This window comes from Gilliamella sp. wkB18, from assembly GCF_001690875.1.
GTDB lineage: Bacteria > Pseudomonadota > Gammaproteobacteria > Enterobacterales > Orbaceae > Gilliamella > Gilliamella apicola_A.
In genome coordinates this window covers 57,672-115,342 of the sequence record NZ_LZHM01000043.1, presented here as the reverse complement: position 1 = coordinate 115,342, position 57,671 = coordinate 57,672, and the positions used below count along the sequence as shown (strand labels likewise).

Sequence of the window (57,671 nt, the reverse complement as noted above, 5' to 3'; positions counted from 1 at the left end):
ATAGGTTTAAGCCACTATTTTCAATTTTCATTGCGAGGGGGTGCGAACGGCCGTTCAAAACCTTTTCCTGAAATATTTGAATTAGCTGTACGACAGTTAAAGGTACCTGCTCATCAAATTTTACATATTGGAGATAATTTATTCACTGATGTGAATGGGGCAATTAAGAGCGGTTTTTTAGCATGCTGGATCAACATTTTTCAGCAAGATATTTTCCATCTTACTGAGGCAAGATGTTTACCACATGTTGAAATAAGCCAATTGCTAGAATTAGATAATCTGCTATAATTTACATATGTATAAATAGACAGTAAAATAAATGTAATCATTTATTGCATTTAATAAAATACCTATCTTGATATCCTGTTTGCCGACAGCCAACAAACAAAATATTGAAAGATAATAAACGTATAGATAATACTTTGGACATCAATTTCGATTAAAAATTGTTATTATCGTAATGGGTTTCAACATAATGGAAATTAAACAATCATTATTAAACGATCTTAATTTTGAACAAAAAAATGCCGTCACAAATGATAATCAATACACTATAGTGCTTGCTGGTGCTGGAAGTGGTAAAACTAGGGTATTAGTTCATCGTATTGCATGGCTTTGTATTGAAAAAAAATATTCGCCAAACTCGATCTTTGCTGTAACTTTTACTAATAAAGCTGCGGCTGAAATGCAAGAACGTATTCAAGCCTTAATGGGGGAAGGCTATTTTAATGGCATGTGGGTTGGTACATTTCACGGGTTAACGCATCGTTTATTGCGTATGTTTTCTCAGCAAGCTAACCTTCCATCTAATTTTCAGCTTATCGATTCGGAAGATCAAATGCGCCTAATAAAGCGAATTTTTCGTGAGTTAAAAATTGATGAAAAGCAGTGGTCTGCTAAGGAATGTGCTAACTTTATTTCTAATCAAAAAGAGCGAGGTTTACGTGCTAGTGATATGATACCAGAAGATCCTAAACAAATGATGTGGCAAACCATTTATCGCGATTATCAAGCCATTTGTGATAGGGTAGGATACGTTGATTTTTCAGAATTAATTTTAAGAACATACGAATTACTTTGTCGTGATGACGAGGTTTTGAACTATTGTCATCATCGTTTTTCAAATATTTTGATTGATGAATTCCAAGATACTAACCAGATTCAATATCAATTGGTACAAAAATTAGCAGGCACAGCAGCTAATGTTATGATTGTAGGCGATGATGATCAATCAATTTATAGCTGGCGAGGCGCTAACGCCGATAATTTACAAGCATTTATTAATGATTATCCAGAAACTGAAATTATCCGCTTAGAACAAAATTATCGTTCTACCAGTATTATTTTAGATGCAGCAAATAAACTTATTGCCAAAAATCACAATCGGTTAGGTAAAAATTTATGGACAGATCGAGGGGAAGGCGAAAAGATTTCGTTGTATGTTGGATTTAATGATATTGATGAAGCTCGATTTATTATTGGTCAAATAAAAAAGCGCCATGATGAGGGTGACAAATATGCCAGTTGTGCAATTTTATACCGCAATAATGTTCAGTCTCGTCTATTTGAAGATACTTTGTTACAAGCTGGATTACCATACCAAATTTATGGTTCTATTCGATTTTATGAGCGACAAGAAGTGAAATTAGCGTTGGCTTATTTGCGATTATTACATGATCATGATAATGATATGGCATTTGAAGCAACGATTAATACGCCAACTCGTGGTATAGGTAATGTTACCCTTGATAAAGTTAGACTAACAGCAAAGCAAAATAGTATTTCATTATGGAATGCTTGTTTATTGTTAATTCAAAAGGGTGGATTTACGGAAAGACAAAGATCTGGAATTAGCCGTTTCCTGGAGCTTATTGGCTCAATTTATGATGACGTTGTCACAATGCCATTTTATGAACAACTTGATATGATTATTAAATTATCAGGCGTGCTTCAAATGTATGAGCAAGAACCAGGTATAAAAGGGCAATCAAGGCTAGAAAATCTTGAGGAGTTGATTTCAGCTGCTGAACAATTTTACCATAACAATGAAAATACAGTAATTGAAGATCATGAAACTGGAAAAACGCTGACAGTACTTGAATCATTTTTATCATACACATCACTTGAAAGTGGAAATTTTATAAAAGAGCAAGATTCCGTCCAGCTTATGACATTGCACTCAGCTAAAGGACTTGAATTTGATAATGTTTTCATTGTTGGGTTGGAAGAAGGTATTTTCCCAACACAACGCTCTATACAAGAAACAGATAGATTGGAAGAGGAAAGGCGCTTAGCCTATGTTGGTATAACAAGAGCACGAAAACGTTTAACATTGTCATTAAGTGAATCAAGGCGCCTTTATGGACGTGAAGAGCGAAACCTGCCTTCCCGATTTATAACTGAACTGCCTATTGATAGATTAACTGAAATCAGTTATCGAGGGATTTTAGTCACACCAGAGGTAAAATGTAAAGACATAAATAAGGAAAAACGTAAACAATCTTATATAGAAAAAAGCCGTGAAAGCGACGGTTATATATTAGGCAAAAAAGTCATGCATAATCGTTTTGGCGAGGGAACAATTATTAACGTTGATGGGGAAGGAGACCATAGACGTGTTCAAATTGCTTTTGTTAACGAAGGAGTAAAATGGCTAGTGGTAAAACTGGCTAATCTTACCTTAATTTAAGCTAATTGGGGTTTTTAGCTTACTTAAGTTCCTTATAAAAACAAGGAGCAATGCATTAAATATTGCTCTCTAAGAATTTCGGTAATTATCTATTATCTTTTAATGATTCTAAGAAAACCTCATCAAAGGTGCGAGCCGAGCGATTACAAATCCATTGATTATCCACATAATCAAAATGATATCCTTGCTGATGTGTAGCTAGCCAAATTTGAAAAAGGGGCTCTTGCGTATTAACAATAATTTTACTATTATTGGGAAAACTAATGGTAATGACATTTCCGTTGGTTTCATAGTCTAAATCGATATTATGCTCATCAGCATAATTATCTAAAGTTCGTTCAACCCTATTAAAGAGTTGCTCTGTTAAAGTATAAAATTGCGCGATGTTCATAACTATATATTCGACTCAATCTCTGTAATGCAAAGATATTAGCATAAACCAATCTTATTTGTCATCATACAATGATAGGAATATTGTAAGATATTGATTGGCTTTTTATTTGATTTTTTTTAAAATTTTTTGAAAAATATAAAATAGTATACTTTAAAAACAACGGTTGATTAAGGCTTTGCTAATAAACCCATATCAAGTGAACGAGTTTTATAAAAAATATTTATCGCAATAATTGGTTATCTAATTTTCGTCTTCTTGCTTTTTACCAATTTCGGATAAATCAGACGTATTTTCAGAAATATTTTGTAATTCATTAGGCTGATTATCTTGCTCTTGCTGCACTTGTAATAACTCAATAGCTTTTAATTTTTCATCAATTTCAGTTTTTATCTTTGCTTCGATAGATTTTATATCAGGGCGAGTTGCATATAAAACTTCTTTATTCAAATCACCTTGAATTGAGCAAGTTAACCTGCTTTGTTCTTCCGTTATAGTTTCTAAATAAAGTGCTTTTTCAATTGTTTTTCGTCTTGGAAAGGCCATATCAATAGAATGAGGATTATCTTGCCAAACTGGTGGCTTAGAATTAAGATCTAGCATTTTAGCATTTGCAGTATAAATTTCAAAATTGAATTGTAGCCAATTAACATTATTCAAAGCTTTTTTAGCATCTTCAAGATTATTATCAATAATAAATCCCCAATAATAAAATTCGCCAGAAGAAGATGTTGAAATATAGATATTTTGATATCCTGTTATTGTTAACCCATGATACTTAAATGGTTTTTTGAACATTACTTTATTTCTATTTGTATCTTTAATGGATTCGACGGGAATATATGTAACATCGTTATCAGTTGTTAAAGTAACATATTTGCTAAATGGTTTCTTATATTTAGCTAATTTTTCAAAAAATTGATTATCACATTCTAAAAATGCATCCATTATATTATTGGTATCATTTGTATTGATTTTGCTGTGAGCAAATGCCATACAAGATATAAATGATGCACAAAGCAGCATGGAAATTTGTTTTAATAGCATGGTAGTTTCCTATATTTAATATTTCATCCAATAAATTACTATGTCATAGTAATTTATCGTAAACATTGATGTCAATCTTCCAAATTAACATCTTCAATAAAAACAAGTAAATCTCCTTTTTCAAAAATGATATCAACTGAGCTAGATGTTGCTTTATTACGTAAGCTTACGAACTTTCCTAAAGACAATGTTTGTTTAATTAAAGGGTATTTAACCCCTGTAATGGTTAAATCTGTAACCTCGGAAAGAGGCATAAATGAGATTATATGATTTTTTATATTAATAATTTTATGATGATCTTTTGCAAAAAAGAAGTGACAATAATTGTCATAAAAAGTTATTTGATATTGGTGATAATACTGCATAGCGACGGAAAGGTTACCTAAGAAATGATCGCTGGCATGACCGGAAGCGCCATAAACATCAAATTTGGTTATACCCTTATTAATAAGAAATAAAATTGCTTTTTCAAAATCCGTTTTATTTTGGTCTGGTGTATGAATAATCTCAGTTTTATTAGGAATCACACAATTGGAGTTTAAGCTATCTAAATCGCCTATAATAAAATCAGGGATGATTGGTAAATTAAACAAATAATTATGGTAAGCACCGTCAGTACAGGCAATATAATTATATTTACTTATGTCATTTGGGTAGCGTATTGGTGGTTCACCATTAACTAGTAGTAAGGCTTTATTTTGTGTCATTGCACCATCCTTATGGGGGGATATAAATCTAATGAATAAGCCATAATAATTGCATCTTCTTGTTTGCTGTCTTTGGTCGGATAATAATTTTTTCGAACCGTGATTTGGTTAAAACCTAGCGCATGATATAGCCTAATTGCTGGTGTATTTGATTGTCTAACTTCAAGCCAAAGCGTTGAAATAGGGCAAGATAATTCCATAGTTAGTAATTCTTGTATCAAATGATTGAGTAAAGCTTTTGCTAGTCCTTGTTTTCTAAAATCGGGATGTATTGCAATATTAAATAAATTTGCTTCATCAGCTGCTTGTTGGCAGATACAAAATCCCACTATTTGGTTACCAATCGTTATTTTAAAATTTAAGTAGCGATCACCTTGGTTTGAAAAGAACGTCTGTTTTGACCAAGGTATCTCATGACAGATCAGTTCTAATTCAAAAGCATTTATTAAATCATGTTCAGTTAGGGGAGAAATAGTTTTCATATTGACATAATTGTTGCCAAAGTAGGCGTTTTTGTTGTGGTGTTTTAGCAAGAAGATCTAAGTTAATTGTTTGAATTATCAATGAATTCTTCCAAGATTCATCTGGCGTAATATTAATAAACCAAATTACCTTTTTAATTTCATCTGCAGGTATAATTAGTTGTTGTGGCGTTAAAAACAACACTTGTTCTTCAGTTAGATGAATAGCATTTAAAATATCATAATAGATTTTTTGTGTTGGTTTTTGCTCTGCAACCACAATCAATCTAATTTCTTCATTTATTTGTGTCGCTATTTCACCTTTGAAAGCATTAGCATTCCTCAAAACGTATTGAGTTATGTTGCACTGTTTTAGATACCAATCTTGTAGTGTCATTATTGACTTACTGTTTTTTATTAGAGATTAAAGATAGTTAATTGTATAATCAATGCATCAATTTATAAAGTTTTTTCATTGAGGAAATATGGCAACATCTGCTTTTACCCCAGCAAGTCAAGTACTTGAGCGTCACCAAACGTTTTTTAACGATAAAAATGTGTTGATAGCTGGTGATATTCAGGATAATTACCCATCTATTATGCCGGCAAATCAAGTTAAGATTCATTGCACACAATTTCATACTTATTTACGTCTAAAAGCTAGTGCACGAGGCAATCATACCTATTTTTCATTGTTGCCAGAAGCGGATTTTTACGTTGGAATAAACACACTGATTTACTATTGGCCCAAAACGAAAAGTGAAGCGCAGTTTCAGCTATCGTATTTATTACATAATATGCCTAAAGGGAGTGATATTTTTATTATTGGTGAAAATCGCACAGGCGTAAAAAGTGTTGAATCTTTATTAGGCGATTTTGGAACAATTCAAAAAATAGATAGCGCAAGACGTTGTGGTTTATATCATTTTCAGGCAGAAAACCGTTTAGCCTTTGATCTTGATGAATGGTGGCTAAGTTATCATTTAACTATTGAAAATCAAGATATCGAAATTAAAAGTTTGCCAGGTGTATTTAGCCAAAAAGGGTTAGATGCTGGTAGTGAATTACTGTTAAATGCATTGATGGATCGTACTGATATTATTAAAGGTAATGTATTAGATGTGGGGTGTGGTTCAGGCATCTTATCCACGGTGATAGGTAAATTATCCCCTGATATTGTACTAACGTTATCTGATGTAAGCAGTGCGGCAATTGAATCAAGTAAAGCCACGTTAAATAGTAATAATGTTAATGCAACGGTTGTGGCAAGTGATGTTTTTTCTAATCTAAATGATAAATATCATTTAATTGTTTCTAATCCACCATTTCATGATGGAAAACAGACTGATTACACGGCCGTCAATACGCTAATCAAAGAAGCGAAAAAACATCTAAAATTAAATGGTTATTTGTGCATTGTGGCAAATTCATTTTTACCGTATCAAACCATCTTAGATGAAACATTCAAAAGTGTTGAAGTGATTGCACAAACGACAAAATTTAAGGTTTATTTAGCCAGCCACTAATAAGTTACGACTAGAGTCGTAACCTTGAGTTAATTAAAACTATATTAAATGACCCGAGAAAACTGCTGTTGCCGTGCCATTTTTCGCATATAAATATCAAAGCACATGCAAATGTTGCGTATTAGCAAATACCCTTTGGGTTGGACTATAATCGCTTGCTCATTAATTGTTACTAATCCATCTTTTTGCAATGGTTCAAGCAGTTTTAAATCTTCAGCAAAATAGCTATCAAATTGAATGTGATATTGCTGTTCAATGGCTTTTTTATCTAAATAAAAATGGCAGATAAGTTGTTTAATTACATCACGGCGCATCTTATCGTCTAAACTTAAATTAAATCCTTTCCATAGTGCATTTCCAAAATTTTCTACTTGGCTTTGATATTGTTTTAGATCTTTTTGATTCTGTGCATAACTATCACCTAGCATACTAATAGACGATACCCCAAGTCCAAGTAAATCCGCATTTCCTTGTGTTGTATAGCCTTGAAAATTACGATGTAATTTATTTTCTTGTTGGGCAATCGCCAATTCGTCAGTAGGTTTTGCAAAATGATCCATACCAATAAATTGATAACCCGCTTGAGTTAACTTTTTAATACTCGTTTGTAGAATCTGTAATTTTTGATTGGCATTAGGCAAATCATCATCTTTAATTTTACGTTGGGCAGCAAAACGGCTTGGTAAGTGGGCATAATTAAATACACTTAAACGATCGGGCGAAATAGCAATGACTTTATTTAATGTTTCAGTAAAACTAACAACAGTTTGTTTGGGTAAGCCATAAATAAGATCTAAACTAATTGAATGAAAATGGTTTTTACGCGCTTGCTCAATTAGTGCGCGAATTAAGTTTTCGTCCTGCTTTCGATTGATTAGGTTTTGTATTTCATCATTAAAGTCTTGAATGCCCATACTTAATCGATTAAAGCCAACATGGGCTAAATGATCGATAGTTTCGGGGGTAATTTCACGAGGATCGATTTCGATTGATAGTTCCGCGTTATTTGCAAAATGAAAGTGCTTTTTTAGTGATGCCATTAAGCGAGATATTTCATCATTTGTTAAAAATGTTGGTGTACCCCCTCCCCAGTGCATTTGTGTCACTGTACGGTTATCAAATAATTTTGCACGGTTGGCAATTTCAATATCTAAAATATCAAGGTACTTGGTAACTTTTTGCATTTGACGAGTAATGAGCTTATTACAACCACAAAAATAACAAAGCTTATGACAAAACGGAATATGTACATAAAGCGATAATGGCTTTGTAGAGTAAGCGGTTGTTGCTAATAAAAAATCCTGCTCGCTGAAGTTTTCATTAAATTCAAGTGCAGTAGGGTAAGAGGTATATCTTGGACCAGAATAGTTATATTTTTCAATTAATGCTTGATCCCATAATTGCGTATTGCTCATCTAATTACTTCCGTTTAAATCTGTATTTGCTGTTGTTTTTATGAAGTTTTAATATTGGTTTTTGCTGATTTCTAATTTTGTTTTTAATTTTAATGCGACTTGTTTTATTTAAATATAACAATGTACAAATTAATAACCCAAAATATAAACTTAACATAATTAATATTGGCATTACGGCTTACTCGCTTTTAAGTTATCAATTTATAGGATTTAAATTTCGGGCAGAAATTTAATCATTAAAGTTACCGTCCTGCCCATATTGAAAAACACTATTACAAATAATTTTATATTTTTGTCATTAACTGCGTTTTAAAAAACTAACAATATCTTCTTCTTTTTCGTCTTGATCTTCAAACTCATCATCGGTATAGCCTAGCTCTTGCATCAGTTCGTCGATTCGATTTAATTTACTGTCAAGGTAGGATTGTTGTTCTTTAGTTAGTTTGTTATTTTGTTCAACTAAATCAAGCAACATATCTAATTTTGGATCGTTTTCTAATTGTTCTAATTCTTGTTGTGGCGATAAAACCGTTTTTATTGATTTAGGTTGCTTAACCCGCTTTTCTATATTTCTAGAATCTTCAATAATTAACGAAATAGGTTTTTTACTCCCAATACGGGGATCCTTTAACTCTTTTGGAGTGTTTTTATTTTTGTTGGGCCCGCCATTATTAAAACGTGATCCGCTCGGCAAGCCCTTATGTTTGCGTTTACGTTTCAGTTCTCGAGATTCTTCATTAATCTCTTGACGACTTTTTTGGGGTTTCTGTTTTGATTTGTTTTTTAACATAAAATCTCTATCTAATATTATGGTTAATCATTTTACAAACATATTTTATCAGTAAGTCCAAAATATAGCTATGATGAACAAGTCATGCTAATTTAAGATTGTAAAAAAAGAAATTTATGTATAATCTGAGTCAAATAAATTTGTTAGATCGAATTAGAGAACAATATAAAATGAAAAATCACTTAAGCCCTTATCTCAAATTTAATCGTCAAGAATGGGCTCGTTTACGTAGTACTGTGCCAATGACTTTAACAGAAGATGAATTAGTCTCGTTGCAAGGTATTAATGAAGATTTATCTATAAATGAAGTGAGTGAAATTTATTTACCTTTATCTAGATTGCTTAATTATTACATCAGCAATAATTTTAATCGGCAAGCTGTTTTATCTAAATTCTTAAGTAAAAGTCAAAAAACGCCCTATATTATTGGCATTGCAGGTAGCGTTGCTGTAGGTAAAAGTACTACTGCTCGAGTGTTACAAGCATTATTAACCCGTTGGCCTGAACATCGCAAGGTAGCTTTGGTTACCACCGATGGTTTTTTATATCCAAATAGATGGCTTGAAGAGCGTGGAATAATGAATAAAAAAGGGTTTCCACAATCTTATGATATTAAAAAACTTATTAACTTTGTTGCTGATGTCAAATCAGGACAAGATAAAGTCAAAGCGCCAGTATATTCACATCTAGTTTATGACATTGTCGAAGGTGAAGAAATTGTTATCGATTGTCCTGATATTTTAATTCTTGAAGGATTAAATGTCTTACAAGGCACTATAAACTATACCCAAGCCAATAATCGTGTTTTTGTGTCTGATTATGTCGATTTTTCAATTTATGTTGATGCTGATTTAGCATTGTTACATGATTGGTATGTGAGTCGATTCTTAAAATTTAGAGCAGGGGCTTTTAGTGATCCTAACTCTTATTTCAACCATTATTCACAGCTACCAGAACAAGAAGCGGTCAATATTGCTAATCGCCTTTGGTGTGAAATTAACGAATTAAATCTAATTGAAAATATTTTACCAACTAGAGAAAGAGCCAGCTTAATTTTAACTAAAGGTAAAGATCACAAAGTTGATTTGATTCAGTTAAGAAAATAAATTAATAGGAGTTTATATGAAGTCAGTAATTCAAGCAGTGACCAAATTAAGTATTATCGCTTTGGTTATTTCATTTCCGTTTGGCATTTATGCCTCTGATCATGTAGAAGGACTCACCTGTGAAGGAAAAAAACAGGCTATTGAGGTCGGAATTGAACAAGCAAAAAATCACAATAATATCCATAAGGTTGAAGGTCTTCAAAAAATATTAAAAGATATTAAGAATCATTGTTTAAATAAAGATTTAGAAGAAAAATATAAGAAAAAAATCCAAGAAAAGACAGATAAAGTAGCCAAAAGAACCCAAGAATTGGCTCAAGCAAAAACAAAAGGTGATAAACAAAAAATTACTAAGCAACAAATAAAATTAGCTGATGCCGAACAAGAACTTAATGAAGTTAAAGCTGAATTAGCTAAATTTTATAAAGAGCTTGAAGCAAATAAACCAACTAATAGCTTAATTCACTGATTCTATAATGACGTTTTAATTATAACCCCCATTACTGATTACTGACGATGGGGGTATTTAGTCTTTTGCATGGTATCTTATCCTAGCTAGACTTTTTTATTAAAAAAGAGTATGGTGTGCGTCTTGTTACGTGGTTCGTGAACCTCCCACGCTAAAAAACTAAGGAAAAATAATGAGTAAAATTACACTACTAGGCGATCAGTCTGTTCGCTATCCAACAACCTATTGTCCTGAAATACTCGAAACGTTCGATAACAAACACCCGAATAACGACTATTTTGTTAAATTTAATTGTCCAGAATTTACTAGCCTTTGTCCTATCACGGGGCAACCTGATTTTGCGACAATTTATATTTCGTACGTGCCGAATATTAAAATGGTCGAAAGTAAATCGTTAAAAATCTATTTGTTCAGCTTTCGTAATCATGGTGACTACCACGAAGATTGCATTAATATCATTATGAAAGATCTTATTAAATTGATGGATCCTAAATATATTGAAGTCTGGGGAAAGTTCACTCCGCGAGGTGGCATTTCGATTGATCCTTATGCTAATTATGGCAAATCAGGTACTCATTGGGAACAAGTTGCGGCTAATCGATTAGCCAATCACGACATGTATCCAGAAAAAGTGGATAATCGCTAATTTAATCTATCCTAACAGGAACAGTTAATGCAAACTCGTAAAGCACTAGTTATATTTTCTGGTGGGCAAGACTCAACCACCTGCTTACTGCAAGCCATTGCTGATTATGGACGTGAAAATGTTCAGGCAATCAGTTTTCACTACGGTCAACGTCACGCAATAGAACTTGAAAAAGCCAAATGGATCGCTGATGATCTTGGTATTGAGCAAACCCTCATTGATACTTCAGTTATCAAACAAACTACAAATAATGCGTTGATTGATGACGCTCAAGAAATTAAAGCAGCTCAAGATGGTGATTACCCCAATACCTTTGTTGATGGGCGGAATATGCTTTTTTTACTTTTAGCAGGCTGTCATGCCAAGCAGCAAGGAATTTCTGACATTATTATTGGAGTTTGTGAAACCGATTTTAGTGGTTATCCAGATTGTCGTGATGTTTTTATTAAATCAATGAATGTATCAATGAATTTAGCCATGGACTATGCGTTTAATCTCATCACTCCGCTGATGTATTTGACCAAAGCGCAAACGTGGGAAATGGCTGATAAACTAGGTTATCTTGATTATGTCCAAAAACATACCCATACCTGTTATTACGGTGTTGAAGGGGGGTGTGGTAAGTGTCCAAGTTGTTTATTGCGCAATAAGGGCCTACAAGAATATATGGCTCAAGCTAAATAAATTAATTCATTTATCATTGGTTTCTCTCACCCCATTAAAAAGGAAAAAAGATGCACTTAAATGTTCATTCAGAATCGATAGAAAAAAGTTTTACCCGTAAACAAAAGCAAAAAGCTCTTTACTGGTTGGCTTTTTTTCACATATTAGTTATTGCTTCAAGCAATTATTTAGTCCAAATTCCATTTGATATTTTGGGTTTTCACACCACATGGGGTGCTTTTACATTTCCATTTATTTTTTTAACCACCGATTTAACCATTCGAATTTATGGTGCAAGTTTGGCAAGAAAGATCATCTTTGTAGTAATGATTCCTGCCTTGCTATTTTCATATTCCATTTCGGTACTATTTTTTGAAACCCATTGGGTTGGATTATCAGCATTGACGGAATTTAATAGCTTCGTATTTCGAATTGCATTGGCAAGTTTTGCCGCTTATTTAGTTGGACAACTAATGGATATTACTGTTTTTAACTATTTAAGAAAAAACAAATCATGGTGGGTTGCCCCAACAGCATCAGCAATATTTGGTAATGGTATTGATACTATTGTCTTTTTTGCTATCGCATTTTATCAAAGTAACGATGAATTTATGGCAAATCATTGGATCGAAATTTCGTTAATGGACTATAGTTTTAAAATTCTAATTTGTGGGCTATTCTTTTTGCCTCTTTATGGGGTGATTTTAAACTTTTTATTAAAAAGATTAGTCTCACTACCCAATTCCAATTAATAATTTGATATATTTTATAATCAAAAATTTTTTTATTTAAAAGCTCATTTATTATTTTTCTTAAATGAGTTTTTAAAGCTGGCTATAATTGGAAAATTAATTCCACCTTAATTGCTATTTTATTAATATTTTTTCAAATATCCAAAATCAAAAAAATCACAAAATCGTTTTTAAACATTTTTTGCCAAACATGGTTTGCCAGTGCATAATATATCATCAGCATGGTATAATAGTTGATCATAATAATAATTATTATTAATTTTTTTAATGGGTAAGGGGTTGTAAATAATGAAACTTGCAAAAAGGTTAAGTGTATTGAGCTTAATTTTGGCATTAATTGGCTGCGATAATAGTAATAGTAAATATATACCGCCTACAACGCAAAATGAAAGTCAGAAAACGACGCAGTTATTGGATATCAATCATTCTAGCAGTAAAAATAATCAAAAAGCTGAATCAAAAAGTGTTTTCACGTTAACTCCAGAGCTGATAGAAAAATATAAAAATAAACAATTGACTGTTATTAATAGCTCTGAAGTTATTCTTGATGGTTCAAGTACTTTAGTTATTACATTTTCTGTTCCCATTAACCCAAAACTTAACTTTTCAAATTTACTTAGACTTGTTGATCGCGAAAGTGGTGATGTCGATGGTGCCTGGGAGCTTTCTGATAATGGATTAGAATTAAGGCATCGATTCCTTGAACCAAATCGAAAGTTAACTTTGACGATTGATAAAATGTTATCCGCAATTAATGACAGTCATTTACAATCGGTTTATCAAGTAGATATCACAACTCAAAATCGCCAACCAATGATTGGATTTGCTAGTAGTGGTTTTTTATTGCCAAGCAAATCAATAGGAGGTTTACCTGTCACAACTTTAAATGTTGATCAAGTCGATGTAAACTTTTTCAAAATTAAACCTGAAAAATTACCTGATTTAATAGCCGATTTTGGGTTTATCGATCTTATATCAATCTGGCGTTCAAAAGATTTAAATCATTATGCAGATTTAGTCTATTCATCTCGCTTTAATCTTAATCCTAAGCCTAATACTCAAGAGACGATATTACTTAATTTATCTAAAATTTCTGACCTGAATCAAGAAGGTGTTTATATTGCCGTAATGAATCAATCTGGTTCGTATAATCAGTCAAATCCTGCTTCGTTATTTTCAATCAGTAATATTGGTGTATCGATTCACGCTTATAAGAATGGTAAATTATCAGTAATGGCTTATGCACTGGATGATGGGAAACCACTTAGTGATATTAATTTAACATTACTTTGCCGTAAAAATATTCCTGATAGCAACAAACATTGTGCAATGATTTCGGCTAAAACAGATAAAGAAGGTTATGCTGAAATTGATTTACCTAAAGGATCGAATTATGCTTTACTCACGGCCAATAATGGACAACAAACATCATTTGTTAATCTAGATCGTAATGCACTTAATTTAACGGAGTTTAACCTGTCTGGCTCAGCTTTCTACCAAAAACAGCTATTTATTTTTGGTCCCCGTGATTTATATCGTCCTCAAGAAACCGTCTACTTTAATGCTTTATTACGAGATGCAGATGGGCAACCTTTACCAGATCAACCGATTATAGTGGATGTTATTTCATCAGATGGTCGCGTTATCGAAAACTTTCAACTAAAAAGTCAATCTGAATCTAATGGATTGTATCAATCTCATTTTGTGGTACCAAGTGATGCCGCAACAGGTAAATGGTCACTTCGTTTTAATTTAGGCGATGATAATTATCGTTATTCTTATTTCCAGGTAGAAGAGTTTTTACCTGAGCGCATGTCAATGGAAATCAACACATTATCGAATAAACCAATTTTAGCTAATGAACAGGTTAATTTTAATATTAAAGGTTGGTATCTTTATGGTGCTCCGGCTTCAAGTAATAGCTTAGAAGGAAGTCTTTATATTAAGAAAATGGATTCAATATCTGAACTGGATGATTATAAAATTGGCTCAGTAACTGATAAGGACTTATATAAACAATTAGCGAATATTGAAAAAACGCTTGATAACAATGGGGCTGTACAAATAAATGTTGATGCTGATAACTGGTCAGGCGTGCGATCACCAATTAAATTGATTTTACAAGCAAGTTTACTTGATTCTGGTGGTAGACCAATTACTCGCTATGCTAGCCAAGTTATTTGGCCTGCAAGTGAATTGCCTGCTGTTAAAGCGCTTTTTGGCGAGTCGCCTTATTATAATTGGGAAGCTGATCGCTATGATAATCGTCCAACAATTGATATAAATAGTAATGCTGAATTTGAAGTTGCATATATTAATACAAATGGCGAAAAATTAGCAACTAATGATTTAAAAGCTAGATTTGTACGTGAGCGACGAGATTACTATTGGACTTGGAGTGACGATGAAGGTTGGAGAGAAAATTATAATTCTAGCGAATTTATTGTTTTAGAAAACCAATTAACTATTGATAAAAACAGCACTACTAAAGTGAGTTATCAACCTAATGATTATGGTTCTTATCGTATTGAAATTGTCGATACTAAAAATAATATTATTAGTAGTCTTCGCTTTTGGGTAGGCTATGAATGGGAAGATAATACCCGTGGTACAAATTCAGTACGTCCAGATCAAGTTAAGTTAAGCATCGATAAAGCGTCTTACACATATGGTGATACGGCTAAAGTTTATGTACAGGCTCCTGTTCCTGGGGCAGGTTACATTTCGCTTGAAACTAATGACGGTATTTTATGGAAACGTGATATCGCAGTCGGTGAAGAAGGGCTTGAAGTTGAAATTCCAATAAAAGATTGGAAACGTCATGATATTTATATCAGCGCGATGATTATTCGCCCTTCAAAGGATGTGACAGTGCAAACAGTTAAACGTGCAATTGGTTTACTTTATTTACCTATTGACACCAGTAACCGTCAATTAAATGTTACTATAGATGTACCTAAAAAAACGGAGCCGGAAAAAAACATCCCAATAAAAATCCGAATGGATAAGCAAACAATTCAAAAAGAGCACAAAGTAACAGTATTGGTGTCAGCTGTGGATTCTGGTGTACTAAATATTACTGATTTTACCACTCCAGATCCTTATACTTCTTTTTTAGGGCGTAAGAGATATGATGTTGATTTATATGATGTTTATGGTAAGTTAATTGAAGCATCTGGTCGTGTAGTTAATATGAGTTTTGGGGGGGATGCCATTGGGACAGGTGGAAAAAAATCATTAACCGAAGTTCAAATTGTTGCACAGCAACTTAAAACTATTGAATTGAATGAAGATGGAGAAGGCATTATTGAATTACCTTTACCTAATTTTAATGGTGAATTACGTATAATGGCACAAGCATGGGATGATAACCGCTTTGGTAAAGCTGAGCAAACAATGATTGTAGCAGCCCCGGTTGTTGCTGAACTTTCAACACCACGCTTTTTATCTGGTGGAGATCGGGCAATATTAGCGTTAGATGTCCATAATTTGACTGAAACAAGACAAACCATGCAGATTAATATCACAACTTCAGGATTAGTTAATCAAGATTCACCTAAAACAATCACAATGACACTTGATAGCAAACAGAAAAATATTTTACAAGTTCCTATTATTGCAGATTATGGGTATGGAAAAGGAATAGTTAATGTTGACGTTGAAGGTATCGTTCTAGATGATAAATCGAATTACCAAATTCATCGCTCATGGATAATAGGAATAAGGCCAGCTTATTCAGGTACAACTAAAGATTATGTTGCAGCAATTAATGCTGGTGACCATTGGGAATTACCTGCTACTGTGCTAACTGATTTGATTGATAATACCATTGATGCAAAATTGGTTGTTTCGAATAAGCCACCATTGAACATCGCCAAATATATTCAGGAATTATTTGCTTATCCTTATGGTTGTTTAGAGCAAACAACGAGTGGGCTATTCCCTTCATTGTATGCAAATCAAGAACAACTTGCCTCATTAGGTATTAAAACTGAATCTGATGAAAAACGACGTGAAAAAGTGCAATTAGGTATCTCGCGAATTTTATCAATGCAGCGAAATAATGGTAGTTTTGGTTTATGGAACAGTGAAAGTGATGAAGAACATTGGTTAACAGTTTACGCAACTGACTTTTTATTACAAGCAAAAGAACGTGGCTATCATGTTAGTGATGTAGCACTTAATTCGGCAATGATGCGTATAGGTCAATATATTTATGATTCATCTGCTTTTAATAATATGCAAAATTATTATAGCAATTCAGATTATATTGAGTATAGTAAATTTTCGACTAAAGCTTATGCATTAATGGTTCTTGCCAAACATAATAAAATTACTTCTCCTATGCGTAACGAAATTAATAGAATGTACCGACAGTTTAACAATAATCAATCAGTTATGTTTTCGCCATTACCGATTGCACAGTTGGCAATATCGGCTAAGGTTGTTGGCTTTGGAAATATTTACCAAGATCTTATGTCAAATGTGTTTAATTTATCTTATGTAGATTCAAATACATGGTTAGGTGTTTATGGTAGTGAAATTCGAGATGAGGCATTAATTTTATCGATATTAGTGGACAATGATATAGCTGTTACCAAACAAGCTGATTATTTGTATTCTTTATCCGATTTATTAAATAATACACGATATTTTTCAACTCAGGAATTAAATGCTTTATTTATGGCTGGTTGGTCATTAGAACAGGCTAAAGGTAAAAATAAATTTAAAGTCGAAATTAATGGTAAAGTAAGTAATGTGATCTCATCTTTAACTAAAGCCTATAGTTTTAGTGATTTAAATCATGGACTCACCATTGCTAATCCACAGAATGATGAGCCTCTTTATGTTAAATTAACAATTGCGGGCTATGGGAAAAAGGCTCCAAAGGCAACCTCTGAAAGCAATATGTTGACGATTACCCGAAAATATTATGATCTTAAAGGTAATGAAATTACGCCATCAAACTTAAAGGTTGGTAGTATGATGGTGGCATTAATAGACGTAACTGCACAAAAAATGATTCATGATGCATTAATTGTTGATTTTTTACCAGCAGGTTTTGAACTTGAAAACCAAAATTTAATGAACTCTAGTGTTAACTTACTAGCTATTCCTGAATTCGCTAATCTATTAGGAAATGAAGATAGTAACGATATTAAATATCAAGAATATCGTGATGATAGATATATTGCTGCAGTTAATATTCATAATTATGTTGGCAATGGGTATTATCGTAAACGTGTTGCTTATTTAGTTAGGGCAGTGACTCCAGGCGAGTATATGTTACCATATCCATATGTTGAGTCTATGTATCGGCCTGACCAATTTGCTATTGGTCAATCACTTGATATGATCACAATTTCAAATCCTACAATAACTGATAGGTAATAACATTATACTGAACTAATTATGTAAATAATCTATACTACATGAACCGCCAATGAAACTTGGCGGTATTTTTATTTGATAAATATATTGTTAGTTTTGAATAAGTAGATAGTGATGAAAAAATATTTCCTTAATATATTAATTTACTTATTAGTTTTATTCTTTTTGCTTTGTTTTGGCTTTTTAATTTTTGATTATTTTTTCCCAATATCTATCTCACAAAATAAAACTACACAAACCGTTATTGCTCAAGATGAAACACCATTATGGCGTTTTGCGGACGAAAATGGTATCTGGCGTTATTCAGTTAAATTGGATGATGTTCCTAATTATTACCTTGATGTTCTGTTAAATTATGAGGATCGCTATTTTTATCATCATATTGGGATAAACCCTGTATCTCTTATTCGTGCTGCTTGGCAAAATATCAGCAATGATAGGGTTGTTTCAGGTGGAAGTACTATTTCAATGCAAGTAGCTAGACTACTTTATCCTCACGACCGGACTATTGTTGGAAAACTAAAACAAATATTTAGAACGTTACAATTAGAATTACATTACAGTAAAAAAGAGATCTTAACTTTATATATTAATCATGCTCCATATGGTGGCACAATTGAAGGCATTGGAGCAGCTAGTTGGTCATATTTTGGTAAGAAACCAAGTGAGTTGACGCGTAGCGAAGCGGTTTTATTAGCTGTGTTACCACAATCACCTAGCCGACTACGTCCTGATAGATACCCAGAACGCGCAAAACGAGCGAGAGATAAAGTATTAAATCGTTTATCCGAATTTGATGTATGGCCAGTAGAAATTATTAGGCAAGTTCGACAAGATGAAGTATGGGTATATCCACGCAGAGCACCACAACTTGCTCCATTGTTGGCATATCGATTAAAGCAGAAATATCCTAATGAAAATACCATTCATTCAACGATTGATGCTTCACTACAATATTATCTTGAGGATATGGCAATTAATCGTAAAAAGCAATTGCCGCCTAAGGCTTCACTTGCTATTTTAGTGGTGGATCATACCGATATGACTGTAAAAGGATATGTAGGCTCAGCTGACTTTAATGATAAAGAGAGATTTGGTCAAGTGGATATGATTAGTGCATTACGTTCACCAGGTTCAACACTCAAACCCTTTATTTATGCATTTGCTATTGATGAAGGTATGATTCATTCAGAATCATTATTGCAGGATGTGCCCCGTATTACATCTGATTACCGACCAACAAATTTTGATGAAGATTTTTATGGACCAGTCAGTGCTTCTGATGCGCTGAAAAAATCCCTGAATTTGCCAGCAGTACAATTAATGGAATTATATGGACCAAAAAAATTCACTAGTAAACTTAATAGTGCTGGTTTACCACTCTTATCACTAAATAATGATCCTAATATATCTTATATATTAGGTGGAGCATCATTAAGAATGGATAATTTAGTTAGTGCTTATAGTGCTTTTGCGAGACATGGAGAAGTTGCTCCTTTACGTTTTACCCAAAATGATCCTATGATTAGCAAGCCATTACTTTCAGATGGTGGTGCATGGATAACAAAACAGATGATGATTAATATTAATTTGCTTTCATATAAAACAGGAACAAGTTATGGTTATCGCGATGCGTGGGCAATAGGCATAAATCCCCGTTATTTAATTGGCATTTGGGTTGGTCGACCAGATGGCACACCTGTTGTAGGGCAATATGGCTCAATATCAGCAATGCCGATTTTACAGCAAGTGAATTCTTTATTATTAAATAAAGAAATCCGATTAAATCGACCGTTACCGATATTCGCAAAACCCGATTCTGTCACTGCCGAAAAAATATGCTGGCCTTTAGGAATATCATTATCAAATTATGATGAAAATTGTCATCGCCAAAAAACTGCATGGGTATTAAATAATATGATACCGCCTACGTTGGGAACACTTTCCGAACTCAACAATAATATTTATCGTTCTGGATGGATAAATATTTGGGTGAATAAACAAGGTAAACGTGTTGCAGCAGATTGTAAAGGTGCCCATAAAAAACAAATAGCTATCTGGCCTGTTGCTCTGGAAAATTGGTTATTGCCTAAAGAGCGCAGAAAATCTTTATTACCACCGATAGATCAAAATTGCCCAATATTAGGTAAAGATATCTTTTCTACACTTATGATTATTGGTTTACGCGATAAACAATTGATTAAATCTTTACCAGGAAAACATCAAGTTACTATAGATTTGACAGCTGAAGGTGGATCTGGAAACAAGTGGTGGTTTTTAGATGGTAATTTTTTTGCTCGCTCATTTGATAACGAAAAAGTAACATTAACTATTTCTAAAAAAGGATTGCATCATCTGTTATTATTAGATGAAAGTGGTCAAATTTCAAGAATCGCATTTAGCTCAGACTAATAAGACATTTTAAATAGCTATTGAACGAATAAAAATCAAATGCAGTTAAGGATGAAATTTTAACTTGTTTTACTATTTCTAAAAGGATCTTTTGGTATTTATTAATAGAGATACTCGGATTTTTAAGAGCGATTCAAGTAATTATGATAATTGGACATGCTTTTTATTGCTTGTATTACTTAATGTGAATGTTTCTGCTATTGCTGCTGTGATCTACACATTATTACTTATTAATGCGGCATATATTGGGCATTGTGTGCATGCAGGAATAATTGTGATTGGCAAAGATCAATAGCAAGTGCATTTTCTTTAAATTTGGATAAAAAAGTAATTATTTATATTGCTTAGCCACAAACATTACAATGGCTTTGCTATCTTTTGTTACTCAATGAGTATCTTTGATTAAAAATGCGTCTCTGACACATTGTTGGTGTTGCAGAGTTTACTTTTATTGTTGATCCAGGGGAATGCCTAAGTATAGCCCATCGAGAGGAAATATTTTTATTTTTCATAATAGTCTATTCTATTATCTATGTTCTGCTTAATATAGTTGTCTCATCACTATCGAAAATAAAGTTATAGTGTTTGGGTACAAATATTAATAATATAAATATATTGTTTAAAATTAGTTTTATATTTTTAATCAGTAAATATTTTTTAAGGTTCTTTTAAGATTAACTTATTAAATTAGTTTAAAGTTTAAATCATTTTGATGAGTATTTCATGTGGCGCAATATCAATATTCAACTTTTTTTATTAATTAATGCTTCAGAGCATGCATCAAAAATTTTTATAAATTTTGCTATCTTTTGTGCTAGCTATTTAATTTATTTTCCTATTATTATCTTAGGTGTTTATTGGTTAATTAAACCAATTAGTAGGCAATTAATAATTAAAATTATAATTGGTTTAATGCTGGCATTATGGATCACTTTTGTTATTCGTTATCTTTTTTATTCACCGCGTCCTTTTGAAATGGAAATAGGGACTAATTATCTGCATCATGGAAAAAATAGCTCATTGCCAAGCCAACATGCTGTTTTTGTATGGACTATTTCTCTAACAATTCTTTTCAATTACAAACAACAGTTTAGAGCATTGCTGTACCTCTGTGTTGGAGTAGCTTTATTGGTTTGTTGGAGCCGAGTCTATTTAGGTATCCATTGGCCTTTAGATATCATTATTGGGTTCATTGTTAGCATATTATCAGCCTACTTTGTTAGGAAATGCTGATTAATTTTTCAAAGTAAATAAATAATTTGTTTCACAAAGGGAAAAGTATTATTTATTATAATTTTTTATTAAATGTTTTTGGATGGGCATATCAAAGCGTATACTGAATCAATATTCACTTAATAAGAACGAAAATCCGTAATAGGGTAAACTATAATGAAAATACTTATTGTGGAAGATGATAGTTTGTTACAAAGAGGACTTTATTCTGGTATAACTTCAAACGGTTATGTTTGTGAAATAGCGTCAAATGGTAAACAAGCTGAACAATATATTCAATTTGGACAATTTAGCGTTATTATTTTAGATCTAGGTTTACCTGATTGTGATGGATTAGAATTGCTTACTCGTTGGCGTAAAAATAAAATAGATACACCAGTTCTTATTCTTACTGCTCGATATTCCATAGAAGATAGAGTTGAAGGTTTAGATCTTGGTGCTGATGATTATTTAGTTAAGCCTTTTGCCTTATCAGAATTATTGGCAAGAATAAGAGCGTTAATTCGTCGCAACCAAGGAACGGCTAATAATCTTATCAGTTATGGTTTAATCATAATGGATATCAAACAACAAAAAGTAACTTTCAATAATCAAGACGTGGTATTAACGCCTAAAGAGTTTATCATTCTTTCTAGATTAATGTTAAAAGCAGGCGAGAAAGTACATCGTGATTTATTGCAAAATGATCTTTATGATTGGCAAAGAGATCCTAGTTCAAATGTTCTTGAGGTTTATATTCATGGATTACGAAATAAATTAGGTAAAAATATAATCAGAACAGTGCGTGGATATGGTTATCAACTTAATGTGAGGCATTAATACATTTTTTAATTTAAAATCACCTTAGTTTAACTAAACATATTACTCAAAGTAAAAGGCAATTATGGATTCATCATCACTTAATCATACCCGTCAAAGCATCCGTTGGAACCTTTTTTCACTTTAGGAACGATTAAGTTAATTTACCAAATTATACTATTTTTGGGTTATGGCACGAAATTAAAGAACAAATCGAGTATTGGTTAATTTAATATTAAGACAAAATAAAATTGATGAAGTCGTTGAACATGAAGAATTAGAAGCTATTTTTGCTTTATTTTGTTCCATCTTTACAATGATACTTGTCATACTATTTTTATCTTATAAAGCGATTAAATGGACAACTAAATCACTAAATGTGCTGGAAAAAGATCTTAATTAACGCACAGAGAAAAATCTCAAACCTATTGAGCCAATCAGTAACATGTGTGAAATTAAATCGATTACCACTGTTTTAAATAATCTTTTTGTTCATTTGGGTAATTCTTTATCACAAGCGCGTTTTTTACAGCAAATGTTGCTCATGAAATGAGAACGTCACTTGTTGGTATTAGTTTACATTTAGAGTTATTAGAAAATAAACATAATATTGATTGTAAGGAACTCATTGAGTGTATTGATTAGTTGAACAGCTACTAATGTTTGCTAGAGCCAATCAGAAATTTACAATAGGTAAATATCAACTCATTAATTTTCATAATGATATTATAGTTCCATTAATGAATGAATTAACGTTACGAAAAGGACCGTATGTCCAATTGTAAGTGAATAATCATCATCATATTTTTAATGGTGATGCTACATTATTTAAATTATTAGTTCACAACTTAGTAGAAAATAGTTGTTGCTACCGCTCTGAAAATACCAAAATTTTTGTAAATTGCTATAACGATAAAAAAGTTATCATTATATCAGTTGAAGATGAAGCAACAGTCATTGATGAGTCAAAAAGTGAAAAATTGACACAAGCTTTTTTCCACATGGATCGTAAACATGATGGTGTTGATCTTGGTCTGTGTATTGTTAGCCGTATTGTAAAATTACATCATGGATGTATTTACCTTAAAAAAATCGACAAGATATAGCTCAAGAGATGATTGCACAATTATGGACTACCTATTCACTCGAGCAACTAGACTATTAAGTTCTGGATTATACCAATTTTCATGAAGAATCAGTTTTAAAAATTGTTGCCATTTTCGCTCAATTTTTGCGGTTGCAAAAAAAGAAATATAATTAGAAACAGGTATAAATGTGGAGTTACCAATATTATCAATAATAATCAAACGATTTTGATTCGGGGAAACACGTTGAAATAAGATATTTTTACTTTTTATTGTCATTGTAATGATACGGTTTTGAAGTAATTCTGATTTTAATTCCCGTAAAGATGCTACAAGTTCATCATAATGTTGTTTAGTTAATTGTTCATCGGCAAAAAACTTATCTAAAGAAGTTGAGATTTTTCCATCATAATCTCGAATAAGTTCAAAGAGTTGTCCTTCACCTAAGCTGGTTTGAACAGGGCCATAATATTTTGCGAGAGTATTCCAAGAAATATTCCTTTTTATTAAATGTTTATAGTAGGCAATTTCACGATTTGTTTCTTGTTCGGCACCCTCATTATAATTAATTTTAATACATTTATTCGGATCATCTGGATGATGATAACATTTTCGGTGCAATCCTTTGCTAATGTAATCTTTATCAGTTAGTTGAATTATATTTTTCATTTAATTTAGTATTAAGATAGTTAGTAAATGTTGGTCTGAAGTTTATCAGCAAGTTTTTTTTCTTGCCACATTTTTTATTTTAAGTTCTAGCACTTTTATTATATTACTGTATAATAACTCAACCCACGTTACAACAGCATTTTTCCCAACGCTGTTTTCGGTTGTCAAAGTTAATATAACAGCTCGAAGGGGTTAGTTAATTAAAAATTGCAATCAAAAAGTGTAAATAAATCAAGTGATTTATTGACGTGAGATTAATTAAAAATTGGATAATTACGAATGAGTACTTTTTCAGCTAAACCAGAAACAGTTAAACGCGACTGGTATGTTGTTGATGCAGCAGGTAAAACGTTGGGTCGTTTAGCCTCTGAAATCGCAAACCGTTTGCGTGGTAAACACAAAGCAGAATACACACCACATGTTGATACAGGTGACTACATTATTGTTATTAATGCAGAAAAAGTTGCTGTAACAGGCAAAAAACGCACTGATAAAATCTATTATCGTCATACTGGCTACATCGGTGGACTTAAAGAAGCGACTTTTAAGGAAATGATTGAACGTCATCCTGAACAAGTTATCGAAATTGCTGTAAAAGGCATGCTACCGAAAGGTCCTCTTGGTCGTGCAATGTACCGTAAACTTAAAGTTTATGCTGGTAGTGAGCACAATCATGCGGCACAACAACCGCAAATATTAGATATTTAAGGGGATAAAAGATGGCTGATAATCAATATTACGGTACAGGTCGCCGCAAAAGTTCCGCAGCTCGTGTGTTTATTAAACCAGGTAGCGGGAACATCGTTATTAATAAACGTTCATTAGAGCAATACTTCGGTCGTGATACAGCTCGTATGGTTGTTATGCAACCGTTAGAGTTAGTTGAGATGACCGGCAAACTTGACCTTTATATTACTGTTAAAGGTGGTGGTATTTCAGGTCAAGCAGGTGCGATTCGTCACGGTATTACTCGTGCGTTAATGGAGTATGACGAGACTTTACGTTCTACTTTACGTCAAGCGGGCTTTGTAACTCGTGATGCACGTCAGGTTGAACGTAAAAAAGTGGGGTTACGGAAAGCACGTCGCCGTCCACAATTCAGCAAACGTTAATTGTAAATTACAAAAGAAGTTACAATTTCTTCAAAAACCCAGTATTTTCTGGGTTTTTTGGTATTTAAAATAAATATAATTAATTGAAATAATTATATCTTCATGTTTTGATCATTTAAATGACATGATATTTAAATAAAATATAAGGCTTTTGTTAAATATTTTGTCAGAAAGAATGTGAATTCTATAAAGTTAGTAAGAAAAATTATTTTTTTTAACAAATTTGTTATCCAATTTGCTAGAATAGTAATCCTGTACACTCATTTTTATAATTTTGCATATTTGGAGTTAACATGGTTGTTGCTGTTAATAAACGTTCTGTAATGACATTATTTTGTGATACAACAGATATTTACGGCCATCAGATTCGTTTTGTGTTGGCAGAAAAAGGTGTAACTGCTGAGATTGAGTTTGTAAAAGCAGGTAACTTACCTCAAGAATTATTGGATCTCAATCCATATGCTACTATTCCAACATTAATTGATCGGGATCTGACGTTATACGAATCACATATCGCGTTAGAGTACCTTGATGAGCGGTTTCCTCATCCTCCGTTAATGCCAGTTTATCCGATTGTACGTGCAAATTCTCGGTTAACAATGTATCGAATGAAGCGAGAATGGTATCGAGCTTATCAAACGATTCTTGCCGATCCTGATAGTGATGTAGCTAAAATTGCACGTAAAAACCTTCTAGATGATCTTGTCGCTATTTCATTGATATTTAAAGAAAAAGATTACTTTATGAGTGATGATTTCACATTATGCGATTGTTACTTTGCTCCTTTACTTTGGCGTCTGCCGTTACTGGAAATAGAACTTCCAAAAGTTGCTGAAAAAAATTATTTAAGTTATATGGCACGTATTTTTGAACGTCCAGCTTTTATTAATTCATTAACTGAAGATGAAAAAAAGATAAGGCTATAACATTATACATTTATCTACTTTACTTATTAATTAAAAGGTGCTTCTTATATATGGATCCTAACCAAATGTCTGCCCGTCGCCCTTATTTATTTAGAGCTTTTTATGATTGGATATTAGATAATGAATTAACACCATATATTGTTGTAGATACAAAAGTATATGGTGTGGTTGTTCCACAAGAGTTTGTTAAAAACAATCAAATTGTACTGAATATTGCACCACATTCAGTTGGTCAATATTCAGTAACAAATGAAAAAATTGAATTCAATGCTCGCTTTTCTGGTGTGTCTCAGCATATTGTGGTGCCAATAGCTGCAATCAAAGCAATTTATGCTCGTGAAAATGGTGTCGGTATGGGATTTGAAGATGAGCCTCAATATCAGGTACGGCGTGAATCTTTATCTCAACAACCTGAAAAATCTAAACCAAAACCTAATCCATTTCGAGTTGTAAAATAATTTGTAATATTGTTAGTTAATGGTTATTCGTTGTGATGTATAAAAGAAAGTCATCGTTGATTATATTAAAAAATAACGAAAAAATAGATGAATGAGTAACGAAATCGAATTAAAGTTTGAAATCAATACTAGCGACATTGTTAGTTTAAAATATTATTTAGATCAATGGATCGATTGTGACGAAGCTGAATTTTCGGCAATATCACCAACATTATCATCGGCCAAACATAGTTTTACTAAACTAAATCTGATCAATACCTATTACGATACTAGTGATTATTACTTGCGTAATCACGGTTGTGGGTTGCGTGTAAGAAAGTGTGATGATGGTTTAATAAAATTTTTTGAGATCACATTAAAACGGGATAAAAAATCGACTCCGGGGTTGCATGAGCGTGCTGAATTTAATGTCGATTTGCCTGACTCTGTTCCTGATTTAACCGCATTACCTTGTCATGCATTACCAAATGACTGTGATGTTGCTCAGCTACAACGGAATTTACAGCCTCTATTTACCACCAATTTTGAACGGCAGGCGTGGTTAATTTCGTTTGCAAGTAGTGAAATTGAAGTTGCGTTAGATCAAGGGCAAATTAGTTCAAATAATCAATCTATCCCCATTAAGGAAGTTGAACTTGAAATCAAGCAAGGCAACAAATATGATTTATTTAATTTTGCTATTGAGCTAAGTCGATTTAATTTGCATCTATTTTCACAAAGTAAAGCTTTTAGAGGTTATCGATTACTGAACAATCTAGCACCTAAAAAGTGTGCTTATACGCTTTTAAGCCAATGTGATTTACCTAAATTACTTGAGTTTTGGCAACAAAACGAAGAATATGCGTTAGAAATGGATGATTTATCATACTACAAACAAACTTTAAATCAAGTAAACGATCAGTTAACCAATAAACTGCTTTTTAAAGATCCAGAGTTTGCTCAATGGCAAGCGGCATTGTTAATTATTAATTCTGTAAAAGAATTTGCTTTTAGTGAGATAAATACGAAGTTAAAACTAATGTTACTTGTTGAAATGAATAAAAATAACATATAAATATAAGGATATAGAGATGAAAAAGTCATTTTTTAGACTATCTTCATTGCTAGTTTTATTTTATTGGATATTGATGAATATTTTTTATATCGTCAGATACGACAACCTATCAGATTAGCAGAAAACTTATTAAGCGAATATTACCTATTTTCTTTTTACAGTTACCTACTTCACTTTTGCTATTTATTACTTCCCCAATGATATTGAACAAATATGCTATTAACGAAATCAATTCAAAAAATATCGTCAATAGTTTATTTATTGCCATATTAATCATATTAGGCGATATTGTTGGTCGATTGCATTGTTAAATCAGTATTGATGAGTGGATATAGCCTGGACGACAATGCATTAACTCAAAAAAGAGCCTACAAATACATTTAGGTTTATTTATAGTACTAATTGCTCTTTCTTGTTGCTAATTTGCTTGGTTATTTTTTGTTAAAAGGATGTTTTACTGGTGTAACGGAGACCTTAGCCTTAAGAAGGATCATCTTTAATTCAATGGGTATTTTTATATTAAATTGTTTATTATTGATCGCATTAGTAATATTTAGTGTTTCATTATCACATTATTTAGAATATTGGTGCAAAATAAGTGAGTTAGAAATAATAATTATTTGGTTTATGATGGCAGTAATTTTATTTATTTCAAGATGCGTATTGGTGAGAATAGTGGTTAAACGAATATTTGGTAAAATGGATAAAAATCATCAAAATATTTAAGTTTAAATGTAATTATTTATCAGCAATCACTGATTTTTGTTATTGTAAATCAATTTTAAGAGAGTAGCCTATGTCAGAATTTAACTCGTCATTTTCTTCTTTGTTGGAACAACAAAAGCAAAAAGTCACCCATCAACTTAATCAATACAACTTAACTCAAGTGCAAGCTCACCTTGATATTTTGGTGCAAAGTGACTTTTTAGTAGATGCGTTTTGTCGGTTCCCTAGTTGGTTTGCTGACATAGTAAAAAAATCACCGCAAGCCGATGAAAGGAAATTTTATCAATCTTGGCTAGATGAACAATTGGCAAATGTGACCGATGAAGCTATTTTTATGAAAAAGCTTAGGCTATTTCGGCATTTTATGTTAGTGCGCCTTGCATGGTCACAATTAGCTAAAATAAGTCATGATGAGCAGATTTTATTGCAACTGACCGAACTAGCCGAGGTGATTATTGTTACTGCTCGCAATTGGCTTTATGAGCTTAGTTGCAAAGAGTGGGGAACACCTTGTAATGCCCAAGGTCAGGCGCAGCCACTACTGATTTTAGGTATGGGTAAATTGGGCGGTGGGGAGCTGAACTTTTCGTCCGATATTGATTTGATTTTTACTTATCCAGAGCATGGGCAAACAAAAGGTAGCCGTCGAGAATTAGATAATGCTGTCTTTTTTACTCGATTAGGTCAACGCTTAATTAAAGCGCTCGATCAAATTACTGAAGATGGCTTTGTGTATCGGGTGGATATGCGTTTGCGTCCGCTTGGCGATGGGGGGCCTTTAGTTTTGAGCTTTTCTTCTATGGAAGATTACTATCAAGAGCAAGGTCGAGATTGGGAACGCTATGCTATGGTTAAAGCCAAAGTTCTTGGTGATCAGCATGCTCCTTATGTAGGCGAACTGTATCAAATGTTGAAGCCTTTTGTCTATCGTCGTTATATTGATTTTAGTGTTTTACAATCATTGCGTAATATGAAAAGCATGATTGAACGCGAAGTGCGTCGCCGTGGTTTAAAAAATAACATTAAGCTTGGTGCCGGTGGGATTCGTGAAATAGAGTTTATTGTGCAAGTTTTTCAGCTTATTCGTGGTGGACGAGTAGTGGGATTGCAAACTCGTTCGCTATTAAATGCGCTTAATGTGATTGAACAAGAATCGCTACTTGCACCGAGTGAGGTATCGTTATTACGAGAAAATTACCTATTTTTACGCCGTTGTGAAAACCTTCTACAAGCTATTGCTGACGAACAGACCCAAACCTTGCCAGATAATGCACTGGATCAAGTTCGTTTAGCAACAAGCATGGGCTTTAATCATTGGCATGATTTTGAACAAGCGTTATCAGTACGAATGCAACATAATCGCCAAATTTTTAATGAACTTATTGGCGAAAACGAATCAGAATCTACTTTAACAACCAAGTCTTATAATGATCAATTTGATGATCTTTGGGTGCCAGATCTCCAAATTAGTGATGTCAGCGCAGTGTTACCCAATTATTCAGAAACACAAATCGCACAGATCCATCAAATGCTAATACAATTTCGTGATGATATTGGTAAACGTACAATTGGTGTGCGGGGGCGTGAAATACTCGATCAATTAATGCCACGCTTATTAGAATCTATCTGTAATGAAAAGCAACTAACAATCGTGCTATCAAGAATTTTGCCGTTACTTGTTAATATTGTTAGTCGTACCACTTATTTAGAACTGTTACTTGAATATCCAACCGCTTTGAAGCAATTAATTCGCTTATGTAGTGCTTCACCAATGATTAGTGATCAGCTAGCTCATTATCCTATATTGTTAGATGAGCTTATTGATATCAATTCGCTTTATCAGACTGTTGCCCCAAATGAATATAAAAGTCAGCTTTATCAATATTTATTGCGTATTGAAGTGGATGATGAAGAACAACAACTTGAAGCTTTACGTCAATTTAAGCAGATGCAATTACTGCATATCGCTGCCGCCGATGTTGAGCATGTATTAACTACTATGAAAATTAGCGATCATCTAACTTATGTGGCCGAATCTTTGTTAGATTTTGTCGTACAAATGGCATGGAATCAAATGATTGCTCGTTATGGCAAGCCTGATCATTTGGCTGATAACCATAAAGGTTTAGTTGTGATTGGCTATGGTAAATTAGGCGGTTGGGAATTGGGTTATGGTTCAGATCTTGATCTGGTTTTTTTACATGATTGTCCTGTTAATAGCGTCACTGATGGTGACAAGCAGATCGATAGCCGTCAATTTTATTTGCGCCTTGTACAACGTATTATTCATTTATTTAATGTACGCACTAGCTTTGGTATTTTATATGAAGTTGATGTAAGACTTCGTCCTCAAGGCGATGCAGGGCTTCTTGCTTGTAGTTTAGATTCGTTCGAAGATTACCAAATAAATGAAGCTTGGACATGGGAACATCAAGCTTTAGTACGAGCCAGAGCCGTATATGGTGAAGCCGAATTAATCGATCGTTTTAATCAAATTCGTCATAATGTACTTTGTAAAAAGCGTGATGAAGTTGTATTAAAAAAAGAAGTACGTGAAATGCGTGAAAAAATGCGATCACACCTCGGTAGCACTCAAGATAATTTATTTAACTTAAAAATTGATAAGGGTGGAATTGGTGATATTGAATTTTTATCACAATATTTGGTACTTAATTATGCTTACCATCATCCCCAAATGACTCAATGGAGCGATAATGTTCGTATCTTAGAGCTCGCAACAAAATATCACATTATCGATAGCCACGAAGCACAGCAACTAACGCAAGCTTATATTGATATGCGTAATAAAATCCATCAACTTGCGTTGCAATTATTACCAAGTACGGTGGATAGCGCGCAGTTTAAGCAAGAAACAGAAATAGTCAATCAAAGTTGGCAAAAGTGGCTGAAATAATAGTATTAAAAACGCCGACTAGAACGGCGTTTTTAATATTTTAACTAGCTTAATTATTTAACTTCTTTCCATAAAATCAAATCTTGATCTTCAAGATCTGAACTATCAAAGCCTATAATCGGTTTGATATCTTCGCGGTCAAAAGCAATATCGCCACCATTCACGGCAAGATCACCTTTTTTAATTCCTTTAAAATCAAACAAATTAGTATCACAAAGATGAGATAGGGTGATATTTTGTGTTGCACGAAACATGGTCTCAATACGCCCTGGGTATTTTTTATCCCATTCATTTAGCATTTCTTTAATCACTTGTCTTTGCAGATTTGGTTGTGAACCACAAAGATTACAAGGAATAATCGGAAACTGTTTAATTTCAGCGTATTTGGCGATATCTTTTTCTTTGCAATAAGCTAGTGGTCGGATAATGATATGTTCACCTGAATCATTCATTAGCTTTGGCGGCATTGCTTTGAGTTTGCCACCATAAAACATGTTTAAAAAGAGCGTTTCTAAAATATCATCTCGATGATGGCCAAGGGCAATTTTTGTTGCACCAAGTTCGGTCGCTGTGCGATATAAAATGCCACGGCGTAGTCGTGAACAAAGCGAGCAAGTTGTTTTACCTTCCGGGATTTTATCCTTGACAATACCGTAGGTGTTTTCTTGCACGATTTTATATTTAATGCCTAAAGAGTTTAGATATTCAGGCAATACATGTTCAGGAAATCCCGGTTGTTTTTGATCTAAGTTAACTGCTATTAGATCAAAATGTACAGGTGCACTGATTTTTAAGTTGATAAGAATATCAAGTAAAGTATAACTATCTTTACCACCTGATAAGCAAACCATAATACGATCGCCTTCTTCGATCATATTAAAGTCAGAGATTGCCTCGCCAGTTAAGCGACGCAATCGTTTATGTAGTTTATTTTGATTATATGTATTCATCACAATTTTATTGGTTATTCGGCACGGCTCATGTAACGACGTTCAGCAATATGAACTTTGACTTTTTCGTGGTTATCAATATATTCAGGAACCTGAATAACAAGCCCTGTTGATAAGGTTGCAGGCTTGGTTCGTGCACTTGCTGAAGCGCCTTTAATACTTGGAGAGGTTTCGATAATATCAAGTTCAACAGTCTGTGGCAATTCCAAGGCAAGAACTTCACCATCAGCCATTAGCACTTGAATACCATTCATACCACCTTCAGGGATAAACAATAACTCATCTTCAATTTGTTCTTTTTTGAATATATAAGGAGTAAAATCCTCATTATCCATAAACACATATTCATCACCATCAATATACGAAAAACTAACAGGTCGGCGGGATAGTTCAATTGTTTCAAGGATATCATCACCTTTAAAGCGTTCTTCAACTTTTCCACCATTTTTTACATCGGTAAAACGCATTTTATAAAGTGTACTAGCGCCCCGTGCGCTTGGACTTTGAACGTCGATATCTTTAACGATTAATAATTTGCCATTATATGTGACCGCATCGCCACGTTTTATTTCATTTGCTTTAGCCATAATAGTTTTTTCACAATTAATAAAAATGTAGTTAAAAAAATTAACCTGTTATTTTACCGCTAACTTGCTATTGTCACCATCAAAATTTATCAAAGATTCTTAAAATAGGTGAAAGCCATGACCGATTTATTTAAATGTAGAAAAAATTGCGGTGTATGCTGTATTGTACCTTAAATTTCATCCTACATCTCTGGTAAACTCGTTGGCGAACCTATTATACATTTTGGCAAAGACTTTAAATGTGTTTTGTTTGTGCAAGCTTCAATACCGATTGTTTGTGGTCTATTAACACTCTGTTTAAAAATGTGCGGAAATAATCGTTCCCAAACCATGGATTATTTAACCCAATTAGAACAGGTAAATAGCGTATAAGTATTGCTTCTATTTAACAAATCAGTTTAATTATTAGAATTATTTATCTCTCACTGTTTTTTTTTTGATAAACTTCACAGCATTTTATTACTTGATAATAAAAAATTATAATCAACAAAATAGGTTTCACTATTATTGATTTGTTGAATAATTAAATATTGATGAAGCATGAATTTAATTCATGTTTTATTAAGTTTACGCTTTTAGTCAAGAAGAATATTGATATGAAGAAAAAATTAAAACGAGATTTAAAAGCACGTCATCTGGCAATGATTGCTATTGGCGGCTCAATTGGTACAGGGTTATTTGTTGCATCAGGTGCGACAGTTGCTCAAGCAGGTCCTGGTGGAGCATTAATTTCATATGCTATCATAGGTCTGATGGTTTATTTTTTAATGACCAGTCTCGGTGAACTGGCTGCTTATTTACCAGTATCAGGGACATTTGCTACTTATGGTGCACGTTATGTTGATGAGGCATTTGGTTTTGCTATTGGTTGGAATTATTGGTACAACTGGGCTATCACTGTAGCTGTTGATTTGGTAGCGGCGCAGCTGGTTATTTCCTATTGGATAGATTCGGGTAATTATAGTTGGCTTTGGAGTTTACTATTTTTAAGTATTATCTTTGGTTTAAATTATATTTCCGTTAAAGGCTTTGGTGAAGCAGAATTTTGGTTTTCATTGATAAAAGTAGTCACCGTGATTATCTTTATTATCATCGGGTTATTGATGATTATTGGCATTTTAAACGGAGCTGAAGGTGCAGGTTGGCATAACTGGAAAATTGGTGAAGCGCCATTTGTAGGTGGATTCTCATCAATGATTGGTGTTGCAATGGTCGTAGGATTCTCATTCCAAGGTACTGAATTAATCGGTATTGCAGCAGGTGAATCAAGAGATCCTGAAAAAAACATCCCTAAAGCCATGAAACAAGTATTTTGGCGTATTTTATTATTTTACATCTTCGCAATTTTGGTAATAAGTTTAATCATTCCTTATACCGATCCCAATTTACTACGTAATGATGAAACAGATATTAGTGTTAGTCCATTTACGTTAGTATTCCAACATGCAGGATTATTATCTGCTGCTACATTAATGAATGCTGTTATCTTAACTTCTGTTTTATCCGCTGGAAACTCAGGACTATATGCTTCAACCAGAATGTTGTATGCATTAGCGAAAGAAGGAAAAGCACCAAAAATCTTTGCAAAATTATCTTTATCAGGTGTTCCACGTATGGCACTAATTGCAACAACTTTTGTTGCTATGCTTTGTTTCTTAACTTCAATGTTTAAAGATCAAGAAGTTTACTTATGGCTACTTAATATGTCCGGTATGACCGGTTTTATTGCTTGGCTTGGGATTGCTATTAGTCATTACCGTTTTAGAAGAGGATATATAATCCAAGGGTATGATGTCAGCAACTTACCTTATTATTCAAGTTGCTTTCCATTTGGACCAATATTTGCATTCGGTCTATGTTTAATTATTACGCTAGGACAAAATTACGAAGCATTTTTGCAAGATACCATTGATTGGAATAGTGTGATTGCGACTTATGTGGGTATTCCATTATTTTTGCTAATTTACTTTAGTTATAAGTTCTTGAAAAAGACAAAGTGGGTTAAATATGAACAAATGGACTTTTCTAAAGTAAATTAATTAACATTCATTACTTAGTTTCTCTTTTTCCGTCGACATTTGTCGACGGAGCTTTATTAAAGAAGAGTAAAATAGCCCATTATAAGGTTTAATGATAAAAATCAGTAAGTTTAATAACCTTATTAGCGACTACGGAAGATGATACGTGCTTTAGATAGATCGTAAGGTGTCATTTCAACCGTAACCTTGTCACCAGTCAAAATGCGGATATAGTTTTTTCGCATCTTGCCAGAAATATGTGCAGTAACGACATGACCATTTTCAAGTTCAACGCGAAACATGGTGTTTGGAAGTGTTTCAAGTATAGTACCTTGCATTTCAATGTTATCTTCTTTTGCCATTGGGGCCTCTTAATAATAAAAACAAATTAATATCTACTAATCATTAAATGTAATTTCAACTAAAACTGAGTGAGCGAAATGTTATATATTAAACTTTTCTAATAATCATTTTGGCTTTTTATTACATGGCTGATTGATGTAGAGTTTAAACACAGATTAACTGAACTTAGAAATATAAATACAGCGCCAAAATAATGCCGAAAAAACTTTCAGATGTAAAGCTATTTCTATTTTTTCTTTGCATTATAGAGTCCTTGTTCATGGATATATTGCCAAACTTTTGGTGGTAATAAATTTTTGTAATTTTGTTGAGTGATTATATTTTGTCTAATTTCTGTTGCCGAAACATTTTCAAGCGGGGTATTCGCAAAATAGATATAACCATGTAGTGAATTGTGTAAATCTTTTACATTGGTGGTCTGGTGAGCATCAATCCATTGTTGCAATTTTGCATTATTGGTTTTGTTCTCATAACCAGGACGGCGACAAATTAACAAATGACAATAATCAAGCAACGTTTGCCAATTATGCCAAGTTGGTAATCCTAGTAATGAATCTTGCCCCATAATAAACGCTAACGGTTTTTGGTTACCATTTTTGAATCGCCATGCTTGTAGGGTTTCAACAGTATAAGATGGGCGTATTGATGTTTCAGGTAAGATCTCACTTATATCTAATACAAATAAAGGTAAATCTTCAATAGCTAATGCTAACATTGCTAAACGTTGTTCAGTATCGGCTTCTGGTTGTGGTTTATGAGGAGGAATATGATTAGGTAACAAGCGAATTTGTTTTAAACCAACTTCATTAGCTAATGAAATAGCAGGGCGAAGATGCCCATAATGGATTGGGTCAAAAGTCCCCCCTAATAATGCAGTCAACATTTATCTAATCCCATAAATTGCATCGATAAACTAGACATTGCATTCCATATTTGTATTTGATTATCATATTTTAAACTGATTTCAATTTCGGTTAGTTTGGCTAGCAAATTAAATAAATTTTTAATATCAAAACGGTTTAGATAATTGGCATAAATCGTTCTTTTATGCTGCCAAATTTTATATTCATCAAAAACCTGTTTTAAGGATTTTTGCCGTAATGCTTTTTTTAAATTAATTATCAATATTAGCTCACGTTGAATAATTCGTAACAAAATTAACGGCTCAAAATCATTTATTTTTAATTGTTGTAAAATATGGGTTGTACGTTTAGTCTTAAGCGAAACCATTGCATCTATCAAATGATAAGCTGTAAAAATTGAGGAATCATTAATATTATTTTCAGCCAAATTATAAGTAATAGTTTGGTTCGGATAAAGCAGGTTTAATTGTTCTATGGTTTGTGTTAATGCAAGCAGATTTCCTTCATAATAATAACAAAGCAATTCTATAGCTTCTGACTCAATAGTTATTTGCTTTTGTTGTAGATGGTTTTTAATCCATTGTGGTAGTTGTAAAGTATCGGGCGTTGTGCAATTGACAATTACTAATTTGTTAGATAATGTTTTGTACCAATTGGCATTTTCTTGTAATTTAGTAATTTTATTTAAACAAATTATTAATGCAACATCTGGCGCTAAAACTTCACTTAATGTATTAAGTCTGGTTGTTATACCAGCATTTAATCCTCCCTCACCCACGTCGAGGCAAATAAGAGTTTTTGAAGAAAAAAGACTCATTGCCTGACAGCTATCGTAGATATTAGCCCAATCAGTTTGATTATTAATATTGAAATCAAGTTGCTCATCGAAGCCTAATTTTTTAAAAGCATCCTTTAGTTGCGTTTGAGCATAATACTGTAAATAAGGATCGCTACCTAATAATAAATAATAGGACGATCCTAAGTTACGGCTAATCTGATCAGCACTAATTTTTATCATGACGAATTTTAATTTACAGCATCAACAGCTTTTAATTTACGAATAATCTGTTTAGCTGCTTGTTCATACATTTCATCTTCAATTAAATTTTGCTCTGCTGTTTTAGCTAAAGCGGTAGACGGATTATCAAAGAAAGTACGGAATACGCGAACATTCAGAGGATAAGTTTGCTTTCCAGCAATAACTGCTTGAGCTTGAACAATTAACACTAATTGATATTCAGCCGCTTTTCCATCTTGATAAATTGAAATGGTGTTACGTTCAATATCGTCTCTAATTACTCTTAGAGTTGGTGATTTATTATCATTTACTAATGTAACTTTATTATCACGTAAGATCTCTTTAATATTTCTTGATAATTTACCATAAGGGTCATTACTTGTGAAAGACATCGTTTTGAATCGCTCTGGTATTTCCGTATCATATTGTAAATGAAATCCACAACCAGTTAGTGATATTGTAATTAACATAAGTAAGGCTATATATTTTTTCATAAGTATTACCATCAAATTTTGATTATTCAACAATATCAACCGACAACAAGATTTAACAATTTACCTGGTACATAAATAACTTTACGAATGGCAACATCACTCAAATATTTTTGGATGTTAGGCTCTTGTTTTGCTTGTGACACAACAAAATCTTGATCGGCATCAGCGGGCACAATAAATTTACCACGGACTTTGCCATTGATTTGTACAACAATGAGCTTCTCGTCCTCAATCACTGCTGATTGATCAGCAATAGGCCAAGTTGCATTATCAATCGATTCGTTGTGACCTAGAGCTTGCCACATAACAAAGCAAGCGTGTGGCATCATAGGATAAAGTAATCGAACAATTGCATTTAAAGCTTCACTCATTAGAGCGCGATCTTGCTCAGTTTCTTGAGGTGCTTTTTGTAAGCGATTCATAAATTCCATCACAGCGGCAATAGCCGTATTAAATGTTTGGCGACGACCGATATCATCACTGACTTTAGCAATAGTTTTATGTAGCTCACGGCGTAATGACTTTTGTTCACTACCTAGAGCTGTGACGTCTAGTTTTGCTGCAACACCTTTTTGGGTATGTTCATAAACTAAACGCCATACACGTTTAATAAATCGATTTGCACCTTCAACGCCTGATTCTTGCCATTCTAGTGTCATATCAGCAGGAGACGCAAACATCATAAACAATCGAACGGTATCAGCACCATATTTTTCAACCATTTCTTGCGGATCGATGCCATTATTTTTTGATTTTGACATTTTGGTCATACCAGCATGAACTAGCTCATTGCCATGACTATCAACAGCCTTAGCAATTCGGCCTTTATCATCACGTTCAATAGTGACTTCAGTTGGCGAAACCCAAATGCGTTCATTTGTTGGGCTGGTATAATAAAATGCATCGGCTAATACCATACCTTGGCAAAGTAAGCGTCTAGCTGGTTCATCTGACGATACCAAACCAAAATCACGCATTAATTTATGGAAAAATCTAAAATAAAGTAAATGCATAATGGCATGTTCAATACCACCTACATACTGATCAACAGGTAACCAATAGTTTGCCGCTTTTTCGTCTAACATACCTTTGTCGTAGTTTGGACAAGTGTAACGAGCATAATACCAAGAAGATTCCATAAAGGTATCAAACGTATCAGTTTCACGTAGTGCAGGTTGACCGTTAACGGTTGTCTTAGCCCAGTTAGGATCTGCCTTAATTGGACTTGTAATACCATTCATTTCAACATTTTCAGGTAAAATAACTGGTAATTGTTCTTCTGGTGTTGGTACAGTTGTACCATCTTCAAGCGTCACCATTGGAATTGGTGCACCCCAATAACGCTGACGCGAAACACCCCAATCACGCAAACGGTAATTAACTTTACGTTTACCAATACCTAATGCAATTAACTTATCAGCAACAGCATTAAATGCTTGATCAAAATCAAGGCCATCAAATTCGCCTGAATTAAATAACTTGCCATGCTCAGTATATGCTTTTTCAGAAAGATCAGGTGCATTACCTTCTTGAGTTAAAATAACAGGATTAATTGGTAAGTTATATTTTGAAGCAAATTCGTAATCACGTTCGTCGTGACCAGGCACAGCCATTACTGCACCTGTACCATATTCAATTAACACAAAATTAGCAATCCAAACAGGAACCTTTTGACCTGTTAAAGGATGGATAGCATAAAAGCCTGTAGCAATACCTTTCTTTTCCATGGTTGCCATATCAGCTTCGGCAGTTTTGGTATTTTTACATTCAGCAACAAATTCAGCAATTTTAGGATCGTTTTTTGCAGCTAATTGTGCAAGAGGGTGCTCTGCGGCAACAGAAACAAAACTAACGCCCATTAATGTATCAGGACGAGTTGTATAGACGCGCAACTTATCAGCATAATTTTCAACAGCAAAATCAAATTCAACCCCTTCAGAGCGACCAATCCAGTTACGTTGCATGGCCTTAACTTGTTCAGGCCAACTTTCAAGTGTATCTAAATCATTAAGAAGTTCTTCGGCATATTCAGTGATTTTAATAAACCATTGTGGGATCTCTTTGCGCTCAACAGGCGTACTACAACGCCAACAACAACCTTCAATCACTTGCTCATTAGCTAGTACGGTTTGATCATTTGGGCACCAGTTAACCGCTGATGTTTTTTTATAAACTAAGCCTTTTTCGTATAGCTTAGTAAAAAACCACTGCTCCCATTTATAATATTCAGGATGACAAGTAGTAACCTCACGATCCCAATCATAACCAAATCCTAAAAGTTGTAATTGCTTTTTCATATAAGCAATATTTTCATAGGTCCATTTTGCAGGCGCAGTATTATTTTTAACAGCCGCACCTTCAGCAGGTAACCCAAAGGCATCCCAACCTATTGGTTGAAGTACATTTTTACCATTTAAGCGCTGATAACGTGAAATGGTATCGCCTATGGTGTAGTTACGAACATGACCAAGATGTAAACGCCCAGAAGGGTAAGGCAGCATTGATAAGCAGTAATATTTTTCTTTTGATGAATCTTCAGTAACATGAAAGGTTTTATTTTCTTGCCAGTGTTTTTGTACGGCGGCTTCGATTTCATCAGGGCGATATTGTTCTTGCATGACGAGTTAATGTCCTATCTATTATTGCTAATAAAAATATGTTACTAATTGTATTGGTTATTGACTCGTTTTACAAACGATATATAAATTAAAACATGATTTCTTACTATGTAAAAAATCAAACAAATCCCATCAATTAAATTCAAAAAATAAATTAATGCGTAATTTTATTGTTAGTTTAAAATAAAACAGCTATTTTAAAAGCAGTTAATTTTGGTTGAATTTAATTATCAACCCATTGTTATATAGGTTAGTAATGGTGTAATTTGGTTATTTTCAGTATTATCAAAAAAGATGAAACTAGCTTTATTGCTTTTTTTGACGGCTTAAAACAATAAATTTTAACCTAGAATTTTACTTTAATGACTATTTAAAAAAAATAGAGTGAACCGTTCACACAAAAGGAAAGCAATATAGGCGATAATGTAGAATATTGATATATTTATGAACGACAGGAAAAAATTGCTATTTAATTGAATTAAATAGCAACTAATATATATTAAGTAACATATTTACAAAATGATTTAAAAAACAGTTTAACCACCATTAAACACACTGGTAAATTTTGATAAAAATGTTTTTTGCTGTTCTTTAGGCATATTCACAAGGTTCGCCTGAATAAGTTGATCAACTTTTTGAGCTTCATCGCTTAAATTTAATTTATTATATGCATTGTGCATTAACAATAAACCTTGCTTTGTTGAATCAGTATCAGGAAACATTGATAACATTTTTGTAACTCGATTAATGACTGCAACATAAGCACCTCGTTCAGTGTAAAACTGAGCTACTTTTAACTGATAGCGTGAGATTCTATTTTTTAGATAAACTAAACGTTTATACGCATCGGCAGTATAATAACTTGATGGAAAACTTGCTACAAGATACGAAAAGTCTTTAAAAGCAGCTTTGGCAAATTCCGCATCACGATCAGAACGATCCACATTGAACCAGCCTTGAATCGTATTATCATCTTGAGCCATATTAGATAAACCACGAATATAGATAACCCAATCAATATTAGGATGTGTTGGATTTAATTTTAGAAAACGGTCGATTGACGCAATAGCAAGTGGCAAATCCCCCGATTTATAATAAGCGTAGATTAGATCTAATTGTACTTGTTGTGAATATGGACCAAATGGAAAACTTTTATCCAACGCTTCTAGTACTGAAATACTGGTTTTTAAATTACCATTATCAAGTTCATTTTGTGCTTTAGTGTGAAGTTCAACTTCAGATACATTATCAATGTCAGATCTAATCGATGAAGTACAGCCAATTAACATGCCACTTAAAGCAATCGCTAATAAAGAGTGTAAACGTAATTTCATTCAGTTCCCAATCCAAATATAATTAAACATTAAAAACTATGATTGATATATAATACTCTAAAACATAACAGCTTAAAATAGATAAATTACACATGTATAAGTTAAAATTATCAACCGAAATTGAACAAACCCAATTAGGGATGCGCTTAGATCAAGCTTTATCAGCGCTTTTTCCTGATTATTCACGCTCAAGAATAAAAGATTGGATTATTAATAATAAAGTCACTGTTAATAATGTTATTGTCAACAAGCCTAAAGAAAGAGTATTAGGTGGTGAAAAAATAATAATCAATGCTGAAATCGAAGAAGAAAACTGCCACCAACCGGAAGATATAAAGCTCAACATTGTTTATGAAGACGACGATATCCTTGTTATCAATAAACCGCGTGACCTTGTTGTACATCCTGGAGCAGGCAATCCTGATGGCACAGTATTAAATGCTTTATTACATTATTATCCTGACATAGCACGCGTGCCACGAGCAGGTATTGTTCATCGACTTGATAAAGACACCACAGGCCTAATGGTTGTTGCTAAAACCATTAACGCTCAGACACATTTAGTTGATGCGCTTCAACATCGTGAAATCACACGTGAATATGAAGCTGTTGCTATGGGCATTATCACTGCCGGAGGCACGGTTGATCAACCTATTACCCGTCATCCAACCAAACGCACTCATATGGCAGTATTTCCAACAGGAAAACCTGCTGTAACACATTACAGAGTGATGGAAAGGTACCGTCTACACACTCGCTTGCGCTTGCGCTTAGAAACTGGCCGAACACATCAAATTCGTGTACATATGGCGCATATTGCCCACCCCTTAATTGGCGATCCTCTTTATGGCGGGCGCCCAAGACCCCCTAAAGGTGCGAGCGAATCGTTTATTCAAACTTTGCGAGATTTTGATCGTCAAGCATTGCATGCTGCCATGTTACGTTTATATCACCCTATTACAGGTGAACTTATGCAATGGAATGCACCAATACCGCAAGATATGCAAACGTTAATTCAAGCCTTGCAAGAAGATACCGAACAACACAAAGACGAACTAGATTGGTAACCAACATGATAAAATCGATTTACCCATATTGGACAGCCCCAAAAAATGTCCATGCTTTGACTACAACACGAATAGGTGGTGTTAGCATGGCACCATTTACAAGCTTAAATATGGGAAGTCGAGTAGGCGATAATTTACCCCATGTAGCCCAAAACCGCCGGTGTGTTATACAGGTGGAACAAATACCTAGCGAGCCCTATTGGCTAACACAAACCCATAGCATTATAGCGCTAGACATATCGAAAATTCCCTTACAAATGGCAACAGGTAACATTCCTAACCAAACGGTAGAAGCCGACGCATCTTATACTCATCAAGCAAAACAAGTTAGCGTTGTACTGACTGCTGATTGTATGCCAGTTTTATTTTGTTCAACTAAAGGGGATGAAGTTGCAGCTGCGCATGCAGGGTGGCGTGGATTATGTAACGGAATACTGGAAGAAACCGTCAAAAAATTTGCCTCACCACCCATAAATATCATTGCTTGGCTTGGACCAGCAATCAGTGCCAAAAAATTCGAAGTTGGTATTGAGGTCAAGAAGCAATTTGAAAAAATTGACTACAACGCACAAACTGCTTTTAAATTAATTAACCCTGCAGAACAAAAATACCTAGCCGATCTTTACTTAATTGCTAAACAACGCTTACAAGCAATGGGAGTAACTAAGATTTTTGGCGGTGATTTTTGTACTTATACTGAGCAAGACACGTTTTTTTCGTACCGCCGGGAAAGTAATACCGGTAGGATGGCGTCAATGATTTGGTTCGAATAAAAATTAATTTTGTTAATCTTGCGTGTTAAGTTTTGCCAATATTTTTTGTTTTTTTAAAGTATTGATTTTTTTTTATTCTATATTGGCAAATTTATGGCTTTGTACACTAAGTAACCATTTGTTATCCAAGCGATCTTTGTTGATTTTGCCCAATAGTTCAATGGTTTCAAACATATTAAACACGCCATCTTTTTCACAGGGTGAAAGGTAATAGCGTTTAGCTTGAATTTGGCTTTCGATATATAGGCAAAAATCGATAAAATCGGAGTGATTTTCGGCAACAATGCGAACCTCGTTGGCGGTGGATTGAGCTATTTTTTTGTAGCGTGACTGATAGCAAAATTTTGGACTAAGTGCAATGTAATCAATTAACGGATCTATCTTACCAAGGCCGTTGCTTTCAATGGCAATGAAATAGCCGGCTTTTTTTAATGGCAATAGTAATTTGGGTAACGCTTTGACCATCGTGGGCTCGCCACCTGTGATGATAACGTTTTTGCTGTTATATTCGCTTACTTTGGCAAGCAGTGCGTCTAATGTAAAATGGGTAAACTGACGAAAATTTGTATCGCACCAAGTGCACTTCAAATTACACCCAGAAAAACGGATAAAAACGGCAGGCATACCTGTATTATAACCTTCACCCTGCAAGGATTCGAAGATTTCAACAATACGAAATTCGACCATATTAACTCCGACGGTATTCGCAATATGAGGTGGGCGTTTCCCATAATTTGATCATCGAAACAGGCAAGTATTGCGACAGACGATCGTAAATAAACTGGCTCATCCCCTCGGCTGTTGTTCGGCAGGGAAAGGCAAAGATTTTTCGATCCATCTCTTGCAATAACGACGCAATACGGCACTCATTAGGGTTATTTTGATTGTAAAGGTAAGCATGATCGAGTGGATCGGCAATATGCTGTTTAACGATTTGCTTTAAATTGGCATAATCCATGACCATATCTTGGCTTGAACCGCTATCAATAAGAACACCGCTGACTTCGACTAATAAACGGTAAGTATGACCGTGCAGATTGTGACATTGCTTATTATGCCCATCTAACATATGACAAGCATCAAATTGAAATTCTTTGGCTATTTTGAACATGTTGTATTCCTAGTTTTTTTACGTGGGATGGGTTACGAACCACGGTTAGTAAGCTAACAAAATAAAAGGCGGCTACTATAATCGATAAACAGCAATTTGTCATCTTTGATATGTTATTGAGTGTGATATTGGTTGGTAGTGGTTTGGTATTATGCTTCTTTATTTTGGCTTTTTTAAAGCTTAAACTAATAAAGATCGTGCTGTACAAAATTTGTAAAAATATTCTTAACTTGCTCTTGAAAATTATTCTTCCACACTCATTTAATGATCAATGCAATGGTTTACATGAATTAAACATGCAAACCAAATCTATTGCTCAGGAGATAAACTATGAGGTTAGATAAACTTACCAACAAATTTCAACAAGCTTTAGCTGATGCGCAATCGCTAGCATTAGGTAAAGACAATCAATATATCGAGCCGGTGCATGTTCTATTAGCTATGCTCAACCAAGAAGGCAACAGCGTTGCACCATTATTGAATACAGCGGGTGCTAATGTTGCTGTTTTGCAGCAAGAATTAGCTCAAGCTATTGACCGATTACCCCAAGTTCAAGGTGTGGGTGGAGATGTTATTCCATCGCAAGAGTTTGTTCGAGTATTAAATCTTTGCGATAAATTATCCCAAAAGAACGGTGATAGCTATATTTCATCAGAACTCTTTATATTAGCCGCTTTAGAAGATAAGGGCAGTTTAAGTGATCTTCTTAAAAGATCAGGTGTTAATAAAGATAAATTTAGCCAAGCAGTCAATCAAGTAAGAGGTAACGATAACGTGAGCGATCCTAATGCAGAAGATCAACGCGGTGCACTTAAAAAATACACCATTGATTTAACTCAGCGTGCAGAGCAAGGTAAGTTAGATCCAGTTATTGGTCGTGATGAAGAAATTCGCCGTACCATTCAAGTATTACAACGTCGTACCAAAAACAACCCAGTACTTATTGGTGAACCAGGTGTAGGTAAAACTGCCATCGTTGAAGGACTAGCACAACGTATTGTCAACCGCGAAGTGCCAGAGGGATTACGTAATAAACGTGTATTATCATTAGATATGGGCGCATTAATTGCGGGCGCAAAATACCGTGGTGAATTTGAAGAACGCTTAAAAGCGGTGCTTAAAGACTTAGCTAAAGAAGAAGGCCGCATTATCTTATTTATTGACGAAATTCACACCATGGTCGGTGCAGGTAAAAGCGACGGAGCAATGGATGCTGGCAATATGTTAAAACCGGCGTTGGCACGCGGTGAATTACATTGCGTTGGGGCAACCACACTTGACGAATATCGTCAATATATTGAAAAAGATCCGGCATTAGAGCGTCGTTTCCAAAAAGTCTATGTTGCCGAACCAACAGTTGAAGATACTATTGCTATTTTGCGTGGTTTAAAAGAACGTTATGAACTGCATCACCATGTGCAAATAACCGATCCGGCAATCGTAGCTGCAGCTACATTATCGCATCGTTATATTTCTGATCGCATGTTACCTGACAAAGCGATTGATTTAATTGACGAAGCCGCATCAAGTATTCGTATGCAAATGGATTCAAAACCAGAATCTTTAGATCGACTTGAAAGGCGCATAATTCAACTTAAACTTGAACAACAAGCGCTTAAAAAAGAATCTGATGAAGCGAGTAAAAAGCGACTAGAAATGCTAAACGATGAACTTTCTGAAAAAGAAAAGGAATATGCTTCACTAGAAGAAGAGTGGAAGTCTGAAAAGGCAGCTGTTTCGGGTACTCAAAACATCAAAGCAGAACTAGAAAAGGCACGTACTGAAATAGAGCAAGCTCGTCGAGCTGGCGATTTGAACAAAATGTCAGAATTACAATATGGCAAAATTCCAGAACTTGAAAAGAAACTTGCTTCAGCAACGCAATTAGAAGGCAAAACCATGAAGTTATTGCGTAACAAAGTGACCGATAATGAAATTGCAGAAGTATTATCTAAAGCGACAGGTATTCCAGTTTCTAGAATGCTTGAGAGCGAAAAAGATAAACTATTGCACATGGAAGATGCCTTACATAAACGTGTAATTGGTCAAAATGAAGCAGTATTAGCGGTTGCAAATGCGATTCGACGTAGCCGAGCAGGGCTTTCAGATCCAAATAAACCGATTGGATCATTCCTATTCTTAGGACCAACTGGTGTCGGTAAAACCGAGCTTTGCAAATCACTGGCTAACTTTATGTTTGACAGCGAAGATGCTATGGTGCGTATAGACATGTCCGAGTTTATGGAAAAACACTCCGTTGCTCGATTAATCGGTGCGCCTCCAGGTTATGTTGGGTATGAAGAAGGGGGTTATTTAACCGAAGCAGTTAGACGACGACCATACTCAGTAATTTTACTTGATGAAGTTGAAAAAGCACACCCAGATGTCTTTAATATCTTACTGCAAGTATTGGATGATGGGCGCTTAACAGATGGTCAAGGTCGCACAGTTGATTTTCGTAACACTGTCATAATTATGACATCAAACTTAGGTTCTGACCTAATTCAAGGTCAAGTTGAACTAAGTTATGATGAAATGAAATCTCTAGTGATGACAGTTGTAACCAAACACTTTAGACCAGAATTTATCAATCGTATTGACGAAACAGTGGTATTCCACCCATTAGGTAAAGAAAACATCAAAGCGATTGCAAAAATTCAGTTAGCATACGTTGAAAAACGTTTAGAAGAACGTGGTTATCAATTGGATATTTCGGATGCGGCACTTGAACAATTAGCTAAAGTTGGCTTTGACCCAATTTATGGCGCAAGACCGTTAAAACGAGCTATCCAACAAGAGATCGAAAATCCATTGGCGCAACAAATATTGTCAGGAAAATTAGTCCCGGGTAAAGCCATTCATCTGGATTTAGTTGGCGACAATATCGAAGCGAAACAGTAATTAGATATCACAAATTACAACCGACCTTGTGGTCGGTTTTTTTATATTAGTAAACTAAGTTTTTTAATTATCGAATCATATTTTAAAAAACAGTAATCTAATTAATATGGATTTATATATGCATTAAACTATCTCTTGATAAGTTTAATCAATTATATTTTAGGTTATTATTTGTACAATATATTGATTATAAATATTTTGTGTATTAAGAACTCACATGAGCTGTTATTTTTTATTTGTGATTATCAAAAACAAAACTTACAATACCTTGTGGTTATATAAGTTAGGTTAAGTAAAATGTCTATTGCTGTAGTTGAAGTTAATCGCCAAGCAATCCTTCATAATATTGAATACTTTAGGAAAATAGCTCCTGGTACTGAGCTTATCGCTATTATAAAAGCTAATGCTTATTCCCATGGAATCCAAAGTGTTGCTCAATTATTGCACGATAAAGTCGATAGTTTTGGAGTTGCGAGAATTGCTGAGGCGCAAATTTTACGTAAAATGAAAATTACTACGCCCATTATTACGTTAGAAGGTTTTTTTCCTCATGATAATGTTTGGGATATAATTGATTTCAATGTTCAGCCTACCATTCATAGCGAATGGCAGATAGATATTTTAAATAAATTGGCTGTTCAAAATCAAATTACTGTTTGGTTTAAGTTAGATATAGGAATGCACCGTTTAGGTTTTAATCTTGAACAAGCAAAAAAAGCGTTTTATCGCCTAGCTAGTTGTCCGGCAGTCCGTAAACCAATTAACATTCTCAGCCATTTCAGCTCTGCAGACGAGCTTACTTCAGATAAAACATTGCAACAGATTAAATTGTTTGATGAATTTATTACTTCCATTGAAAATAGGTCACTAATTGGTAAATCTTCTATTGCTGCATCGGGCGGGATCATAGCTTGGCCAATGTCACATCGAGATGCTATTCGTCCTGGTATTGCATTATATGGTGTTTCACCGTTTGATAAACCGATTTACGAATTAAAACCAGCTATGACGTTTAAATCTGAACTAATTGCTGTGCGTGAACACAAAAAGGGTGAATCGGTCGGTTATGGACAGATTTGGACAAGCAAACAAGATACAAAATTAGGTGTGGTTGCAATGGGGTATGGTGATGGCTATCCTCGAAATATTCCAGCTAATACACCTGTTTTAATTAATGAACGTCGTGTGCCTATTGTAGGTCGAGTTTCAATGGATATGATCGTGGTTGATTTAGGGGCTGATTGCCTAGCTATGCCGGGTGATGAAGTGATCTTTTGGGGAAAGGGATTAATGGTTGAAGAGATTGCTAAACACACAGGTATTAGTGCCTATGAGTTAATAACGCGTTTAACAGCTCGAGCAAAGATTTGTTATATAGATAAATGAGTTATGATTAAAAAGATATTTTTATACACTTTGATAACATTTACTTTTATTATTAGCAGTTTTATTGGCATAGCTTATTATTATTTATACCAATTTTCTAAAAAGCAAATTCATGTAACTGATAGTAATAAAATGTTTATTCTAAAAAAGGGAATATCATTACATCAATTAGTTGATCAGATTAAAGAAGCTAATTTAATGGATAATGCTTATTTACTTCCTTATTTATATAAATTGCACCCTGAATTAAGTTCAATTAAAGCAGGAGCTTATCAATTGCAACCGCATATGACGAATGAAGAATTTCTAAAATTATTAGTTTCCGGCAAGGAAAGTTATTTTCCTATTCAATTTGTGGAAGGAAAACGTGCTCAAGATTGGTTAAATTTATTAAAAAATGCTCCCTATGTAAGACAAACATTATCCGAAAAATCGAATGAGGAAATTGCTAAATTATTAGGTATAGAAGGTTCGATTGAAGGTTGGTTATCTCCTAATACTTACCTTTATACTGCTGATTCCTCTGATATTAGTATTTTAAAACGTGCTCACGGCGCTATGAAAAGTAATCTTAAACAAGTTTGGGAAAATCGTGATTCTGAGCTTCCTTATAAAACTCCATATGAGCTGCTTATCATTGCTTCAATTATTGAAAAAGAAACGAGTTTAAGTACGGAACGGGCTAATATTGCTTCAGTATTTGTTAATCGTTTGAAAAAAAAAATGAAGTTACAAACTGATCCAACAATTATTTATGGGTTAGGAAATAATTATACAGGTAAAATTAGGCGTATCGATTTAACCGATATTAAAAATCCTTATAATACTTATATCATTGAAGGATTGCCACCTACTCCTATCGCCATGCCGAGCCTGGCATCCTTAGAAGCAGCAGCTCATCCTGCTAAAACAAACTATTTATTTTTTGTTGCTAATGGTACAGGAGGACATACATTTACCAGTGATTATAATAGTCATAAGCGGGCTGTAACTTACTATCGTAAGTTAATTAAATATTAAAATTAAATATTAAAATTAAATATTTTCAAATGGCTAACAGAACTATTGTTATTTGTTTAGAGTATAAAAAATTAATCTTCTAAAGAAAAAGCATCAAGTTGCTTAATAAGCTTTAATAGCTCGTTGACATTTTCACCTTCTTTTAGTGCTTCTTCAAAATAAGGGTGCAAGGCAAATTTAGGTAATTTTATACCCGAATCAATTAAAATTTGCACTCTTGGTATAAATACCCATTGTAACCATTCATGAGCTTGCATTGTGTCAATCGCAAATGGTTCTTGACTTAAAAATGCATCAGCATGTGGCGGGCTTATTTGCCATAATTTTATATTCTGTAACTCTTGTTTGATCTGTTCAATTTGGTTTGTTATTGCTTGAGCTAACTTTTTTTGTGCCAACAAATTATTATAATATTGCCAATCAAAACATGGTCCTGGATCCGTTTTTCTATCTGGCGCAATGTCACTATGCCCAGTAATATTTTTAATAGGATAAGTCTGTTCAAGTAATAAAGTTACTTTAGCTAACTGAGCGTACTGAATTTCGGTAAAATTTTCGCTATCACAACCTTCTATTTCAATACCAATCGAAAAATCGTTACAATTTTCTTGCTGTTCAAACTGTGATTTTCCTGCATGCCATGCCCGTTTATCAAATGCTACAAACTGAATTATTTCGCCATCACGACGAATAAATAGATGGCAGGATACCTGTAATTGATATATTTCAGCAAAATAGGGATGTCCTGTTGGATCAAGCTTTCCTGTAAATAGTTGCTCAACATAAGGACCTCCATATTGATTAGGGGGCAAACTTATATTGTGAATTACTAATAATGTAATCGGTTTTTCATTGGGACGATTATTATAAAAAGGTGAAATGATCTGTTTTACGCCTTGTAACCAACCATTAACAATTTTTAAAGACATATTGACTCCAATACGATTTGATAGACCTACTTTTAAATTAATTTTTTATTGCGAAGTAAATCACACAAAATGAAAACAATTGAAATAAGTAAAATAATTCTGTGATTTATTTTACTTATTTCACATTAGTCTATTATTTCATTTTTCTTTTAAGCTATAAAGTCAATTATGTTAAATATTTATTTTACTTACTAAGATACTTTATGAATAACCAATCTGGATTTTCATTATTTGAACTTATGATCGCTATTATCGTTATTGCTATATTAACTGCTATTGGTTTACCAGCCTATCAAAGTTATGTTAAAAAAGCAGCAATGACTGATATGTTACAAACAATGGCATCATATAAAACAGCTGTTGAAATTTGTGCTATAGAGCAGGGGGAGTTGGCTAATTGCAATAATGGTAGTAATGGTGTACCAGCAACAAGAGCTACCAATTATGTTACTTCGATAACAGTTAATCAAGGTGAGATAACCTTGGTCGGAAAAAGCGTTTTATCAGCTTTAACAACTACACTGACTCCAGTATTAAATTCTGAACATGGGAATTTAGATTGGAATCGTAGTTGCGTAACTTCGCCTATAGATACAAGTTTAAAGAGAATTTGTGAAGATATTTTCAAATTTTGATTTGGTAGTATTTTGGAACTAGGAATAGTTAATGCAAGAAGAACAATTGATAGAGAGTATTGATAAACTGTTACTTGAAGCATTAAGCAAACGTGCTTCAGATATTCATTTTGAACCTTATCAAAACAGCTATCGTATACGGATGCGGATTGATGGAGTCTTGCAAGAGATGCTTTCACCGCCTCTTTTTCTTGCTAAGCAAATTGTAGCTAGGTTGAAAATTATGGCTAAGTTAGATATAGCCGAACAGCGATTACCCCAAGATGGTCAATTAGTGATTGATAATTATGCAATGCGCATTGCAACCTTACCTGTAATGAACGGTGAAAAAGTTGTTTTGCGAGTAATGGACAATCATGAGACACAGCTTTCACTCTACGATTTAGGTTTAACAGAGCAAAATCTTTCTATATTTCAGCAGATTTTAGCTCAACCACAAGGGTTGGTTTTAGTTACAGGGCCTACTGGAAGTGGTAAAACAATAACGTTATATAGCGGATTGAAAATGCTAAATCAATCTTATCGTAATATATGTAGTGTTGAAGATCCTATTGAAATTCCTTTAGAAGGCATTAATCAAACAGCTGTTAATATGAAATCAGGATTAAGTTTTTCAGTTATTTTACGAGCCTTATTAAGGCAAGATCCCGATGTTATGATGATAGGCGAAATTCGTGATCGTGAAACTGCTGAAATTGCTATTCAAGCTGCACAAACAGGACATTTGGTTTTATCTACACTGCATACTAACTCAAGCATTGAAGGTGTAACACGACTAAATCAAATGGGAATTGAAAATTATCTTTTATCGTCGTGTTTAAAACTTGTTATTGCTCAACGATTAGTTCGTAAGCTTTGCCCTTATTGTAAGCTAGCAGCAAGTGAGCTTATTATGTTTGGCCAAGAACCCTCACCACATTTTATTGCAACAGGATGTTCACACTGCATTGGTGGATATCTAGGGCGCATAGGTATTTACGAATTTTTATTAGTCACTCGTGAAATTCAGAATCAGATCTTAAATAAACAAGCTATTTCACCATCGAATATGATCACTCTTAAAGAAGCAGGGCAAAAGTTAGTTATAGAAGGGGTGACATCATTGGCGGAGCTACATCGTGTATTAGGAGATTTGATATGAAAAGGCTTTATTATTGGTATGATGATGATTTTTGTCAACATAAAATTATTGCTCGTTCGAGACAAGAAGCCAAACGGCAGTTATTATTACAAGGTAAAATAGTAATCAGGCTAAACGCAAGTATATTTATTAGCACTAGTAGTTTTAAACATTCTGAACTGTTAATCATTACTAAACAGATGGCAACTATGCTCAAAGCAGGTTTGCCACTTATTGAAAGTTTAAAATTATTATCGCAAGATAATCCTAAACCACAATGGCAATATCTGCTTATTGAAATCGAGCAACAGGTAGCTAAAGGTGAAACACTATCAAAGGTGTTAGCTCTGCATCAATCAATTTTTCCAAAACTATATTGTGAAATTATTGCTACAGGTGAATTGACAGGTCAACTTGATAAGAGTTTCGAACAATTAGCATTACAACTTGAAAGGTCGATACAATTACAAAAGCGTATTAAAAGCGCCATGCGTTATCCTTTATTTTTATTGTCTGTATCTTTAATTGTTATGTTAGTTATGTTGTTATGTGTATTGCCAAGATTTGTTGATATTTATGAAAGTTTTGATGCTGATCTACCAGTGTTTACGCAATTTATTATCAATATGTCTACCTATATACAATATAATTGGTTTAAAAGCATTTGTATCTTTATTTTTACTTATGTAATTTATAAATATTATTTGAAAGCAAATTATCAAATAAAAATAGATAGTTGGATAATTAAGCTTCCAATATTAGGAAAAGTTATTCAGGTTAACCATTTAACCCAAATTTTTCAAACTGTTTCAATCACACAGTTTGCAGGAATTCCTTTATTAACTGGCTTACATGCAGCAGCTAATACAATGCACAATACTTATTATCTTAATACTGTTCATCAAATAATAGTTGAAATTGAGAAAGGGTATTCTTTCAGTTCTGTTTTAAAACAACAAACGCTGTTTCCCGATTTATGTAGCCAGTTAATCCATGTGGGAGAAGAGTCAGGTACACTGGATTTAATGCTTCAAAAATTAGCGTGTTACTATCAAGAACAGAGTCAAATATTGATCGATAATTTGTCGCAAACTTTTGAACCCTTATTTATGATAATTTTAGCAGTGATTATTGGTAGCTTAATTGTTGCAATGTATTTACCGATTTTTCAACTTGGCGATGTTATTCATTAATTATGATTATGATTGTTTTTAGTTTAGGGCTATGTTTTGGAAGTTTTATTCATGTTGCTTATTATCGTTTTTCATCAGAGCAATCACTATTCGAGTATTTCAGAGCAATTTGTTTTAATCGTTCCAGGTGCCCTTCCTGCCAACATCTATTAACGGTTTGGCAATTGATACCTGTTCTTTCTTGGCTTATTTTAAAAAGGCGATGTTATTATTGCTTTTGTAAAATTACCTATCGGTGCATTATAGTAGAAATTATAGTGGCCATTATTTTTATGGCAATTTTTTTACATAGAGGTATTGATTTTAAAAGTATTTTTCTTATGCTACTCGCTTGTTATTTCTTGCTATTGGGCATGATTGATTTTCAATATTACTTATTACCCAATTTTTTCACTCAGCCGTTAATGTGGCTAGGTGTTTTGTGTGCATTTTTTCAATTGTTCAATCATTCATTAAGTGATGCAATGATAGGTATATTGTTTGGTTACCTTTTGTTGAAAATTCCAGCAATGTTATTTTATCTTATAACCAAAAATCATGGGCTAGGGCAAGGTGATATCAAACTGTTTGCCGCATTCGGTGCTTGGGTTTCTTACCAATCTTTACCGATTTTATTGATTATTGCATCTTTATTGGGTATTGTGTATTTTCTTTTCTTACGTTACGTTCTCAATAATAAATCCCTAAAATTCATTCCTTTTGGACCTTTTTTGCTTATGTCTGGGTATTGCTTTTTCTATATTTTATAGATAGTGAATCTAGATTGCTATTTGTGATTTGTTTTTATTCGATAGGATAGCTTTCTATTTGCATATAACTAAAATTAATAATGATAGTGAAATTGGTTATTTTAGATAAAGCTTAAATCACATTATAGTAGTGATTAGTTTACTGAACCATAACCAATTAATTAAACAAGGAATTTTAAATGACGGCTATTAATGAATTAAAAAATGAGATGATCTCTTGGAGACATTACATTCATGCTCATCCTGAAACTGCATTTAAAGAAATACATACCACCCAATTTATAATTGAAAAACTGCAATCGTTTGGTATTACTGAATTATATACGGATTTTTCTCCAACGGGTGTAGTCGGTCTTATCAAGGGCAATAGAAAAGGTCGTTTTATCGCATTGCGCGCTGATATCGATGCATTAGATATTGTTGAAGAAAATTCATTTGATTATTGCTCAACAATACATGGCAAGATGCATGCGTGTGGTCATGATGGGCATACAGCAATATTATTGGGTGTAGCTAAATACCTTAATTTGTTTCGTGATTTTTCTGGTACCGTTGCAGTTATTTTTCAACCAGCTGAAGAAAACGAAGGAGGGGCAAGAGTTATGGTTGAAAATGGTCTATTTGAACGTTTTCCTATTGAAGCTATATATGGTTTGCATAACCAACCAAATATGGCGTTAAACCATTTTTATATCAATCATGGTGCAATAATGGCATCTTTTGATGTTTTCGAAATCAAAATTACAGGTACAGGTTCACATGCTGCCGCTCCCCATTTAGGTAAGGATTCTATTTTAATAGCAACACACATTGTTAGCACTTTACAAAGTATTGTAAGCCGTAATACCGATCCGTTGAGTGCCCTAGTAGTTAGTGTTACTCAAGTTCATAGCGGTGATACCTGGAATGTGTTACCTCAAAAAGCAGTTATCCGCGGAACGGTTCGTGCCTTTAGTCCTCAATTACAAGATATGGCAGAAAGTAGAATTAAAGAAATAGCAATAGGTATTGCTACTATATTTGAAGCTAAAGCTGAAGTTAATTACCAAAGGCGTTATCCTGTAACAATTAATCATTCAAATCAAGCAGATATTGCCATTAGAGCTGCTACTCATATAGTTGGAACTAATAAAGTTGTGATAGATACTAAACCATCCATGGGAGCTGAAGACTTTGCATTTATGTTGCAAAAAATACCCGGTGTTTATGTATGGTTAGGTGCGGGTAATGGCGCTAACTTACACCATCCTACTTATAATTTTAATGATGAAATATTAATAACAGGTGCCAAATATTTTATTGAAATTGTTAAACAGGAGTTAAGTTAATAAGTGTTTTAATGAGTAGAAAATTATAGAACAGAAAAATTTATGCTCATTAAAAACCGATCTAATAAGTAGTGAGAATTGATAATTAATATTTAACAATCATAGCTCAATTCTCATCTATTTTAATAATTAGTCGACAAAATAAATCTTTTATTAATTTATGTTCAGTACATTCTTATATAATTCAATATAGGATATCGTTGATAATCAATAAATTTTTATATTTTTAAATAATCAATAAAAAGATCTATCATCAATTGAATGTCAGGCGGCTGTCTGTATGTCCTTTTATTCTAAATTGTGTATTAAGATCGATGCCATTAGGCAATACTATTTGAACATAAATATCATTATCTTTGTTTAATTTGAGTGCTGCTAAAATTTGCCCACTTTCTCGCCAATGATCATTAATTTGATATTCAATCGTGTCACCTATAATTGGTAAGGCCTCACTCTTGCCCGATAATAAATAGAGCCCTCGTTTGTTGGCACCGCGAAATTCTGCTCTAGCAACCATTTCTTGCCCACAATAACAGCCTTTATCAAAGCTAATAGCATCAAAGTATTGTAAGTTAGAGGCTTGTGGTAATAAACTTTCTATATTGGCGATGTCAATAACAGCATAACCTGCTTCTAAGTCAAGTTGTAACCATTTATTACATGGTAATAAATCATCTACTATAGGCTCTGGAGTTATCATAATAATGCGAGTTTCTGGTAATGGTAACTTGATATAAGTGATATTATTGTTTGTAATACAGTTTTTATCTTTTAATAGCGAAATAACCTTGCTAGGTATCGCATTTGAAACTAATCCAACCATATTTAAATCTTGAACAGATTCAATAGTAATTTTAGAAAAAATAGCATACTTTTTTAATTCTTCAATTTGCTTTTCAGCAACACTTTTACGAACAATGTAATATATGTCTAATCCTCGCTTAAAGATTAATAAATTACTCCACATTCTACCTTTAGCGTCACAATGAGCAGCAAATATTGCTGATTGTTCAGAAAGTTTGTTAATATCATTAGTAATTTGACCTTGTAAATATTTTTGACTGTCGTCGCCAGAAACTTTAACTAGTTGCCAATCTGCAAGAGAGATTGAATTGCAAAAATAATTGCTCATGATAGTACCTTATTGGAAATAAATGATTCTAGTACCTAGTGGCTAGATTAATTACTTTACAAAGTTTATATAAGAAATTAAAAACAGACAATAAAATCAATCAATAATATTATAGTAAAATTGGTAGGTTGCGGATTTATCAGTGATATCTTAAAAAAATAAATTATTTAATGTTAGAGAAAACTAATTGTCTTAGTTTATTGACTTTATTGATTTTGTATATGAGTTGATGCAAAATGAATCACTTAATGATAAATAAAGTTATATTGGAGGCAAAATCCATGGCAAAACTATCTGGCGCAGAAATGGTTATCCAATCTTTGATAGATCAAGGAGTAAAACAGATATTTGGTTATCCCGGTGGCAGCGTACTCGATATCTATGATGCTATTCATACTCTTGGTGGAATTGAACATATTTTAGTCCGCCATGAACAAGCTGCAGTACATATGGCCGATGGTTATGCCAGAGCAACGGGTGATGTAGGCGTGGTTTTAGTTACATCAGGCCCAGGTGCAACTAACACCATTACGGGGATTGCAACAGCTTATATGGATTCGGTACCGTTAGTAATATTATCTGGGCAAGTTGCTAGTAATTTAATTGGTAATGATGCATTTCAGGAGTGTGATATGGTTGGTA

Annotated in this window: 53 protein-coding genes, 1 pseudogene and 2 riboswitches (2 of these 56 cut by a window edge); of the genes and pseudogenes, 33 read left to right on the top strand and 21 right to left on the bottom strand. The window is 33.6% G+C overall.

All coding sequences use genetic code 11. The annotated features are described in order from the left end of the window. On the top strand, positions 1 to 288 hold the 3' end of the coding sequence (gene yigB / locus A9G48_RS04215) for a 5-amino-6-(5-phospho-D-ribitylamino)uracil phosphatase YigB (RefSeq protein ID WP_034943260.1). Its footprint begins 426 nt before the window's first position; only the last 288 of its 714 coding nucleotides appear in the window; its start codon lies off the left edge, out of view; it ends in the stop codon at positions 286 to 288. A 187-nt stretch (positions 289 to 475) separates the two neighbouring features. Then, on the top strand, positions 476 to 2,689 hold the full coding sequence (gene uvrD / locus A9G48_RS04210; protein WP_034943258.1) for a DNA helicase II: 2,214 nt from the start codon (positions 476 to 478) through the stop codon (positions 2,687 to 2,689). Positions 2,690 to 2,774: 85 nt separating this feature from the next. Here uvrD and cyaY read toward each other — a convergent pair whose 3' ends face one another. The 5 genes from cyaY to A9G48_RS04185 all read right to left on the bottom strand — a co-directional run bounded on the left by cyaY (position 2,775) and on the right by A9G48_RS04185 (position 5,692). After that, positions 2,775 to 3,080 carry an iron donor protein CyaY gene (gene cyaY, locus A9G48_RS04205; protein WP_034943255.1) on the bottom strand — a complete coding sequence of 102 codons (306 nt, stop codon included), beginning with the start codon at positions 3,078 to 3,080 and terminating at the stop codon, positions 2,775 to 2,777. A 243-nt stretch (positions 3,081 to 3,323) separates the two neighbouring features. After that, a complete protein-coding gene (locus A9G48_RS04200; RefSeq protein WP_034943253.1) occupies positions 3,324 to 4,127 on the bottom strand; it encodes a hypothetical protein in 804 nt (267 codons plus the stop codon). 71 nt (positions 4,128 to 4,198) lie between these two features. Then, on the bottom strand, positions 4,199 to 4,834 hold the full coding sequence (locus A9G48_RS04195) for a thiamine diphosphokinase (RefSeq protein WP_034943250.1): 636 nt from the start codon (positions 4,832 to 4,834) through the stop codon (positions 4,199 to 4,201). After that, a complete protein-coding gene (rimI, locus tag A9G48_RS04190; RefSeq protein ID WP_034943248.1) occupies positions 4,831 to 5,316 on the bottom strand; it encodes a ribosomal protein S18-alanine N-acetyltransferase in 486 nt (161 codons plus the stop codon). The genes A9G48_RS04195 and rimI overlap by 4 nt, the downstream gene beginning before the upstream one ends. Further along, complete coding sequence (locus tag A9G48_RS04185; RefSeq protein WP_051824981.1) at positions 5,291 to 5,692, bottom strand: DNA polymerase III subunit psi; 402 nt, start codon at positions 5,690 to 5,692, stop codon at positions 5,291 to 5,293. Before A9G48_RS04185 ends, rimI begins: the two co-directional genes overlap by 26 nt. Before the next feature lie 88 nt (positions 5,693 to 5,780). Here A9G48_RS04185 and rsmC point away from each other — a divergent pair, with 88 nt between their 5' ends. Continuing rightward, positions 5,781 to 6,821, top strand: a complete 1,041-nt coding sequence (gene rsmC / locus A9G48_RS04180) for a 16S rRNA (guanine(1207)-N(2))-methyltransferase RsmC (RefSeq protein WP_065575816.1) — start codon at positions 5,781 to 5,783, stop codon at positions 6,819 to 6,821. A 44-nt stretch (positions 6,822 to 6,865) separates the two neighbouring features. Here the strand turns inward: rsmC and hemN are convergent, their stop codons facing one another. Both hemN and yihI read right to left on the bottom strand, forming a co-directional pair. Then, on the bottom strand, positions 6,866 to 8,236 hold the full coding sequence (gene hemN / locus A9G48_RS04175; RefSeq protein ID WP_034943244.1) for an oxygen-independent coproporphyrinogen III oxidase: 1,371 nt from the start codon (positions 8,234 to 8,236) through the stop codon (positions 6,866 to 6,868). Positions 8,237 to 8,534: 298 nt separating this feature from the next. Next, complete coding sequence (gene yihI, locus A9G48_RS04170; protein ID WP_034943242.1) at positions 8,535 to 9,026, bottom strand: Der GTPase-activating protein YihI; 492 nt, start codon at positions 9,024 to 9,026, stop codon at positions 8,535 to 8,537. 170 nt (positions 9,027 to 9,196) lie between these two features. Here yihI and coaA point away from each other — a divergent pair, with 170 nt between their 5' ends. From coaA to A9G48_RS11140, 12 genes are all read left to right on the top strand, one after another. Then, entirely contained in the window at positions 9,197 to 10,132 is a 936-nt protein-coding gene (coaA, locus tag A9G48_RS04165) for a type I pantothenate kinase (RefSeq protein ID WP_034944588.1), read from the top strand. 16 nt (positions 10,133 to 10,148) lie between these two features. Continuing rightward, positions 10,149 to 10,601, top strand: coding sequence for a DUF1090 domain-containing protein (locus A9G48_RS04160; RefSeq protein WP_051824979.1), 453 nt, complete (start codon positions 10,149 to 10,151; stop codon positions 10,599 to 10,601). 124 nt (positions 10,602 to 10,725) lie between these two features. Then, positions 10,726 to 10,770, top strand: a riboswitch (PreQ1 riboswitch). 3 nt (positions 10,771 to 10,773) lie between these two features. After that, a complete protein-coding gene (queF, locus tag A9G48_RS04155; RefSeq protein WP_034943240.1) occupies positions 10,774 to 11,247 on the top strand; it encodes a preQ(1) synthase in 474 nt (157 codons plus the stop codon). Positions 11,248 to 11,274: 27 nt separating this feature from the next. Continuing rightward, positions 11,275 to 11,931, top strand: a complete 657-nt coding sequence (gene queC / locus A9G48_RS04150) for a 7-cyano-7-deazaguanine synthase QueC (protein WP_034943238.1) — start codon at positions 11,275 to 11,277, stop codon at positions 11,929 to 11,931. 50 nt (positions 11,932 to 11,981) lie between these two features. Then, complete coding sequence (locus A9G48_RS04145) at positions 11,982 to 12,662, top strand: 7-cyano-7-deazaguanine/7-aminomethyl-7-deazaguanine transporter (protein ID WP_051824978.1); 681 nt, start codon at positions 11,982 to 11,984, stop codon at positions 12,660 to 12,662. Positions 12,663 to 12,950: 288 nt separating this feature from the next. Then, entirely contained in the window at positions 12,951 to 18,053 is a 5,103-nt protein-coding gene (locus tag A9G48_RS04135; protein WP_065575815.1) for an alpha-2-macroglobulin family protein, read from the top strand. Between the two features lie 114 nt (positions 18,054 to 18,167). After that, positions 18,168 to 20,465: a penicillin-binding protein 1C gene (gene pbpC / locus A9G48_RS04130; RefSeq protein WP_034943232.1), complete on the top strand. Its 2,298-nt coding sequence runs from the start codon at positions 18,168 to 18,170 to the stop codon at positions 20,463 to 20,465. A gap of 91 nt (positions 20,466 to 20,556) precedes the next feature. Further along, the gene (locus tag A9G48_RS04125; protein WP_051824976.1) at positions 20,557 to 20,760 is read left to right on the top strand and encodes a hypothetical protein; all 204 of its coding nucleotides are present in this window, start codon (positions 20,557 to 20,559) and stop codon (positions 20,758 to 20,760) included. Positions 20,761 to 21,188: 428 nt separating this feature from the next. Next, positions 21,189 to 21,698 (top strand): phosphatase PAP2 family protein, encoded by a 510-nt coding sequence (locus A9G48_RS04120; protein ID WP_051824975.1) that lies wholly within the window; start codon positions 21,189 to 21,191, stop codon positions 21,696 to 21,698. Between the two features lie 156 nt (positions 21,699 to 21,854). Further along, the gene (locus tag A9G48_RS04115; protein ID WP_034943230.1) at positions 21,855 to 22,517 is read left to right on the top strand and encodes a two-component system response regulator PmrA; all 663 of its coding nucleotides are present in this window, start codon (positions 21,855 to 21,857) and stop codon (positions 22,515 to 22,517) included. A gap of 489 nt (positions 22,518 to 23,006) precedes the next feature. After that, positions 23,007 to 23,141, top strand: coding sequence for a histidine kinase dimerization/phospho-acceptor domain-containing protein (locus A9G48_RS12150; RefSeq protein WP_442903334.1), 135 nt, complete (start codon positions 23,007 to 23,009; stop codon positions 23,139 to 23,141). A gap of 140 nt (positions 23,142 to 23,281) precedes the next feature. Continuing rightward, entirely contained in the window at positions 23,282 to 23,602 is a 321-nt protein-coding gene (locus A9G48_RS11140) for an ATP-binding protein (RefSeq protein WP_051824972.1), read from the top strand. Positions 23,603 to 23,629: 27 nt separating this feature from the next. Here the strand turns inward: A9G48_RS11140 and yrbL are convergent, their stop codons facing one another. Further along, on the bottom strand, positions 23,630 to 24,250 hold the full coding sequence (yrbL, locus tag A9G48_RS04105; protein WP_051824971.1) for a PhoP regulatory network protein YrbL: 621 nt from the start codon (positions 24,248 to 24,250) through the stop codon (positions 23,630 to 23,632). 279 nt (positions 24,251 to 24,529) lie between these two features. On the opposite strand from yrbL, the gene rplM reads away from it, so the two are divergent. The 6 genes from rplM to glnE all read left to right on the top strand — a co-directional run bounded on the left by rplM (position 24,530) and on the right by glnE (position 31,440). Continuing rightward, positions 24,530 to 24,958, top strand: coding sequence for a 50S ribosomal protein L13 (rplM, locus tag A9G48_RS04100; RefSeq protein ID WP_034943228.1), 429 nt, complete (start codon positions 24,530 to 24,532; stop codon positions 24,956 to 24,958). An 11-nt stretch (positions 24,959 to 24,969) separates the two neighbouring features. Next, on the top strand, positions 24,970 to 25,362 hold the full coding sequence (gene rpsI / locus A9G48_RS04095) for a 30S ribosomal protein S9 (RefSeq protein ID WP_034943226.1): 393 nt from the start codon (positions 24,970 to 24,972) through the stop codon (positions 25,360 to 25,362). A gap of 293 nt (positions 25,363 to 25,655) precedes the next feature. Further along, entirely contained in the window at positions 25,656 to 26,288 is a 633-nt protein-coding gene (locus tag A9G48_RS04090) for a glutathione S-transferase N-terminal domain-containing protein (protein ID WP_065575814.1), read from the top strand. Positions 26,289 to 26,338: 50 nt separating this feature from the next. After that, positions 26,339 to 26,746: a ClpXP protease specificity-enhancing factor gene (locus A9G48_RS04085; RefSeq protein WP_051824969.1), complete on the top strand. Its 408-nt coding sequence runs from the start codon at positions 26,339 to 26,341 to the stop codon at positions 26,744 to 26,746. Between the two features lie 91 nt (positions 26,747 to 26,837). Continuing rightward, a complete protein-coding gene (locus tag A9G48_RS04080) occupies positions 26,838 to 27,800 on the top strand; it encodes a CYTH domain-containing protein (RefSeq protein WP_065568871.1) in 963 nt (320 codons plus the stop codon). A 796-nt stretch (positions 27,801 to 28,596) separates the two neighbouring features. After that, positions 28,597 to 31,440: a bifunctional [glutamate--ammonia ligase]-adenylyl-L-tyrosine phosphorylase/[glutamate--ammonia-ligase] adenylyltransferase gene (gene glnE, locus A9G48_RS04070; RefSeq protein ID WP_065575813.1), complete on the top strand. Its 2,844-nt coding sequence runs from the start codon at positions 28,597 to 28,599 to the stop codon at positions 31,438 to 31,440. 53 nt (positions 31,441 to 31,493) lie between these two features. Here glnE and ttcA read toward each other — a convergent pair whose 3' ends face one another. Both ttcA and yeiP read right to left on the bottom strand, forming a co-directional pair. Further along, positions 31,494 to 32,390 carry a tRNA 2-thiocytidine(32) synthetase TtcA gene (gene ttcA / locus A9G48_RS04065; protein ID WP_034943217.1) on the bottom strand — a complete coding sequence of 299 codons (897 nt, stop codon included), beginning with the start codon at positions 32,388 to 32,390 and terminating at the stop codon, positions 31,494 to 31,496. 14 nt (positions 32,391 to 32,404) lie between these two features. After that, positions 32,405 to 32,977 (bottom strand): elongation factor P-like protein YeiP, encoded by a 573-nt coding sequence (yeiP, locus tag A9G48_RS04060; protein ID WP_034943216.1) that lies wholly within the window; start codon positions 32,975 to 32,977, stop codon positions 32,405 to 32,407. Positions 32,978 to 33,573: 596 nt separating this feature from the next. Between yeiP and A9G48_RS04055 the strand changes: the two genes are divergently transcribed. After that, positions 33,574 to 35,016, top strand: a complete 1,443-nt coding sequence (locus tag A9G48_RS04055) for an amino acid permease (protein ID WP_051824964.1) — start codon at positions 33,574 to 33,576, stop codon at positions 35,014 to 35,016. 122 nt (positions 35,017 to 35,138) lie between these two features. Here A9G48_RS04055 and infA read toward each other — a convergent pair whose 3' ends face one another. The 6 genes from infA to bamD form a co-directional block, all read right to left on the bottom strand. Beyond that, entirely contained in the window at positions 35,139 to 35,357 is a 219-nt protein-coding gene (gene infA, locus A9G48_RS04050) for a translation initiation factor IF-1 (protein ID WP_024495300.1), read from the bottom strand. A gap of 227 nt (positions 35,358 to 35,584) precedes the next feature. After that, a complete protein-coding gene (gene nadD, locus A9G48_RS04045; protein WP_034943212.1) occupies positions 35,585 to 36,241 on the bottom strand; it encodes a nicotinate-nucleotide adenylyltransferase in 657 nt (218 codons plus the stop codon). Continuing rightward, positions 36,235 to 37,239: a DNA polymerase III subunit delta gene (holA, locus tag A9G48_RS04040; protein ID WP_034943210.1), complete on the bottom strand. Its 1,005-nt coding sequence runs from the start codon at positions 37,237 to 37,239 to the stop codon at positions 36,235 to 36,237. Before holA ends, nadD begins: the two co-directional genes overlap by 7 nt. A gap of 8 nt (positions 37,240 to 37,247) precedes the next feature. Then, the gene (lptE, locus tag A9G48_RS04035) at positions 37,248 to 37,733 is read right to left on the bottom strand and encodes an LPS assembly lipoprotein LptE (RefSeq protein ID WP_051824962.1); all 486 of its coding nucleotides are present in this window, start codon (positions 37,731 to 37,733) and stop codon (positions 37,248 to 37,250) included. A gap of 35 nt (positions 37,734 to 37,768) precedes the next feature. After that, a complete protein-coding gene (leuS, locus tag A9G48_RS04030; protein WP_034943208.1) occupies positions 37,769 to 40,351 on the bottom strand; it encodes a leucine--tRNA ligase in 2,583 nt (860 codons plus the stop codon). 536 nt (positions 40,352 to 40,887) lie between these two features. Then, positions 40,888 to 41,685, bottom strand: a complete 798-nt coding sequence (gene bamD, locus A9G48_RS04025) for an outer membrane protein assembly factor BamD (RefSeq protein ID WP_065568867.1) — start codon at positions 41,683 to 41,685, stop codon at positions 40,888 to 40,890. Positions 41,686 to 41,777: 92 nt separating this feature from the next. On the opposite strand from bamD, the gene rluD reads away from it, so the two are divergent. Together rluD and pgeF are read left to right on the top strand one after the other, a co-directional pair. Next, on the top strand, positions 41,778 to 42,752 hold the full coding sequence (rluD, locus tag A9G48_RS04020; RefSeq protein WP_034943205.1) for a 23S rRNA pseudouridine(1911/1915/1917) synthase RluD: 975 nt from the start codon (positions 41,778 to 41,780) through the stop codon (positions 42,750 to 42,752). A gap of 5 nt (positions 42,753 to 42,757) precedes the next feature. Beyond that, positions 42,758 to 43,525, top strand: a complete 768-nt coding sequence (gene pgeF / locus A9G48_RS04015; RefSeq protein WP_065575812.1) for a peptidoglycan editing factor PgeF — start codon at positions 42,758 to 42,760, stop codon at positions 43,523 to 43,525. 72 nt (positions 43,526 to 43,597) lie between these two features. On the opposite strand, the gene A9G48_RS04010 is transcribed toward pgeF, so the two are convergent. Both A9G48_RS04010 and queD read right to left on the bottom strand, forming a co-directional pair. After that, complete coding sequence (locus A9G48_RS04010; RefSeq protein WP_034943201.1) at positions 43,598 to 44,212, bottom strand: 7-carboxy-7-deazaguanine synthase QueE; 615 nt, start codon at positions 44,210 to 44,212, stop codon at positions 43,598 to 43,600. Position 44,213: 1 nt separating this feature from the next. Further along, entirely contained in the window at positions 44,214 to 44,636 is a 423-nt protein-coding gene (gene queD, locus A9G48_RS04005; RefSeq protein WP_034943198.1) for a 6-carboxytetrahydropterin synthase QueD, read from the bottom strand. Between the two features lie 3 nt (positions 44,637 to 44,639). Further along, a riboswitch (PreQ1 riboswitch) is annotated at positions 44,640 to 44,685 on the bottom strand. A 281-nt stretch (positions 44,686 to 44,966) separates the two neighbouring features. Here queD and clpB point away from each other — a divergent pair. The 3 genes from clpB (at position 44,967) to mltG (ending at position 49,943) form a co-directional block, all read left to right on the top strand. After that, a complete protein-coding gene (gene clpB, locus A9G48_RS04000) occupies positions 44,967 to 47,537 on the top strand; it encodes an ATP-dependent chaperone ClpB (protein ID WP_034943196.1) in 2,571 nt (856 codons plus the stop codon). A gap of 297 nt (positions 47,538 to 47,834) precedes the next feature. Next, a complete protein-coding gene (gene alr, locus A9G48_RS03995) occupies positions 47,835 to 48,923 on the top strand; it encodes an alanine racemase (RefSeq protein ID WP_034943194.1) in 1,089 nt (362 codons plus the stop codon). A gap of 3 nt (positions 48,924 to 48,926) precedes the next feature. Continuing rightward, a complete protein-coding gene (mltG, locus tag A9G48_RS03990; RefSeq protein WP_065575811.1) occupies positions 48,927 to 49,943 on the top strand; it encodes an endolytic transglycosylase MltG in 1,017 nt (338 codons plus the stop codon). A 71-nt stretch (positions 49,944 to 50,014) separates the two neighbouring features. Here the strand turns inward: mltG and A9G48_RS12145 are convergent, their stop codons facing one another. Continuing rightward, positions 50,015 to 50,341, bottom strand: a complete 327-nt coding sequence (locus A9G48_RS12145) for a YqcC family protein (protein WP_442902659.1) — start codon at positions 50,339 to 50,341, stop codon at positions 50,015 to 50,017. Next, positions 50,327 to 50,872 (bottom strand): annotated as a pseudogene (gene ampD / locus A9G48_RS12140) (1,6-anhydro-N-acetylmuramyl-L-alanine amidase AmpD); the annotation flags it as partial. The pseudogene ampD and the gene A9G48_RS12145, both read right to left, overlap by 15 nt. A 203-nt stretch (positions 50,873 to 51,075) precedes the next feature. Between ampD and ppdD the strand changes: the two are divergent. From ppdD to A9G48_RS03960, 5 genes are all read left to right on the top strand, one after another. Beyond that, positions 51,076 to 51,507 (top strand): prepilin peptidase-dependent pilin, encoded by a 432-nt coding sequence (gene ppdD / locus A9G48_RS03980; RefSeq protein WP_034943189.1) that lies wholly within the window; start codon positions 51,076 to 51,078, stop codon positions 51,505 to 51,507. 31 nt (positions 51,508 to 51,538) lie between these two features. After that, entirely contained in the window at positions 51,539 to 52,648 is a 1,110-nt protein-coding gene (locus A9G48_RS03975; protein WP_051824960.1) for an ATPase, T2SS/T4P/T4SS family, read from the top strand. Continuing rightward, positions 52,645 to 53,820 (top strand): protein transport protein HofC, encoded by a 1,176-nt coding sequence (gene hofC / locus A9G48_RS03970; protein ID WP_051824958.1) that lies wholly within the window; start codon positions 52,645 to 52,647, stop codon positions 53,818 to 53,820. Before A9G48_RS03975 ends, hofC begins: the two co-directional genes overlap by 4 nt. 2 nt (positions 53,821 to 53,822) lie before the next feature. Next, positions 53,823 to 54,569, top strand: coding sequence for a prepilin peptidase (locus A9G48_RS03965; protein WP_051824956.1), 747 nt, complete (start codon positions 53,823 to 53,825; stop codon positions 54,567 to 54,569). 179 nt (positions 54,570 to 54,748) lie between these two features. After that, positions 54,749 to 55,897 carry a M20 aminoacylase family protein gene (locus tag A9G48_RS03960; RefSeq protein WP_065568859.1) on the top strand — a complete coding sequence of 383 codons (1,149 nt, stop codon included), beginning with the start codon at positions 54,749 to 54,751 and terminating at the stop codon, positions 55,895 to 55,897. A 253-nt stretch (positions 55,898 to 56,150) separates the two neighbouring features. Here A9G48_RS03960 and ygfZ read toward each other — a convergent pair whose 3' ends face one another. Further along, positions 56,151 to 57,029 (bottom strand): tRNA-modifying protein YgfZ, encoded by an 879-nt coding sequence (gene ygfZ / locus A9G48_RS03955; protein WP_051824954.1) that lies wholly within the window; start codon positions 57,027 to 57,029, stop codon positions 56,151 to 56,153. A gap of 281 nt (positions 57,030 to 57,310) precedes the next feature. Between ygfZ and A9G48_RS03950 the strand changes: the two genes are divergently transcribed. Continuing rightward, positions 57,311 to 57,671 carry the start of an acetolactate synthase 3 large subunit gene (locus A9G48_RS03950; protein ID WP_034943185.1) on the top strand. The gene runs 1,358 nt beyond the window's last position, so 361 of the gene's 1,719 nt are visible here — the first part of the coding sequence; the start codon lies at positions 57,311 to 57,313; the stop codon falls past the right edge of the window.

Bases quoted from the DNA above. Each gene is read 5' to 3' on its own strand.
- queF (WP_034943240.1), top strand. From the start codon at position 10,774: ATGAGTAAAATTACACTACTAGGCGATCAGTCTGTTCGCTATCCAACA.
- A9G48_RS04145 (WP_051824978.1), top strand. From the start codon at position 11,982: ATGCACTTAAATGTTCATTCAGAATCGATAGAAAAAAGTTTTACCCGT.
- A9G48_RS04080 (WP_065568871.1), top strand. From the start codon at position 26,838: ATGAGTAACGAAATCGAATTAAAGTTTGAAATCAATACTAGCGACATT.
- A9G48_RS03975 (WP_051824960.1), top strand. From the start codon at position 51,539: ATGCAAGAAGAACAATTGATAGAGAGTATTGATAAACTGTTACTTGAA.
- A9G48_RS03960 (WP_065568859.1), top strand. From the start codon at position 54,749: ATGACGGCTATTAATGAATTAAAAAATGAGATGATCTCTTGGAGACAT.
- coaA (WP_034944588.1), top strand. From the start codon at position 9,197: ATGAAAAATCACTTAAGCCCTTATCTCAAATTTAATCGTCAAGAATGG.
- yeiP (WP_034943216.1), bottom strand. From the start codon at position 32,977: ATGGCTAAAGCAAATGAAATAAAACGTGGCGATGCGGTCACATATAAT.
- A9G48_RS04185 (WP_051824981.1), bottom strand. From the start codon at position 5,692: ATGACACTACAAGATTGGTATCTAAAACAGTGCAACATAACTCAATAC.
- A9G48_RS04055 (WP_051824964.1), top strand. From the start codon at position 33,574: ATGAAGAAAAAATTAAAACGAGATTTAAAAGCACGTCATCTGGCAATG.
- A9G48_RS04200 (WP_034943253.1), bottom strand. From the start codon at position 4,127: ATGCTATTAAAACAAATTTCCATGCTGCTTTGTGCATCATTTATATCT.
- alr (WP_034943194.1), top strand. From the start codon at position 47,835: ATGTCTATTGCTGTAGTTGAAGTTAATCGCCAAGCAATCCTTCATAAT.
- queC (WP_034943238.1), top strand. From the start codon at position 11,275: ATGCAAACTCGTAAAGCACTAGTTATATTTTCTGGTGGGCAAGACTCA.
- glnE (WP_065575813.1), top strand. From the start codon at position 28,597: ATGTCAGAATTTAACTCGTCATTTTCTTCTTTGTTGGAACAACAAAAG.
- rplM (WP_034943228.1), top strand. From the start codon at position 24,530: ATGAGTACTTTTTCAGCTAAACCAGAAACAGTTAAACGCGACTGGTAT.
- uvrD (WP_034943258.1), top strand. From the start codon at position 476: ATGGAAATTAAACAATCATTATTAAACGATCTTAATTTTGAACAAAAA.
- queD (WP_034943198.1), bottom strand. From the start codon at position 44,636: ATGTTCAAAATAGCCAAAGAATTTCAATTTGATGCTTGTCATATGTTA.
- ttcA (WP_034943217.1), bottom strand. From the start codon at position 32,390: ATGAATACATATAATCAAAATAAACTACATAAACGATTGCGTCGCTTA.
- bamD (WP_065568867.1), bottom strand. From the start codon at position 41,685: ATGAAATTACGTTTACACTCTTTATTAGCGATTGCTTTAAGTGGCATG.
- infA (WP_024495300.1), bottom strand. From the start codon at position 35,357: ATGGCAAAAGAAGATAACATTGAAATGCAAGGTACTATACTTGAAACA.
- cyaY (WP_034943255.1), bottom strand. From the start codon at position 3,080: ATGAACATCGCGCAATTTTATACTTTAACAGAGCAACTCTTTAATAGG.
- rpsI (WP_034943226.1), top strand. From the start codon at position 24,970: ATGGCTGATAATCAATATTACGGTACAGGTCGCCGCAAAAGTTCCGCA.
- rimI (WP_034943248.1), bottom strand. From the start codon at position 5,316: ATGAAAACTATTTCTCCCCTAACTGAACATGATTTAATAAATGCTTTT.
- lptE (WP_051824962.1), bottom strand. From the start codon at position 37,733: ATGAAAAAATATATAGCCTTACTTATGTTAATTACAATATCACTAACT.
- hofC (WP_051824958.1), top strand. From the start codon at position 52,645: ATGAAAAGGCTTTATTATTGGTATGATGATGATTTTTGTCAACATAAA.
- yihI (WP_034943242.1), bottom strand. From the start codon at position 9,026: ATGTTAAAAAACAAATCAAAACAGAAACCCCAAAAAAGTCGTCAAGAG.
- pbpC (WP_034943232.1), top strand. From the start codon at position 18,168: ATGAAAAAATATTTCCTTAATATATTAATTTACTTATTAGTTTTATTC.
- clpB (WP_034943196.1), top strand. From the start codon at position 44,967: ATGAGGTTAGATAAACTTACCAACAAATTTCAACAAGCTTTAGCTGAT.
- A9G48_RS04135 (WP_065575815.1), top strand. From the start codon at position 12,951: ATGAAACTTGCAAAAAGGTTAAGTGTATTGAGCTTAATTTTGGCATTA.
- A9G48_RS04195 (WP_034943250.1), bottom strand. From the start codon at position 4,834: ATGACACAAAATAAAGCCTTACTACTAGTTAATGGTGAACCACCAATA.
- rluD (WP_034943205.1), top strand. From the start codon at position 41,778: ATGTATAAGTTAAAATTATCAACCGAAATTGAACAAACCCAATTAGGG.
- A9G48_RS04010 (WP_034943201.1), bottom strand. From the start codon at position 44,212: ATGGTCGAATTTCGTATTGTTGAAATCTTCGAATCCTTGCAGGGTGAA.
- A9G48_RS04115 (WP_034943230.1), top strand. From the start codon at position 21,855: ATGAAAATACTTATTGTGGAAGATGATAGTTTGTTACAAAGAGGACTT.
- A9G48_RS04085 (WP_051824969.1), top strand. From the start codon at position 26,339: ATGGATCCTAACCAAATGTCTGCCCGTCGCCCTTATTTATTTAGAGCT.
- hemN (WP_034943244.1), bottom strand. From the start codon at position 8,236: ATGAGCAATACGCAATTATGGGATCAAGCATTAATTGAAAAATATAAC.
- ppdD (WP_034943189.1), top strand. From the start codon at position 51,076: ATGAATAACCAATCTGGATTTTCATTATTTGAACTTATGATCGCTATT.
- pgeF (WP_065575812.1), top strand. From the start codon at position 42,758: ATGATAAAATCGATTTACCCATATTGGACAGCCCCAAAAAATGTCCAT.
- yrbL (WP_051824971.1), bottom strand. From the start codon at position 24,250: ATGAAAAATATAATTCAACTAACTGATAAAGATTACATTAGCAAAGGA.
- leuS (WP_034943208.1), bottom strand. From the start codon at position 40,351: ATGCAAGAACAATATCGCCCTGATGAAATCGAAGCCGCCGTACAAAAA.
- A9G48_RS04090 (WP_065575814.1), top strand. From the start codon at position 25,656: ATGGTTGTTGCTGTTAATAAACGTTCTGTAATGACATTATTTTGTGAT.
- A9G48_RS04120 (WP_051824975.1), top strand. From the start codon at position 21,189: ATGTGGCGCAATATCAATATTCAACTTTTTTTATTAATTAATGCTTCA.
- rsmC (WP_065575816.1), top strand. From the start codon at position 5,781: ATGGCAACATCTGCTTTTACCCCAGCAAGTCAAGTACTTGAGCGTCAC.
- ygfZ (WP_051824954.1), bottom strand. From the start codon at position 57,029: ATGAGCAATTATTTTTGCAATTCAATCTCTCTTGCAGATTGGCAACTA.
- A9G48_RS03965 (WP_051824956.1), top strand. From the start codon at position 53,823: ATGATTATGATTGTTTTTAGTTTAGGGCTATGTTTTGGAAGTTTTATT.
- nadD (WP_034943212.1), bottom strand. From the start codon at position 36,241: ATGTTGACTGCATTATTAGGGGGGACTTTTGACCCAATCCATTATGGG.
- mltG (WP_065575811.1), top strand. From the start codon at position 48,927: ATGATTAAAAAGATATTTTTATACACTTTGATAACATTTACTTTTATT.
- A9G48_RS04160 (WP_051824979.1), top strand. From the start codon at position 10,149: ATGAAGTCAGTAATTCAAGCAGTGACCAAATTAAGTATTATCGCTTTG.
- holA (WP_034943210.1), bottom strand. From the start codon at position 37,239: ATGATAAAAATTAGTGCTGATCAGATTAGCCGTAACTTAGGATCGTCC.